Origin of the sequence: Streptococcus sp. HMSC065C01 (assembly GCF_001813525.1) — a bacterium.
In the GTDB taxonomy this organism is placed as follows: Bacteria; Bacillota; Bacilli; order Lactobacillales; family Streptococcaceae; genus Streptococcus; species Streptococcus parasanguinis_V.
On record NZ_KV812837.1, the window covers coordinates 115,312 to 167,376 of the forward strand.

Consider the following 52,065-nt stretch of genomic DNA (forward strand, 5'->3'; position numbering starts at 1 on the left):
CTAGCACTTTTCTCACGGCGGAAAGTTTCAATGTATACTTGAATGTGCCTTATATATTCTTTTAGTTTTTCACCACAACTTAGACTCTAAAGTTATTGGCTTTAGGGTCTTTCTTTTGAAACTAGTACCCAAATCCAAACTTTAGTAAAAAAACGTAGCAGAAATTTTTCTTTTTTGTCAGTCAATGCTATACTGAATGTAGCATATCAATATACGGAGTGAACTATGAATCCAATCATTTTTTCATTGACAGTTTTTCTTGCGGGTATTCTGTCTTTCTTTTCTCCCTGTGTCTTTCCTTTGCTACCGGTTTATATTGGAATCTTGCTAGGAAGTGATCAGGAAAAGGCTATCCGATTGTTCGGGAAAAAAATTCGCTGGCATGGCTTGTTGAAAACCCTTTGTTTTATTGCCGGTATTTCTGTTATTTTCCTCCTCATTGGTTTTGGAGCGGGTTTGCTAGGAAAGATCATGTACACCAATTGGTTCCGTTATCTGATGGGAGCCCTCATCATTATCCTTGGTCTTCATCAAATGGAAGTCTTTCATTTTCATTTCCTTGAGAAGCAAAAAACAATGGATTTTGGAGCCAACAAACAGAAGAATGAGTTGTTTTCAGCTTTTCTCCTTGGTCTTGGCTTTAGTTTTGGTTGGACGCCTTGTATCGGCCCTGTATTGGGATCAGTTCTTGCTCTAGCAGCATCGGATGGGCAAGATGCTCTTATGGGAGCTATTTATCTCCTTGTTTATACCTTGGGAATGGCTCTTCCGTTTTTACTGTTGGCCTTAGCATCTAGTCTGGTCCTACCTTACTTTAATCGTCTCAAACCCCATTTGTTGTTGCTGAAGAAAATCGGCGGAGCCATCATTATTCTGATGGGAATTCTCTTACTTTTGGGACAATTGAACAGTTTGTCATCTATCTTTTCATAAAATAATCCGGAGGTTTAACGCATGATGAAAGGTTTTAAATACGCTTGTTTCTCAGTACTTTCTCTAGCTTTGCTGTCAGCTTGTTCCATGGATCAATCCAGCGAGAGTAGTATGGGCAATCAGCCAACAATGAATACAACAACGAATAAGAATGCTTTGGTAGGAAAAGACGCTAGTGACTTTGAACTAAAGGATATGAAGGGGAATACGGTTAAACTTTCAGACTACAAAGGGAAGAAGGTTTATTTGAAATTTTGGGCAACCTGGTGTGGACCTTGCCGGCAAAGTATGCCTGAATTAGAGAAATTGGTCAAGGATACGGATAGAGACTTTGAAATTCTGACCATTATGGCACCAGGACTCCAAGGTGAAAAAACTGAGGAAGAATTCGTCAAATGGTTTGATCAACAAGATTACAAGTCCGTACCGGTCTTGTACAATCAAGACGGTTCTGCATTTGCAGATTATCAGGTTCGCTCTATTCCTACAGAAGTCTTTATAGACAGTCGTGGGAAAATTGGACATGTCCAATTAGGGGCTATTTCAAACGACGATGCTAAGAAGATTATCAAAGAGTTACAATAAAAAAATGAAGCACGAAGCTTCATTTTTTTATTAGTTGCTTGCACCAGAAGTTGCATCGGCATCTCCGTGCCCTCCGTCACCATGTCCTCCAGCATCAGAAGCACCAGAAGTTGCATCTGCACTACCGTGTCCACTAGCAGGAGCAAATGGACCGCTTCCGCCAACTAGACGTTGTCCTGTTGTTTGTAGGTACCAGTCCAACCATGGTTTGAAGTTGAAGACAATCTCATTGATACCAGCGTATGAACCATCTTCATAGTACATAGCTTGGTAGTTGTGAGTGTTGATCACGCCTTCAGGAGATCCTGGAACAATAGTCCGAACATAGTCTTGGTTACCGTTACGAAGGGTACCAATCACCCATTCCACGTTTTTCATACGTGCTGGTGGTAGGGAACCATGAACGGTTGACATCCGGCTTCCTGATTGAGGTGGCACGCGTTTGGCAAACATGGTATCAGGATCTTGATGGGCATTGTTGTAGTAGAGGAATTGGTTGTTATCATCGGCATAGGTCAATTCAAATGGCATAGCCTTTAAGAACATATCAATTTGGTTAACGGTTAGAATACCGTGGTCGAGTTTGACATAGGTATCGCCGGAAACGGCACCAGTGATTTCAGCTACTTTTTCTACCCAATCTGGATCGTCAGGATCGACTTCAGTAACAGTTGTAGCGATTGGATGATTACAATCCAAGTCTTCTGGTTCAATTGGTTTTGGTTTTTTCAATTTAGATACAACCTCAACGTATTTCATAAAATTATCCAAGCAGGTTTCAAGGAATTTGACGGTTCCCTCGTTAATGATATTGCCGTCTTCGTCAAAAGCTTCTTTTGCTTTTCCAAGAAGGAATTCATTTCCTGGAAGGGTATAAGCATTGACACCTGGGGCATCGAGGATCTTACGGAGGTGAACTTGCGCACGTGAAGTCCCTTGATCATAGTAAGAAGCACCGACGATCATAACCGGTTTGTTTTCAAATGGATGCACCTCGAAAGAGAGCCATTCAAGAACAGACTTGAGAGCAGCAGAGATCGTATGGTTGTGCTCTGGAGTGGCAATGATAACACCATCTGCACGAGTGATTTTGTTATATAAAAGACGCAATTGGAAACTTTCGTCCCATTTTTCATCTTGGTTAAACATTGGAACTTCGTCGATTTCAAGAACTTCCAATTCAAATTTGATTTTAAATTGGCGGCGAATGAATTCCAAAAGTTTACGGTTATATGATTGATCGTAGTTCGATCCTACAAGTCCAACAAATTTCATTCTTTTCTGTCTCCTATCCTACAAGTTTTCCCAGTCAAATTCTTCAGCATCTTTGCGAAGTAATTCTTGGGCGTTGCGCAATTTGTCTGTAATTTTCACAAACACACGGAAATCATTGAAGACGGCATCTAATTTTTGAATGACATCTAAATCCACCAAGTCTCCATTTTGATCAAAGGCTTGCAATGAATGGGAGAGCAAGAATTCATCTGGCAAGACATTCGCTTTGATTTCTGGAGCATTTAAGATTTGGCGAAGTTGGAGTTGGGCGCGTGAAGATCCCAACGTACCGTATGAAGCCCCAGTAATCATGACTGGTTTATTCAACAATGGGAAGACTCCGTATGAGAGCCAAGCGAGAGCACTCATCAAGACCGCTGGAATAGAGTGGTCGTATTCTGGAGTCCCAATAATGACTCCATCAGCCTCCTCAATTTTTGCAACAATATCCAAGACAGCTTCAGGCACTTGTTTGTCGGCTGGTTTGTTAAAGACAGGGATATCTTTAATTTCGACCAATTCGATCTCAGCCTTATCAGCAAAATGTTTTTGCATGTATTGAAGCAGTTGACGGTTTGTAGAACGTTTGGAGTTAGTCCCCACAATCGCAATAAGTTTTATCATGGAAAATTCCTTTCTGATAGGAGAATTATAAATAAGATTGAAGCCCACTTGTATAGGCGATCTTGCCTGATTGAGAAACCAATAAGGTATCTATACCAGGAAGTGATTCAACAGTGTTGAGGATAGAAGCAGGAGATTCCCCGAACAGGCGGGTAGTCCATATCTCCCCGTCTACGGATCGATCAGATATGATGGTGATACTGGCTAAATCTGTCTCAACCGGATAGCCCGTCTCACTATCAAAGATGTGGTGAAACGACTGGCCGTCCACTTCTAAATGACGCTCGTAGATACCAGAGGTGACAATAGATTTATCCTTGACGGAGAGGACCAGCAGGTGCTGACCTCTTTTTTCGACTGGATTTTGAATGCCAATCCGCCAAGGTTGTTGTTTGACGGGGTGTTGACCGACAGTGAGGATATTTCCTCCAAGATCGATCAAGGCATCTGTTACTCCCTGGCTCTTTAAAAAGGTAGCAATGCAGTCTGCACTATAGCCCTTAGCCAAGGCTCCCAAATCAATCTTCATTCCAGGACGCATCAGAAAGACTGTATGATTTTCTGGGTCGAGCTGGATTTGGTGAGGATCGATCTTGGCCAGGGCTTGATCAATTTCTCCTTGCTGGGGACGTCTAGCATCTGAAAATCCAATTCGCCAGGTCTGTACAAGAGGACCAATGGCGATGTTTAAATGGCTGTCTTGAGCTTGACTATGCAAGGTACCTAATGCAATCAGTTCAAAAAGATCTGGATGAACTTGGACAGGAGCAAGACCAGCTTGGTGATTGACCTCCATGAGTTCAGAACTTGCATCATTGGCACTGAAGCGATGTTCGTAGGAGCGAAGAAGTTCAAAGCAGCGGGCTAAGAGTTCATTCGCTTGTGGGTGACAGATCGAAACAGTGATGGTCGTTCCCATCAACCGTTCGGATCGACTACTTAGGTCCACTAAAAATCTATCCTTTCCTATTTTCACTTACCTACAGTATATCAAAAAGATATCGTTTTCACAATCCTTTCAAGCATATTGTTTGACATTTTTTGAAACATGTGAAGTGTGATTTTCTGGAAAATTGAAAAAAAGATCACAAATTCTGAGCAAAATAATTGTAACCGATATCATTTTTATGATATACTCAAGAAGTAAATTAAATTAAAGGTAGGATTTATTCTATGAGTAAAATCGTTGTTGTAGGGGCTAACCATGCCGGAACAGCTTGTATCAACACTATGTTAGATAATTTCGGAAATGAAAATGAAATTGTAGTTTTTGACCAAAACTCAAACATTTCATTCCTTGGATGTGGGATGGCACTTTGGATCGGTGAGCAAATCGATGGTCCTGAAGGTCTTTTCTATTCTGACAAAGAAAAATTGGAAGCAAAAGGTGCAAAAGTCTACATGAACTCTCCTGTTCTTTCAATTGACTATGACAACAAAGTGGTAACAGCGGAAGTTGATGGGAAAGAACACAAAGAATCATACGAAAAATTGATTTTTGCGACTGGATCAACACCAATCATTCCTCCAATTAAAGGAGTTGAAATCGTTCCTGGTAACCGCGAATTCAAAGCAACTCTTGAAAATCTTCAATTCGTTAAATTGTACCAAAACGCTGAAGAAGTGATCGAAAAATTGAAAGATAACAGCAAACACTTGAATCGTATCGCCGTAGTTGGTGGTGGTTACATCGGTGTTGAACTTGCTGAAGCTTTCGAACGTCTTGGTAAAGATGTTGTCTTGGTGGATATCGTGGACACTGTTTTGAATGGTTACTACGACAAAGACTTCACTGACATCATGGCGAAAAACTTGGAAGACCACAACATCCGTTTGGCACTTGGACAAACGGTTCAAGCGGTTGAAGGAGATGGTAAGGTAGAACGCCTTGTAACCGATAAAGAAACCTTCGATGTAGATATGGTTATCTTGGCTGTTGGTTTCCGTCCTAATACAGCTCTTGCTGATGGCAAAATCGAACTCTTCCGCAACGGTGCCTTCCTTGTTGATAAGAAACAAGAAACTTCACTTCCAGGTGTGTACGCAGTTGGTGACTGTGCGACTATCTTCGATAACGCTCGTAACGAAATGAGCTACATCGCTCTTGCGTCTAATGCGGTTCGTTCAGGTATTGTCGGTGCCTACAATGCGACTGGTCATGAATTAGAAGGAATCGGTGTTCAAGGTTCTAACGGTATCTCTATCTACGGCCTTCACATGGTTTCAACTGGTTTGACTCTTGAAAAAGCGAAAGCTGCAGGCTTCAATGCCACTGAAACTGGCTTTAACGACCTTCAAAAACCTGAATTTATCAAACACGATAACTATGAGGTTGGTATCAAGATCGTCTACGATAAAGACACTCGTCAAATCCTTGGAGCTCAAATGGTATCACGTGATAGCGCTATCTCAATGGCTATCCACATGTTCTCACTTGCGATTCAAGAACACGTGACGATTGATAAGTTGGCTTTGACGGACTTGTTCTTCTTGCCACACTTCAACAAACCTTACAACTACATCACAATGGCAGCTTTAACTGCTGAATAATGAATTAATGAAAAACAAAGCTAGCGCTGCTAGTTTTGTTTTTTTCTGTCTTTACATGTATTCAGAGGCAGTGAAATAAGGTATAATGAATAGGATAAGAGTTTGAAGGAGTTAGGGAATGTCTGAAAAAGAAGAAGCCTTAAAAAAGGAATTTCATTTTGCCTCTAGTTCGATTGTGGCACATATTGTCAGAGGTGTCCTGGTTGGGATTGTTGTAGGCTGCATCGTCTCGAGTTTTCGTTTTTTGATCGAACATATTTTTCATTTTGTTCAAGGCGTTTACAAGGAGATGCCTGGTCAACCACTTTATTTACTTGCTATGCTATTGGGTTATGGGGTGATCGTACTGATTGCTGGTCGCCTTATTCGCACCAATCGGGATATCAAGGGATCAGGAATTCCGCAAGTCGAAGCGGAGCTTAAGGGTCTCTTGGCGGTGAGCTGGTGGGATACCCTGTGGAAGAAGTATATTTTAGGTGTCTTGGCCATCGGAAGTGGCTTGATGCTTGGTCGTGAAGGTCCTAGTATTCAATTAGGGGCAATGGGTGGAAAAGGAGTGGCCCATCATTTGAAGGTCAGTCCGGTTGAGGAGCGATCTTTGATTGCAAGTGGAGCTGCTGCTGGTCTTGCGGCTGCCTTTAATGCACCTATAGCGGGGCTCTTATTTGTGGTTGAAGAGGTCTACCATCATTTTTCACGCTTCTTTTGGATTTCGACCTTGGCTGCTAGTTTGACGGCTAATTTTATTTCACTTAATGTCTTTGGTCAAACACCCGTACTTCATATGCCGCAAAATATTCCGCCACTCCATCTGTCACAGTACTGGATTTATCTTTTTCTTGGAGTCTTTTTAGGGGCAGCAGGTTATGTCTACGAAATAGTGGTCCTTAATATCGGTCGATTGTATCGTTTGCTAGAGAAGATTTTCCATGTTCCTTCTCATTATTCTTCTTTATTTGCCTTTGTCTTGATTCTTCCAATCGGCTATTTCCTTCCACAAATTCTTGGTGGTGGGAACCAATTGGTTTTGGATTTAGCTCGAGTACCGTATCCAGTGCTGACCATTCTTCTCTATTTTGCGATCCGCTTCATCTGGAGTATGTTAAGCTATGGTAGTGGATTACCTGGTGGGATTTTCTTGCCTATACTAGCATTAGGATCACTTTTAGGTGCCATCGTTGGAACCTTCCTTCAAAACATTGGCTTTATCTCTCAAAACCAGCTGCCTCTTTTCATTATTTTAGGAATGAGTGGGTATTTTGGGGCTATTTCAAAAGCACCTTTAACAGCGATGATCTTAGTAACAGAGATGGTCGGTGATATTCGTAGTTTAATGCCCCTAGGCATGGTGACCTTGCTGGCTTATATGATCATGGATCTCTTCCATGGAGCGCCAGTCTATGAAGCCATGCTCGAGCAATTGTTGCCGGATAAGGCGCAAGAAGAAGGAGAGTTGACTTTAATTGAGATCCCTGTATCAGAAAAGATTGCAGGAAAACAAGTTCATGAACTGCACCTCCCTCAAGATATCTTGATCACCACGCAAATGCGAAGCGGGAAGAGTTATACGGTCAATGGTGCAACCCGCTTGTATCTTGGAGATAGCATCTTTGTGGTGGTTAAAGAATCTGAAATCGGACGGGTCAAGGATATTCTTTTGTAAAAGACAGATTCTCAGAAAAGCTTTTCTATTATTAAATTTTCAGACAATTATTGAAAAATGAGAAAATATCTGGTAGAATAAGGGCAAGAACAAATGAGGAGAAGTCTTTCATGAAAAAATATAGTCTACTCTTATTGAGTGTTGCTCTTTTAGCAGGGTGTGCAAATTCTACTAGCAAACAGTCGAATCAAAAGACGCAAACCAGCTCAACGGTGCAGTTGTCGAAGGATGACCAGAAGACCTTGGACAATGCGACAGCTGAATACAAAGACTTTGTTGAAATGCAAATTGACCAATTGCTCAAGGATACAGAAGGATTCCGAGCTACCCTAAAAGACGGTAATTTAGAAGAAGCTAAAAAGCAATACCCCTTGATCCGTATGACCTATGAACGTTCCGAACCGATTGCTGAAACCTTCGGGGAATCAGATGTCAAGATCGACTACCGTTTGGTGGATTATGTGGATGAAAATAAATCAGAAGATGGCTGGTCAGGTTTCCACCGGATTGAGCGTATCCTTTGGGAAAACAATACTACAGATGGAACAGACAAATACGCTGACCAACTGGTGAACGATATTAAGGAGTTGAAAGCTAAAATTGCTACAGTAGAAGTAACACCGGATATCATGTTGACCGGAGCTGTTGATTTGCTCAATGAAGTGGCAACGCAAAAGATTACAGGTGAAGAAGAAGTCTTCTCTCATACAGATCTTTACGACTTCCGCGCCAATATTGAAGGGGCTGAAAAGATCTTCTCTCTCTTTAAACCTTTGATTGAGAAAAAAGATTCTAAATTGGTTAAAACCTTGGAAGCAGAATTCAAAAATGTCAATGCTCTATTGGACAAACACATGACAGATGATTCAAACTATAAGTCTTACACAGACTTATCCAAGGAAGATACCAAGGAATTGGCAGAAGCTGTGACCAAACTTGGTGAACCTTTGTCTCAAATGGGTGTGATTTTAGATGGGAAATAAGAAAAATGGCTGACGAAAAATTTTTAGATAAAAAAATGGACCGTCGTGAATTTCTTAAAAAAGCAGGTATTGGAGGGGCTGGTCTAGCGCTGGGCCTCTCTGGTGCATCTGCTTTTTTCGCTAATCAAGACAGTTCCAGCAAAAAAGCTTATGATGGGGATGAAGACATCTCCTTTTATGGCAAGCACCAAGCAGGGATTACGACTCCTATGCAGAAGGCTTGCTACTTGGTGGTATTAGACCTTCACACGACGGACAAAAAAGAAATCATCCAGCTTTTTAAAGACTGGACCGACTATAGTAGTAAATTAGTCGAAGGAGAATTGGTCAAAAAAGATGGCGCCAATGCCCTCTTGCCTCCAACAGATACAGGTGAAACAGTAGGACTCAATCCCTATCGCTTGAGCCTGACGTTTGGTGTCTCTGCCAGCTTTCTCAAGAAATTAGGTTTGGAGTCCAAACGTCCCAAGCTCTTTCGTGATTTGCCTCCATTTCCAAAGGAGCAGTTGCAGGACAAATACACTGGTGGTGATATCGTCATTCAGGCCTGTGCCGACGATGAGCAAGTAGCCTTTCATGCGGTCCGAAATCTCATCCGCAAAGGTCGCAATACCATCACCATGAAGTGGAGCAAGTCCGGTTTTGCGGCGATTGGTGACAGAAAAGAAACGCCGCGTAACCTCTTTGGTTTCAAGGATGGAACAGCAAATGTCACGACGGAGAAGGATTTTGATAAGGTCGTCTGGACAGACAGCAAGGATTGGATGAAGGGTGGTTCCTATATGGCCCTTCGCCTAGTGCAAATGCACTTGGAAACTTGGGACCGAACAAATTTGCAGGAGCAGGAAAATACCTTTGGTCGCTACAAGGAGTCCGGTGTTCCATTTGGTAAAACTAACGAATTTGATGAAGTAGATTTATCTAAACTACCTGTAGATTCACATGTCCGTTTGGCCAAAGAAGTCGATCGACCGATTTTACGGCGGTCTTATTCTTATTCAGATGGTATCAACGAACAGACTGGGCAATTTGATGCCGGCTTGATCTTTATCGCCTTTCAAAAAGATCCGAACAGCTTTGTCAAAATCCAAACCAATTTGGGCGCAGTAGACAAAATGAACGAGTACATCACCCATATCGGAAGTGGACTCTTTGCTTGCTTTGCAGGCGTTGAGAAAGGAGGGTATCTTGGTCAAGCACTCTTTGAATAAACTCTTGATCCTTTTAGGCCTTCTTGCCTTGTTCTGGACTCATCCAGTATCTGCGGAGTCTTATAGCGATCTCTTTATCAAGATTACAGATGCAACAACAGCTGTACAAAATAAGGACCAGGATAAGGCCAAGGCATTAATCGCTGAGATTCAGGCTGCTTTTGAATCCAAAGACCACCATGATTCCAAGGCAGGGAAAAAAGTTAGCCAAGCCTTAGCTATAAAAGGGGAGGTAACTAAAGACGATCTCACCAAGATCTCATCAGCCTTGCTCGCTTTTGAAAAAGAGCAAAATCCGGTCGATTTAGAGGCGGAAAAAGACAAACTTGTGAGTCGCCTCGCTCCTTACTTTAAGAACCTACAAGAGGCCATTACGGCTAAGGATCTGGATAAAACCCGTCAAACCTATGCAGATCTCAATAACACATGGACGCGAAACGAAGCGGTGGTAAGAGATCACAGCACAGCCTACTATGGCAAAATCGAGACGGCCATTTCGCTCTTACGCAGTAGTATTGAAACAGAGCCTACCGATTTCACCAACATCCAGTCCTCTTATGATGACCTCAAAAATGGGATTGATGCTTTTGTAAGAGGAGAAGCCATTAGCAGTGCCAGTACGGATTTGACGCTGAACGATGGGATCAAGCTTTTGGAGAAGGCGCAAAGCCAATTCCAATCCGGCGACGATAAGTCTGCTGCAGCGACTATGAAGCAGTTCATCACGATCTGGCCAACCATCGAGGGAGATGTTAGCACGACCAATCCAAGTCTCTACACGCGCGTAGAGAGTGAATCCCCGGTTATAATGGTCAAGGGGAAAGAAAAGGCCTATCAAGAGAAATTACAAGCCTTGATCCGAGACTTGTCTGCGATCGATACGACAGCTTCTTACAACGCTTTTGATGCCATGTTGATTCTTCTGCGTGAAGGAGTAGAAGCCCTTCTGATTGTCATGGCGCTTGTGACGACCCTTAAGGCCGCTAAGATGAGGAAAGGTCTCAAATGGGTTTACGGTGGAGCTATCGCTGGTGTTCTTGCCAGTGCAGCAATCGCTCTTGTTTTGCAAGTAGCTTTTCCAGCCGTTACTTCGGGGTCTAACCGAGAAATCATTGAAGGTGGCGTTGGGATTTTCGCTGTGGTCATGATGATCCTCATCGGAATTTGGCTCCACAGCAAGTCCTCTGTCAAACAGTGGAATGCCTTTATGGACCGTCAAATGAAGACCGTGACGGCTACAGGAAGCTTTGTCTCGATGTTTGCCCTCAGTTTCTTAGCAGTCTTTCGTGAAGGGGCTGAGACTATTCTCTTCTATGTCGGGATCATTCCGCGGATTACAACCGCGAATTTCTTACTGGGAATAGGGTTTGCCATAGCCGTTCTCATCATCATTGCAGTGGCCATGACCAAGGCCAGTCAAGCTATCCAACCTCATCGAATCTGTTTCATTCTGACGTGGTTGATTTACGCTTTGGCCTTCAAGATGCTCGGTGTCAGCATTCACGCCCTGCAGTTGACCAATATCCTACCTAGCCATTTGGTCAATGGACTTCCAACCATCGATTGGGCGGGGATCTATCCAAGCTGGGAAGTTCTTCTTCCTCAAGGTATCTTTGTGGCCTTGATCGCACTCGTTACGGTGAGACAACATGGCAAAGAGTAGAGCAGATGAAATGACTATTGTTGAACATTTGGTCGAATTTCGAAAACGATTGATCGCAGTGGTCTTGTGCTATATTATCGTCTTCATCCTAGCATTTGTATTTGGAGGAGAAATCTATCAAGCCTTGACGGCTAGCCTGCATCAAAAACTGCTGGTACTGGGACCGAATGATATTCTCTGGATCTATGTATCGCTGGCCAATCTCACATCCTTTAGCCTGACCTTGCCCTTTATTGTCTACCAGATTTGGCAATTTGTAAGGCCGGCTTTGAGGGAGAAGGAGGCGCGTGCAGTCTTTGCCTACATCCCAGCTAGCTTTATTTGCTTTGTACTGGGGCTTGCATTTGGTTATTTCTTTGTCAGTCCAGCTATTTTAGAGGTCCTGATGCGATTGGGAGAAGGGCTGTTTGATACCCAATTAACAGCACAAAATTATCTAACCTTCTTATGGCACACTACCTTGCCTTTAGGGGTCTTGTTCGAGTTACCAGTTTTGGTCGCTTTTCTGACCTCGATTGAACTTTTGACACCACAGTTTTTAATAACCTACCGACGTTATGCTTACTTTGTTCTGCTGGTCTTAGCCGTCGTGCTAACCCCTGCAGACTTTATCAGTGACTTGGCCATGACACTCCCTTTGATCCTCTTATTTGAAGTCAGTGTCGCCTTCAGTAAAGTCATCTATTCAAGAAAAAGGAGAAACTAATGGGAATTTTACGTGATATTGGAGCACCAGGTTTGATCATCATCATCCTGGGCGCCCTCTTGATTTTTGGACCAAAACGCCTGCCTGAGTTGGGCCAGTCCATCGGCAAAATGTTTGCTGAATTTAAGTCAGCTGTCAATAAAGGCAGTGAAGAAGCCGATCAAGACACCAAAGAAGCTAAAGAAGAAAAAGAATAATCAGACAATTTTCAAAATTCTATTGAGTTCGATTGCATAAAAAGGTATAATAAGACAAGTACTTGCAATCGACGAAGGAGGAAACCATGATTATTACGATTTTGTCACTTATTTTCTATTTTAGCTATATCGGATTCTTATGCTGGTTGGTCGTAAAAATTGTCGAAAAATTGTTCAATTTCTTGTTGAACCGTTAATAAAGAAACAATCCATTTCACCCCGAGTGAGTGGATTTTTTTCTTATTCATTCAGATAGAGACCCTGTGGTCTCTTTTTGCTTATCCAATTTCCCTAGCTAGTGACTAACTTGAACTTCAAACTGTATTTCGGTATGATAGTAGGTAAAGGATGACTAAATATGTATAGCTTTCATAAGCTTTTAATCTTATAGAAAAGGGACAAAACACATGCAGTTTTATTTTATCGGCGGCTTAGGTGGCAATGGCAGCCATCTGGCTCCACTTATTGAAAAACTAGGCTTTCCTGTGACCTTTCTAGATCCTTATAGGGAAATGATTCAGACAGAAAACGATCTTCGTTCTTGGTTTCAAGGTCAGATCGGCCAGGCGGAAGAAATCTGTTTATTGGGGCATTCCTTGGGTGGAGATTTGGCTCGTTATCTGTCAAGTGAATTTCCTCAGATTCGAGCTCTGATTCTCTTGGATGGTGGCTATCTGGATATGGAAAAGATCCTGCCTCTTGAAGAAGAACTAGAAGGAACGGCGTCTTTCATGCAGCAGCAAGTCTTTGCGACTTTAGAAGAAGCCGTGTTATCCGAACTTGGTGAGGAAGCAGATCCTACGTCTATAGCGCGAAAAGCAGTAGAGGCTAGCTATCGTTGGAATCCATTGAGTGAACAATATGAATTAAATCTGGATCTAGAAAAGGTCTTGGCCTTATTGCGTCTACGGCGTCAGATGAGGACTTACCAGATTCCACTGGCGGACCTGCCTGTCCTCTTTATCGGGCCTCGATACCAAGAAGAACCTGAATGGAGAAAAGATGCTCTGAAGCAACTAGATCCCCAGATCAAGCAAGTCTTGCTAGAAGGTTTGGGGCACGAACTGTATACAGAGGCGCCTGAAATTGTAGCTAGAGAAGTGAACAATTGGCTCCAAAATGTTCATAAATAAAACCTGTTTCTCTTTTTGAAGCGGGTTTTTGTCTTGTAATTTCCGAACGTTATTTCCTATAAAATCATTCCCATTGCATTAGGTCCGTATCTTTGGTATAATCTATCAAGGAAACGTCAAGAGACGTAGCGATGCGCTTGCGCATAGGTAGGTCAGTTTTTAGAAAAGAGATTTTTCAATCTATGTTAAATGAATTTCCTATTTTCGACTATGAAGATATTCAGTTGATTCCCAACAAATGTATCATCAATAGCCGCTCAGAAGCAGACACAACCGTCCAATTTGGTAAGCATACCTTCAAGCTTCCAGTTGTTCCTGCCAATATGCAGACAATCTTGGATGAGAATGTGGCAGAGCAGTTGGCGCGTGGTGGATACTTCTACATCATGCACCGTTTTGATGAAGAGGGTCGGATTCCTTTTGTCAAACGCATGCATGATCAAGGTTTGATCGCTTCCATTTCGGTTGGTGTTAAGGAATACGAATACGACTTTGTGAGTCAATTAAAGGCAGATGCGCCTGAGTACATCACTATTGATATCGCACACGGTCATGCGGATAGTGTCATTCGGATGATTCAACACATCAAGAAAGAATTGCCAGATACCTTTGTCATTGCTGGAAATGTTGGAACACCTGAAGCTGTTCGTGAATTGGAAAATGCGGGAGCTGATGCGACTAAGGTCGGGATCGGCCCTGGTAAGGTTTGTATCACCAAAGTTAAGACTGGATTTGGTACAGGTGGTTGGCAATTGGCTGCTCTTCGCTGGTGCTCAAAAGCAGCGCGTAAGCCTATCATTGCGGACGGTGGTATTCGGACTCATGGTGATATTGCCAAATCGATTCGTTTCGGGGCGTCTATGGTCATGATCGGTTCTCTCTTTGCAGGACATATCGAAAGTCCTGGTAAAACAGTAGAGATTGATGGAGAGTCGTTCAAAGAGTACTATGGATCTGCTTCAGAGTACCAAAAAGGCGCTTATAAAAACGTCGAAGGTAAGAAGATTTTATTGCCTGCCAAGGGTCATTTGCAAGATACCTTGACAGAAATGGAACAAGATTTGCAAAGTTCAATCTCTTATGCAGGAGGCCGAAAATTAGCAGATTTGAAACACGTTGACTATGTGATCGTTAAGAATTCTATCTGGAATGGCGATGCACACTAATTGAATTACTTATTTATTTCACGAATGGGCGTGATGTTTCTACAAGGTGCCGGAACACCTAACAATAAGTAAGTCGGGATTATTTCTCTTTCTAGAGAGATTTCAAGGCTTGCTTAGCAGTCCTTTTTGTGTTTTACGAATGTAGTAGAGGATTTTTTAAAAAGTAGGAGGAAGTATGAAATTACTTGAAGAACGCATCTTAAAAGATGGTAACGTTTTAGGTGAGAATATCCTCAAGGTGGACTCCTTTTTGACCCACCAAGTGGATTTTAAATTGATGAAAGAAATTGGTCAGACTTTTGCGGACCGTTTTAAAGATGCTGGCGTGACGAAAGTCGTAACCATTGAAGCATCTGGGATTGCACCAGCCCTTTATGTAGCTGAAGCTTTGGATGTTCCCATGATCTTTGCGAAGAAGGCTAAAAACATCACGATGAATGAGGGCATCTTGACGGCTGAGGTTTATTCCTTTACCAAGCAAGTGACCAGCACCGTGTCGATTGCTGGTAAATTCTTGGATCCATCAGATAAGGTTTTGATCATTGACGATTTCCTTGCGAATGGCCAAGCAGCCAAAGGTTTGATTCAAATCATCGAACAAGCTGGTGCTCAAGTCGAAGCGATTGGGATCGTGATTGAAAAATCCTTCCAAGATGGACGGGGATTGTTAGAAGAGTTGGGATATCCAGTTGTATCCCTCGCACGTTTGGACCGTTTTGAAAATGGTCAGGTTGTATTTAAGGAGGCAGACATCTAATGCAAAAACAAGAAAGCCATTCACAGGCGGCCATTCTAGGCTTGCAACACCTTTTGGCCATGTATTCGGGATCTATTTTGGTGCCGATCATGATCGCAGGAGCTTTGGGCTATAATGCTCATCAACTAACCTATCTCATCTCTACAGATATCTTCATGTGTGGGGTTGCGACTTTCCTTCAAGTGCAGCTCAATAAATACTTTGGGATCGGTCTTCCGGTAGTCCTTGGGGTTGCCTTCCAGTCTGTGGCACCTCTCAGCATGATCGGGGCTAGCCATGGTAGTGGTGCCATGTTTGGTGCCTTGATTGTCTCAGGGATTTATGTCATCCTTGTCTCTGGTTTCTTCTCTAAGATTGCCAATCTCTTCCCATCAATTGTAACGGGATCCGTTATTACCACCATTGGTTTGACTTTGATTCCAGTAGCGATTGGAAATATGGGAAATAATGCGCCAAAACCAACCGTTCAAAGCTTGATCTTGGCTGTGGTGACTATTCTCATCATTTTAGTTGTTAATATCTATACGACTGGTTTTATTAAATCCATTTCAATTTTGATTGGTTTGATCACAGGTACTGCCATTGCGGCTTCTATGGGCTTGGTAGACTTCACACCTGTAGCTCAAGCACCAGTGATTCACGTTCCAACACCTTTCTTCTTTGGAGCTCCTAAGTTTGAAATCACCTCCATCTTAATGATGTGTATCATCGCAACAGTTTCTATGGTTGAATCAACAGGTGTCTATCTTGCTCTCTCTGATATTACCAAAGATCCAATTAATAGCACGCGCCTTCGCAATGGTTATCGTGCTGAAGGGTTGGCCGTTCTCCTCGGTGGTATCTTCAACACCTTCCCTTACACCGGATTCTCACAAAACGTTGGCTTGGTGAAATTGTCTGGGATCAAGACTCGTCTTCCAATCTACTATGCGGCTGGTTTCCTTGTTCTTCTTGGTCTCCTTCCTAAGTTTGGAGCTTTGGCACAAATCATTCCAAGTCCAGTTCTTGGGGGTGCGATGCTAGTGATGTTTGGTTTTGTATCGATTCAAGGGATGCAGATTCTTGCGCGTGTTGATTTTGAACACAATGAGCACAATTTCCTCATTGCAGCGGTATCGATTGCCGCAGGGGTTGGTTTGAACAACAGCACCCTCTTCAATGGCCTTCCAACAGGATTCCAAATGTTCTTTGCGAACGGAATTGTTGTCGCCAGTGTCTTGGCGATCGTTCTCAATGCTATTTTAAATCGCAACAAACACTAATCTCACATGAACCGGAGATCCTTGGATCTTCGGTTTTTTTGACTTTTAAAGAAACATATAGTAGAGTGGAAGAGGAGAAAATCTAGTTTGATGAGAAGAGAGTTAGAATCATGTATGTAACCTATCACTTTAAAGAGCGCTTGCGCTTGTTTTTGAGTCTATTTTTGCCGATTTTAATCTACCAATTGGCCAATTATTCAGCCAGCTTTGTCGATACAGCCATGACTGGTCAGTACCGGACCCTTGATTTGGCTGGTGTTTCTACAGCTACCAGTCTGTGGAATCCATTTTTTACTTTCCTGACAGGGATTGTCTCCGCACTGACGCCGATTGTTGGGCATCATTTAGGCAAGGGAAATAAAGAACGGATTGCTGGCGATTTTTACCAATTCCTCTATATGTCATTTGGTATGGCCATCCTCTTAATAGGCTTTGTTTGGGGGATTGCGCCCATGATTCTCAAGCAGATCGGTTTAGAAAATGTTGTTGCTCAAATAGCCATTCGCTACTTATATTTCCTTTCTCTAGGAATCTTACCTTTGTTGCTCTTTAGTATCGTGCGGACCTTCCTCGATACCTTGGGCATGACGCGTCTATCCATGTACTTGATGCTCTTGCTCTTGCCTTTGAATGCTTGTTTTAACTATATCCTGATCTATGGAGCATTTGGTTTTCCTGAGATGGGAGGAGCAGGAGCAGGTCTTGGAACCTCTCTGGCCTACTGGGTCTTGTTGGCCATTGCGGTTTTGATCTTGTGCAAACACCCCAAGGTAGCACCTTTCCAATTGTGGAAGCCTCAACCTTATGATTTTAAAGGGATGAAAGAAGTACTGCGCCTTGGGCTTCCAATCGGTGGAATTGTTTTTGCAGAAGTCATCATCTTCTCGCTGGTTGGTTTGTTAATGGCAAAATTCCCATCACTGACCATTGCGAGCCACCAATCGGCCATGAATTTTTCTACCCTGATGTATGCTTTCCCAGTTAGTATCTCCAGTACTATGGCGATTATCGTTTCTTTCGAACTGGGAGCAGGAAGACCAGAAGTGGTCAAACAATATTGCCGTTTGGGACGACTGACAGCGTTTGGGTTTGCCATTGTCACTCTCGTTTTTCTCTATACATTTCGCTTCCAACTAGCAGGGCTATACGGCAAGGACCCAGTCTTTGTTCAACAAACAGCTATTTTCATGACCTATAGTCTCTTTTTCCAAGTGGCTGATACTTTTGCAGCACCCCTACAAGGGATTTTGCGAGGGTATAAAGATACAACCGTTCCATTCTTATTAGGAGTCTTTAGTTATTGGTGCATTTCTATCCCACTAGGGATTTTCCTTGACCATGTGACCAACTTGGGTCCATATGCTTATTGGATCGGCCTTATTTCTAGCCTTGTCGTGAGTGGAATTTGTTACCAGCTTCGGCTCTGGCAGATCGAAAAAAAGCAGGCAAACTAAAATGAAGTCTGGGAAACCAGGCTTTTTGCGTGCCGTAAATATTATAAATTTTCTGAAAGTTCTTGACAATTGATGTCAAAGTGGTAAGATTAGGAGGTAGAAATGAAGAGCTAGAAGGAGAACAAGATGAGAAGTGATATGATCAAAATGGGGATCGACCGAGCACCAGCGCGTGGTCTCCTCTATGCAACAGGGCAAGTAAAATCAGCAAAGGATATGCAAAAGCCCTTTATTGCTATTTGTAACTCCTATATTGATATCGTTCCAGGCCATGTTCACCTGCGTGAGTTAGCGGATATTGCCAAGGAAGCTATCCGCGAGGCTGGTGGGATCCCTTTTGAATTTAACACCATCGGTGTCGATGATGGGATTGCGATGGGCCATATCGGGATGCGTTATAGTTTGCCATCTCGCGAGTTGATCGCAGATGCTGCTGAAACAGTCATCAATGCCCACTGGTTTGATGGTGTTTTCTATATTCCCAACTGTGATAAGATTACACCAGGAATGATTTTAGCTGCCATGCGGACCAATGTGCCTGCCGTATTTTGTTCTGGTGGACCTATGAAGGGCGGCGTTGACATGACAGGGCATCAAGCGACGCTCTCAAGTTTGTTTGAAGCTGTAGGTACTTATCAAGCTGGTGATATGGGCATGGATGAGCTGGATTTCTTGGAAAAAAATGCCTGCCCAACTTGTGGCTCTTGCTCTGGTATGTTTACTGCCAATTCCATGAACTGTTTGATGGAAGTATTAGGCCTTGCTCTTCCCGGAAATGGTACCATCCTAGCTGTTTCAGATGAACGCCGGGAATTGGTTCGCCAAGCAGCCAAACAATTGGTAGAGAATATTAAAAAGGGTATCCGTCCACGGGATATTGTGACCAAAGAAGCCATCGACGATGCCTTTGCGCTCGATATGGCCATGGGTGGTTCTACCAATACTGTGCTTCATACACTCGCTATTGCGCGTGAAGCAGGGATTGACTATGATCTCAAAGATATTAACGAGATTGCTAAGAAGACACCTTATCTTTCTAAAATTGCACCTTCGAGTGTTTACACCATGCATGATGTGCATGAAGCTGGTGGTGTACCAGCCATTATCAATCAGTTGATCAAAAAAGGTGCCATTAAGGGTGATCGTATCACAGTTACTGGTAAAACCTTGAAAGAAAACGTAGCTGGTGCTGAAATCAAAAATGAAGAAATTATCCATCCAATCGAGCATCCGATTTCACCTGTAGGTGGTTTGTCGATCCTTTACGGAAACATCGCTCAAGATGGGGCTGTTATCAAGGTCGGTGGGGTCGATCCATCTGTGACTACTTTCCGTGGTAAAGCTATTTGTTGCGATTCACAAGATCAAGCCCTTGAGTTGATTGACAATGGAACAGTCAAGAAGGGCCATGTCGTTGTTATTCGTTACGAGGGTCCTCAGGGTGGTCCTGGTATGCCAGAGATGCTAGCGCCAACCTCTAAGATTGTCGGACGCGGTCTTGGTAAGGATGTGGCACTGATTACGGATGGTCGTTTCTCAGGAGCTACTCGTGGGATTGCTATTGGTCACGTTTCTCCAGAAGCGGCAGAAGGTGGGAATATCGCCCTAATCGAAGATGGGGACGAAATCGTGATTGACCTTCCAAATCGTACTATTGATTTGCTTGTCGATGATGCCACTCTTTCAGAACGTCGCAAACATTTGAAACCTTTCAAATCAAAAATCTCCAGCGGTTGGTTGCGTCGTTATACAGCCTTTGCCAAATCAGCCAATGTCGGCGGAACCTTGATGAGTGACGAAGAATTCGAAGAACGGAAAGCAGAACGTCAAGTCCAAGAAAAATAAGAAAAAACCTTTCCTGCTATGTGATATCACAAGCAAGAAAGGCTTTTTTAGTGGAACCATTATTTGGTGCGCATTTCACCTTGAGGGAAGTAGGTTCCTTCAGGCATATCGTTAATGATGACGTGAACAGCTGACTGAGGAGCACCAGTATTGCGGACAACAGCTTCGGTTACTTCCTTGGCCAAGGCTTTCTTTTGTTCCAAGGTGCGTCCTTCAAATAGGTCAATTCGTACAAATGGCATATGGCCACCTCCTAAATTTTTTATAGGACTATTTTATCACATTTTGGGATACAAAGCTTAGCAAAATTATGGTAAAATGATAATGAAACACATTTTAGAGAGAACAAAAGGAAAATGGCACAATTATATTATAAATATGGGACCATGAACTCGGGGAAAACCATTGAGATCTTGAAGGTGGCCCATAATTATGAAGAGCAAGGCAAGAGCGTCGTCATCATGACCTCGGCAATCGATACACGAGATGGAGTAGGAGTGGTTTCTAGTCGAATCGGTATGAAACGAGAAGCCGTTGCGATTGAAGACGATACGGATATTTTTGGCTTTATTAAAAACCAAGCAATCAAACCTTACTGTGTCTTAATCGATGAAGCTCAGTTTTTGAAACGACACCATGTCTATGATTTGGCAAGAGTCGTGGATGAACTGGATGTGCCGGTCATGGCTTTTGGCCTCAAAAATGATTTCCGAAATGAACTCTTTGAAGGTTCCAAACACCTCCTCTTGTTAGCCGACAAAATCGAGGAGATCAAAACCATCTGTCAATACTGTTCCCGCAAGGCAACCATGGTCTTGCGTACCCAAGCGGGGAAACCCGTCTATGACGGAGAGCAGATCCAGATCGGTGGACACGAGACCTATATCTCCGTTTGCCGCAAACATTATTTTAATCCAGACATACCAACCGAAAGCGTCTAGAACGTTTTAGAGAGGATAATAATGTCTATTTGTTTAAAAGATATTACAATAGAGAATTATTTTGACGTTTTAAATCTAGAAGTTCATCCAAACCAAAGGAATTTTATTGCATCCAATTCCATTAGCTTAGCTGAAGCCTATGTATATGATAAAAATGGTGATTTTATAGCTCCCTTAGCAGTTTATGATAAGGAAGTATTAGTTGGTTTTGTTATGATTGCCTATGACCAGAAAATTGGGATCAGCAAGGGGAACTACTTGTTATTTCGTTTTATGATCGATAAACGATTTCAAGGTTTAGGCTATTTTAAACCGACTATGGATGCAGTCATTGACTTTGTTCGAACAGGGCCATCTGGAAAAGCAACAAGTCTTTGGTTATCTTATGAACCGGAAAATAATCAAGCGAGGTCTTGCTATCTCCATTATGGATTTAAAGAAACTGGCGAAGTCATAGAAAACGAAATTGTAGCAATCTATGATCTAACAACCAAGAATTAAGGAGCAAACATGAATATCTATGATCAACTACAAGCTGTAGAAGACCGATACGAAGAGTTAGGAGAATTATTGAGTGACCCCGATGTGGTCTCTGATACCAAACGCTTTATGGAGCTTTCAAAAGAAGAAGCTTCCACGCGTGATACGGTGACAGCCTACCGTGAGTACAAGCAAGTCCTTCAAAACATTGTTGACGATGAAGAAATGATTAAGGAAGCAGGCGGCGATGCGGACTTGGAAGAAATGGCCAAGCAAGAGCTAAAAGATGCTAAGGCTGAAAAAGAAGAGTACGAAGAAAAATTGAAGATCTTACTTCTTCCTAAAGATCCAAACGATGACAAGAACATTATCTTGGAAATCCGTGGAGCAGCTGGAGGAGACGAAGCCCAATTGTTTGCTGGTGACCTCTTACAAATGTACCAAAAATACGCGGAAAGCCAAGGTTGGCGTTTTGAAGTCATGGAAGCTTCCTACAATGGTGTTGGTGGGATCAAAGAAGTCGTAGCCATGGTTTCTGGTCAATCAGTCTACTCGAAACTCAAGTATGAATCTGGTGCCCACCGGGTGCAACGGGTTCCAGTGACAGAAAGCCAAGGTCGTGTCCATACTTCAACTGCCACAGTTCTGGTCATGCCAGAAATCGAAGAAGTCGAGTATGACATTGATCCAAAAGACCTTCGGATTGACATCTACCACGCATCTGGTGCGGGTGGACAGAACGTCAACAAGGTCGCTACAGCCGTTCGTATCGTCCACTTGCCAACCAATATCAAGGTAGAGATGCAGGAAGAACGGACACAACAGAAGAACCGCGAAAAAGCCATGAAGATCATCCGTGCGCGTGTGGCTGACCACTTTGCTCAGATTGCCCAAGATGAGCAAGACGCTGAGAGAAAGTCTACTATCGGGACTGGTGACCGTTCAGAGCGGATCCGGACTTACAACTTCCCTCAAAACCGTGTGACCGATCACCGGATTGGCTTGACCCTTCAAAAACTGGATACCATCTTATCTGGTAAATTAGATGAAGTGGTCGATGCTTTGGTCTTGTATGACCAAACACAAAAACTAGAAGAGTTGAACAAATAATGTTGTTGGGACCATTATTAGCCCAGTATGAAGAAGAATTAATAGCCGTTGGAGAGGAAGCAGAAAGCCTCTCCTTCGCGTATCGTGCTTTAAAAAACTGGACTTTTACAGACTTTGTCCTTGCCTTGCAAAAAGAAGTTAAAGTAGAGGATCAGGCCTTGCTTCTATCCATCTTTGAGCAGCTGAAACATCACGTTCCTGCCCAATATATTATTGGTAGCGCAGATTTTTTTGGCCATATTTTTACAGTGGATGAGCGCGTGCTGATTCCACGCCCAGAAACAGAGGAGTTGGTGGCTCTAATTCTCGAAGAAAACGATGAGAAAGCCTTACGAGTTCTGGATATTGGTACAGGAAGTGGTGCTATCGCTATTAGCTTAGCCCTTGCTAGACCTACCTGGCGGGTTCAAGCTAGCGATGTAGCAGAAGAGGCTTTAGCCCTGGCTCAAAAAAATGCCAAGCAGCTAGAAGCAGTCCTTGCCTTCAAGTCGTCAGATGTACTGGACGAACTAGAAGGTCCTTATGACCTGATTGTATCCAACCCTCCCTATATCTCTCGGGATGATGTAGAAGAGGTTGGAGCCAATGTTTTAGCCTCTGAACCCCACTTAGCTCTCTTTGCAGACCGTGATGGATATGCTATCTACGAAAAGATTACCCAGCAAGCACCAAGTGTTTTAACACCAGACGGAAAGATCTATCTAGAAATTGGCTATAAGCAAGGAGCCAAAGTAAAAGAGCTCTTTCAAGAAGCGTTTCCTAACAAACGAGTTCGCGTTCTGAAAGACCAATTTGGACAAGATAGAATGGTAGTAGTAGACAATGGATCACATTGAGAAAGAATTAGAAGCAGGACGTGCAGTTATTCTGCCAACTGAGACAGTCTATGGTATTTTCGCCAAAGCTTTGAATCAAGAGGCAGTCGATTATATATACGAATTAAAACGTAGACCGAGAGACAAGGCTCTGAATTTAAATGTAGCCGATGAAAAAGCGATTCGACTTTATTCGAAAAATCAACCTAGTTATTTAACAAAACTGATTGATTCATTTTTACCAGGACCTCTGACTATTATTCTTCAGGCGAATGACAAGGTGCCAGACTGGATTCATTCAGGATTGGATACAGTTGGTTTCCGTATACCGGCTCACCCAAAAACGTTGGAATTAATTCGTAAATATGGCCCTTTGGTTGGTCCCTCGGCTAATCTTTCAGGTCATGCAAGTGGAACAAAGTATAAGGCTATTATAAGCGAATTTGATCAAGTGGTTCCTGGTATAGAGGATGATGACTTCTTGACTGGACAAGATTCAACTATTTTGGATATCTCTGGTTCCAAGGCCAGGATTTTGAGGCAAGGTTCGATTACCAAAGCTGATTTGCTTGCACAAATGCCCGAGATTTCCTTTGAGGAAGATGAACTTCCTCAGTGATAATGTACATAAATAATTTTTTATAAAGGAGTAGACCGATGATTTTTGATAAAGAAGATTACAAAGCCTATGATGCAGACCTATGGAATGCGATCGCTAAAGAGGAAGAGCGTCAACAAAACAATATTGAGTTGATTGCTTCTGAAAATGTCGTCTCTAAGGCAGTGATGGCTGCTCAAGGGTCTATTCTGACCAATAAATATGCCGAAGGCTATCCTGGTCGTCGTTACTATGGGGGGACAGATGTGGTCGATGTGGTCGAAAGTCTCGCGATCGAACGGGCCAAAGAAATCTTTGGCGCTAAATTTGCGAACGTTCAACCGCATTCAGGAAGTCAGGCAAACTGTGCTGCCTATATGGCCTTGATTGAGCCTGGTGATACTGTCATGGGGATGGATCTAGCTGCTGGTGGGCATTTGACGCACGGAGCTTCTGTGAGCTTCTCTGGCCAAACCTATAACTTTGTGTCCTATAGTGTAGATCCTGAAACAGAGCTCTTGGATTTTGACGCCATCTTAAAACAAGCCCAAGAAGTGAAGCCAAAACTCATCGTTGCTGGCGCCTCAGCCTACTCTCATATCATTGATTTCTCTAAATTCCGTGAGATTGCAGATGCAGTAGGAGCTAAGCTCATGGTTGATATGGCCCATATCGCTGGTCTCGTGGCAGCAGGTCTTCATCCAAGTCCAGTTCCTTATGCCCATATCACGACCACGACCACTCACAAGACCCTTCGTGGACCTCGTGGAGGCCTAATCTTGACCAATGATGAGGAATTGGCTAAGAAAATTAACTCTGCTATTTTCCCTGGTATTCAAGGAGGACCGTTGGAGCATGTCGTTGCAGCCAAAGCTGTCGCTTTCAAAGAAGCGTTGGATCCTGCCTTTAAAGAGTATGCAGCTAACGTGATTAAGAACAGTCAGGCCATGGCTGATGTCTTCTTGCAAGATCCTGATTTCCGCGTCATCTCAGGCGGAACAGAGAACCACCTTTTCCTTGTCGACGTCACTAAAGTCGTTGAAAATGGGAAAGTGGCGCAAAACTTGTTGGATGAAGTCAATATCACCCTCAACAAGAACTCTATTCCTTATGAAACCTTGTCTCCATTTAAGACCAGTGGGATTCGGATTGGTGCAGCAGCTATCACCGCTCGTGGTTTTGGTGAAAAAGAAAGTCGCACCGTTGCTGAACTCATGATCAAAGCGCTGAAGAATGCGGATAATCAAGAAGTATTAGATGAAGTGCGTAGCCAAGTCAAAGCCTTGACAGACGCCTTTCCACTTTACGAGGACTAAACCATTTTATGGATATTTACGTAAAAAAAGCCATCATTCATCAATTTAGCCCAGACGATACCGATCTCTATCTGGCAGATAAATTTCTCAATATCACACCTAAAATCGAGGAATACCTGCGTAAGAAGATTGAACGGGTCTACTCGGATGAAGCCAGGACCGGTATTTTCGAAGAGGACAATCCTTTTCTTGAGATGATCTCAGATGACCTATTAGAAACTTCGGTAGTAGTAGCGAATCGTTGGAAGGAAGAATTTGTCGTCTCTGAGAATCAAAAGACCAATGATTTGGTGTTCATTCAATTCTCAAAAGAAGGGGTGGACCATTTTGCCTTTCTTCGGATTGCCTTACGGGAAACCCTGACGCATCTTGGTGGTGAAGTGGATAATCCGATTAAGCTGACGCAAAATAATCTACCTGGTTTTGGCACTGGTGCTGATGAGGCCTTGGTCATCAATCTTCAAAGTCGCAAATACCACTTGATTGAAAAACGGATCAAGTACAACGGGACTTTCTTGAACTATTTTTCTGAGAATCTGTTGCAGGCGCAACCCAAGATCTCTCCTAAAAAATCGATCAAGGCACTAGAAAAAACAGCCCAGAAGATTGCGGAAAGCTTTAACACTGATGATTTTCAATTTCAATCAAAGGTTAAATCAGCTATTTTTAATCATATTGAGGAAGAAAATAAACTCTCTCCTGAGAAATTAGCGGATGACCTCTTCGATGATAATCTGACAGCTCGCCTCAGTTTTATTGACCAAGTTAAAGAAGCTGTACCAGAGCCTGTCACCTTTGAAGAGATTGATGCAAGTCGCCAGTTGAAGAAGTTCGAAAATCAGAAATTGTCATTGTCAAATGGAATTGAACTGATCGTTCCGAATAATGTCTATGAAGATACAGAATCTGTTGAATTTATTCTAAACGAGAACGGCACCTATTCTATTCTGATCAAAAATATTGAGGATATACAGAGTAAATAATGATTAAACGTATAGTGAAGATCTTCTTATTCATCTTACTAATATTTGGAATCTACAAGGGAATTCAGATCCACCATGATGTCAAACAAGTCATGCAGTACCGCTCCCTGGTTAGAGAAGTCCTTGCTGAGGAGGACACCACGGCCAATGAAAACCTCATTCTTGCTATGATCTATACTGAGACCAAAGGCAGAGAAGACGATGTCATGCAGGCGAGCGAGAGTGCAAGTGGTGAGACCAATACTATTAGTGATAATAAGGCCAGCATTCGCCAAGGAATTCAAACTCTTTCAGATGAGTTAAAAGAAGCCAAGAAAAAAGGCGTTGATAGCTGGACTGCGGTTCAAGCCTATAATTTTGGGAAAGACTACATCGATTACGTCGCAAAACACGGTGGGACAAATTCCCTAGAGTTGGCCCGAGCTTATTCACGGGATGTAGTAGCGCCAAGTCTTGGCAATGTAACCGGTGAAACTTATCTTTACCTCCACCCTATCTCTCTTTTAAACGGGATGGAACTCTACATTAATGGGGGGAACATTTATTATTCTCGTTTAGTAGAAACCAATATGACGATTATGAAGTTATTTTCATGGTTTTAATCATTTTCCAGAGAGCCGATTGGCTCTTTTTTAAGCTGATCAGTTCTGCCTCCGATTTTGAGGGATAATAAAAATGTCATGCATTCTTAAAAAAACTGTAAGCTAGTTTTAAGAAATCAACTGTATAATGAAAATCGAAGTGGGTAAACTCTTTATTTACTTCTTTTTTCATCTCTAGTGAGGTGAGAAAGGTAATATGAGATACCCAGAGGTAATTTGAATTAGAAAGAAGAAAAAGATGAAATTAAAGAAGATTGCATTGTTTGTAACGACGACTTTGGCTTTGTTTACAGCTGTCCCACGTGTTTCTGCAGATAGCAATGTGCAGAAAGTCATCGATGAAACCTATGTCAAACCAGACTATGTTTTGGGCTATTCGCTGGACCAAAGTCAAATCGAACAAACCTTGAGTCTCTTGAACTACGATAGTTCAAAAGATAAAGAAGAGTGGAAGACCATGACACCAGAGGTTTATTCTTCAATTATAAACGTTGCGAACGATGATAGTTTGGAACTTTATTCCTCTGTTAAAATTCAAAAATTAGGCAAAAATAAGCCACTAGAAGTGAATATCGTGACACCTCAAAATATCACCAAGGTCACTGCAGATATGTATCGTAATGCAGCCGTTACACTTGGATTGGAGCATGCTCAAATTACAGTAGCTTCACCTATACAAGTGACTGGAGAAAGTGCTTTAGCTGGGATCTATTACTCGCTTGAGAAAAATGGTGCCAAAGTTTCTCAAGAAAGCAAAGATCTGGCCCAAGAAGAGTTAAAGACTCTATCCGGGATCAATGAAGAAAACGCTGGTAAGAAAAACTTTGATGCGGATAAGTTAAACGTAGCATTGACCGACATTAAAACAGCAGTAGCCAATGCTAAACAGAACAATCAGGATTTAAGCAAGGATGATATTCGAAAGATCGTCGAAGAAACCCTGAAAAATTATAAGCTGGATACAACTGTGACAGGCAACCAGATCAATTTGATCGTGAATTTCGCAGTCAACCTCTCAAAGAGTAGTGTCATCAGTAGCAAAAGCTTTACTAAAACCTTGTCGGATCTGAAAGATAGTATCGTAGATAAAGCAGGCGACACCTTTAACAATATCAATCTCAATTTTGATACCAATGCTATTCTAAAAGACAGTGGGAACTTCTTCACAAATGCGTGGAATGCCATTGCCGGCTTCTTCGGAGCCATCTGGAATGCCATTGTCAAATTCTTTAGTGGTTTAGTTGGCTAAAAATAGCACGAAAGCACTCCTGACAATAAGTCAGAGTGCTTTTTGTGTGTGGTTTCCTATTCTTATACTTAATTAGAAATTTTATGTTAAGGTCATAAAAAAAGGTCCACTGGACCTTTTTTTACTCCCACTCTACAGTTGCAGGTGGTTTACTTGTGATATCATAGACGATGCGGTTGACGTGGTCAACTTCGTTTACGATACGGACTGAGATTTTTTGGAGGACTTCCCATGGAATCTTCGCAAAGTCTGCTGTCATTCCATCGATAGAAGTGATAGCACGAATGGCAATAGTGTAGTCATACGTACGGCCGTCACCCATAACACCTACTGAACGAACGCCTGTGTTGACAGTGAAGTATTGCCAGATATCGCGGTCAAGACCAGCTTTGGCGATTTCTTCACGGAGGATAGCGTCAGATTCACGAACGGTTTCGAGTTTTTCTTCAGTGATTTCTCCCATAACACGGATGGCAAGACCTGGTCCTGGGAATGGTTGGCGCCATACGATGTGGTCTGGCATGCCAAGCTCTGTACCAAGCGCACGAACTTCATCCTTGTAAAGAGTGTTCAGTGGCTCGATCAGTTCAAACTGCATGTCTTCTGGAAGTCCACCCACATTGTGGTGAGACTTGATAGTTTGAGCAGTATCCGTACCAGACTCGATCACGTCAGTGTAGAGAGTTCCTTGTGCCAAGAATTTCACATCTTTGAGTTTACTTGCTTCGTCATCAAAGACATAAACAAACTCGTTACCGATGATCTTCCGTTTTTTCTCAGGATCAGATACACCTGCTAACTTATCAAGGAAACGTTTTGCAGCGTCTGCTTTGACAATGTTCAAACCAAACTTACCACCAAGCATATCCATCACTTGGTCAGCTTCTCCTTTACGAAGAAGACCGTGGTCTACAAAGATACAGATCAATTGATCGCCGATGGCTTTTTGAAGGAGAACCCCAACAACGGAAGAGTCAACACCACCTGAAAGACCAAGAAGGACACGTTTGTCTCCGACGGTTTCACGGATTTTTTTGATCTGCATGTCAATGAAGTTGTCCATGGTCCAGTCACCTTTAGCCCCACAGATGTTCAAGGCAAAGTTACGCAAGATGTCATAACCGTGAACAGAGTGACGAACCTCAGGGTGGAATTGGATTCCGTAGATTTTCTTGTCTGGATTTTCAATCGATGCAAATGGACAGTCAGCAGAAGTACCAGTGCGGATAAAGTCAGCCGGAATTTCTGTAACAGCATCCCCGTGGCTCATCAAGACCAATTGTTTGTCTGGTGTGCCGGCAAAAAGAGCAGAAGATTCTGTCAAATTCAGTTCAGATTGACCATATTCGCGGTTACCAGCATCACCTGCAGGAACGACCTTCCCACCCAATTTATGGGTTAACAATTGCATCCCGTAACAGATTCCAAGGATTGGAATACCGAGTTCAAAAATTTCAGGATCGATATCAAAAGAACCTTCCTCGTATACAGAGTTTGGTCCACCTGAAAGAACGATCCCAACTGGATTGATTGCACGAACTTCATCAGCAGAAATCTTGTGGCTCTTCAACTCTGAGAAGACTCCAATTTCACGAATCCGACGTGAAATAAGCTGATTGTATTGGCTACCGTAGTCAAGCACGATGATTTTTTCAACATCATGCAAATCAGTTGATAGGTTTGTCATCTTATCCCCTTCTTAAAGAAATTTACTTTCCTCTATTCTAACACAAAAGCCTTGTCTTTACCAATCTCTGATTGAAGAATTAGGAATTTTACGCTACAATAGAGATAACACAGAGAAAGAGCAAGGTTATGATTCCAGCTTACATTCAAATTCATGATCAGATTAAGTCTGAGATTGATCAAAAAATATGGAAAATCGGGGAGCGTCTTCCCAGCGAACGCGATCTAGCTGAGAAATTTCAAGTGAGTCGGATGACTCTTAGGCAAGCTATTACCCTTCTGGTCGAAGAAGGAGTGCTTGAAAGACGAGTAGGAAGTGGCACATTTATCACTAGCACGCGCGTCCAAGAAAAAATGCGGGGGACAACCAGTTTTACAGAAATTATGAAATCGCAAGGCAAGGAACCTTCTAGCCAAGTGATTTCATACCGGAAAACCATTCCTAGCCTCCAAGAAGTGGACAAATTGGGCATTGATAAGACTGAGACCATCATTCGGATGGAGCGGGTCCGGTATGCCGATGGGATCCCTGTTGTTTATGAAGTGGCCTCTATTCCAGAGAAATTTATTAAGAATTTCAATCGTGAAGAGGTTACCAGCCATTTCTTCCAAACCTTGGAGCGTCATGGCTATAAGATTGGAAAGTCGCACCAGACCATCTATGCGCGATTGGCCAAGGATAAGATTGCGGAGTACTTACAGATTTCAAAAGGGCAGGCTATTTTAGGTCTGACACAGGTTTCCTATTTTGAAGATGGGACGGCTTTTGAGTATGTAAAAAGTCAGTATGTCGGCGAGCGGTTCGAATTTTATTTAGAAAATAACTAAGCTCGCAATTCACAGTAATAAAAAACTCTTCAAATGTTTGGGAGACTTTCTCTCTTTGGCATTTGAGGGCTTTTTTTAGGTTGAAGTCATTCTTTCTAAATAGTGATAGTACGGTCAAAAATAAAAGATTTAAATAAATTTTATTTTTTCTTCAATTTTTGATTTTTTTTACGAATTAATAGATAGAAGCTAGTTTTAGATCTAAAAAAAGATATAAGGCAGGAAAAAATGAAAAAAATTAAAATCGATGTGGTAGCTGTTCCCTTGAGTGGGCATCTGTACCCAACTTTAAATCTCGTTAAACCCTTATTAGATGATCCAACTATGGAAATCCGAGTTTTCACGGGTCCTCAGAAAAAAGCCGTCGCAGAAAGTCTCGGCTTCACGGTCGTTCCGATTCTAGAGGACAAAGTAGAAGAATTTGAACGTGTGGCTAATAACGATAAAAAACACAATCTCTTTTCAGCTTATCGGCAATTGTCTAGGAGTCTTGATTTGATTAATCATGTATCGGATCAATTGCTAGAGGAGTGGCGTGTCAACCGTCCAGATATTGTCATTGCTGACTTTATCACTCTATCAGCAGGCTTTGTGGCAGAAGAGTTGGAAATTCCTTGGATTACCACCATGGCAACCCAATTTGCAATCGAAACTCCTTATGGTCCTCCTTGCTTCTTCGGAGGGATGGGAATCGCGCGCACGAAGAAGGAAGAGAAGATCCAAGCACTATGCCGTAAACTCACGCGCATTGGAAAATACTGTGGGGCTTTCCTCTTACGCAAACGCTTAAAACGTTACAATTTCAAGTTGTACAATCAAAATGGAGTGGAGACCATCTACTCTCCTTATGCCATCTTTGGAATTGGGATGATGGAGCTAGAGTTGAAGACACACTTCCCTCATCAATATGCGTGGCTTGGCCCTTTGGGAACTTCTCTTGAAAAAGCTGAAGATTATCCTTTAGATCTCAGTCCTTACGAGGACAAGACGAAGGTACTCGTGACATGTGGAACCCAGTTGCCTTGGGCGAAGGAGAATTTGCTAGAACAAACCAAGCAGTTGGCCAAAGAGCATCCAGAATGTCACTTTTTTGTCACCTTAGGAGATGGGGCAAAAGACTTCTCTGAAGAAGAAGTAGCGCCAAATGCGACGGTCGTCTCTTATCTGCCCTACAAAGAATATATTCCGCAGATGGACTATGTCATTCACCATGGAGGAGCTGGAATCTTTTATCAGTGTATCGAATTTAAAAAACCAGCCTTGATCTTGCCACATGATTATGACCAATTTGACTATGCGATTCGAGGAGTAGAAGCAGGAATTGCCTTTCAAGCTCATCGCAATCGCACCGAAGAGATTCAAGCAGGTTTTAATGCCCTATTAGAAAAAGAATCTTGGGAAAAGTTAGAAAGACTAAACAAACTTTCAAAAAACTACAAGCCGTTGGATACCTTGGAGTTTGAAATTCAACGATTATTAAGACGTGGAACGGATGGGAAACTATGAAAATACTTGTAACAGGTGCGACTGGCTTCCTTGGAAAATACGTGATCGATGAGTTGTTGGCTCACGATTATTCCATTGTAGCCTTTGGCCGAAATGAAAAAATTGGGAAGGCCCTGGAAAATGAGCGCGTCCAATTTGTGAAAGGGGATTTGAGCTCTATTGAGGAATTAAAACAAGCCTTTCAGTCTGTTGATGCTGTGGTTCACGCTGGAGCTTTATCCACTGCCTGGGGACCTTGGAAGGCCTTCTATCAGGCGAATGTAGTTGGTACTCAAAATGTCCTTGACTTGTGCCGTGAATATGCGGTAAAACGCTTGGTTTATGTTTCTTCTCCTAGTATTTACGCAGCTGGAAAAGATCAATTAAACATCAAGGAAAGTGATGCTCCAAAAGAAAATCACCTCAACAATTACATCCGAAGCAAATTGGCATCTGAAAAACTTTTTTCTGATTATCCAGATGTGCCAAGTATCATCTTGCGTCCTAGAGGATTATTTGGTGTGGGGGATACCAGCATTTTGCCTCGTGTCTTACGCCTCAGTCGAAAAATTGGAATTCCTTTGATTCGAGGGGGAGAGCAGCTCATGGATATGACCTGTGTGGAAAATGTCGCCCTAGCCATTCGCTTGGCTCTGGAAGCAAAAGAAGCTCACGGACAAGTATATAATATTACAAATGGGGAACCAAAGACCTTTAAGTATTTGATCGAAACCACACTAAAGGGATTGGGAGAGCCGATTCGCTATCGGAAAATTCCGGCAGGTCTTGTAGCAGGTGCGGCCTATAGCCTTGAAGGAGTGTATCGATTATTCCATCTGAAAACTGAACCTCCATTGACTCGCTATACCTATTATCTCCTTCGATATAGCCAAACCCTCGATATTCAAAAGGCCCAAACCGAACTTGGCTACTATCCAAAAATGACTATTGAAGAAGGGATTGACAACTATGTCCAACATGATCAAGCGCATTGATTATTTTCCAGCAGGCTATTGTAGCAGTCATTCTGGTCTCTTATTTAAAGGGATTCCGAATGAAAAAATGCAATTTCCAGCAGGTGTCTTTTTGATTCATCATCGTGAAAAAGGCTATATTTTGTACGATACCGGTTATCACTACGAGATTAAGAAAAAAGCTCGATATTTCTGGTACCGTCTAGCCACCCCAATGCAAATGAAAAAAGAAGACCAAATCGATTATTTATTGCAAGAGAGGGGAATTGATCCGGAAAAAATTACTTATGTGATTCTTTCGCATCTGCACCCGGATCATCTTGGCGGAGCAGCACTTTTTCCAAATGCTCATTTCTTTGTTACCCAGGAAGTCTATGAGGTGTACCAAAAACCGAAATTTAAAGATCTGATTTTTAAAGAGTTTTTGCCAGCTGATTTCAAAGATCGGGTGACTTGTCTCAAAGCAGATCAAAGGCATCCTACTTTCCCATATCGCCCGACTGCGGATCTTTTTGGTGATGGGAGCATTCTTATATCATCTATCGATGGACATGCGAGAGGGCAAGGCTGTCTTTATCTGGATGAGCTTAAACTCTTCATCGGAGCAGATCTTTCTTGGGGAGTAGACCTCTTGCCTTACACACGGCAAATGCGTCTCATTCCATCCTTGGTTCAGGATGATAAGAAGGCTTATTTAAAAGGAGCTGATTTGCTGGAAACACTCTTGCAAGAGGGCATTCAAGTTTTGGTCAGCCACGACCCGCAAGAACGGATTGAAAGGATTTTAAATGAAAAAAACAGTCTTTCTGAAAACCTTTATTGAAACCAGATGGTGCCACCGATTCCGTTCAAAAGAGGCCTTGAAGCGATACCAAGATAAGCAATTGGCACGCTACCATGCTTTTATTACTTCTCAGTCCCCCTATTTTCAGACTCATTCTCCTGAATCCTTTGGGACCATGGATAAGCATTTCATGATGACGCATTTCAATGAACTCAATACTCTGGGAGTGGATCGAGATCAGGCTTTAGAGATGGCGATTCGCGGAGAACAAACGCGAGATTTTACCGAGATGAATGGAGAAGTAGCAGTAGGCTTGTCTTCTGGGACTTCCGGCCACCGAGGAGTTTTTGTCACCACAGAAAAAGAAAGAAGTATGTGGGCTGCAGCAATCTTAGCCAAGATGTTGCCAAAAGGAAACCTGGTTGGTCATCGCATTGCCTTTTTCTTACGAGCGGATAATGAACTCTATCAAACCATTAATTCAGGCCTTATCCGCTTGGAATATTTTGATATTTTCAAGGATAGCAAGGAACATTTAGATCGTCTCAAAGACTATCAACCAACCATTGTGGTCGCACCAGCTTCTACCTTGATTGAGTTAGCCAACTATGTCAGCAATCAGCAACTTCCTATCCAACCCGTCAAGGTTGTCTCTGTCGCAGAGATCCTAGAAAATCGAGATGCACAGACCATCGCCAAAGCTTTTCAACTAGACAAGGTTGATCAGGTCTACCAAGCGACAGAGGGATTTCTAGCTTGTACCTGTTCAGAAGGCAATCTACATCTCAACGAAGATATTTTGTCTGTCGAAAAAGAGTATCTTGATGATAGCCGCTTTTATCCGATTATTACGGATTTCAAACGAACCAGTCAACCCATCTATCGCTACCGCCTCAATGATATTTTGGTGGAAGAAAAGTCTCCTTGCCCTTGCGGTTCCGTCTTTACTCGAATCGCAAAGATCGAAGGACGATCGGACGATATCTTCTATTTCAAAAAAGAAGATGGCAGTAGCCAGATGATCTATCCGGATTTTATTCGACGGTGCATTCTCTTTGTCGAAAATATTCAGGACTATCAAGTAACTCAGTTGGCAGATGGATCCATTACCATTGCCTTGAGTCAACGGACAGAGTCTATGGAGCAAGCGATCTTTGCTCAATTTGAACTCTTAGCTCAGCAAAAACAATTCATCCTCCCAAGTATTCAATTTATCGATTACCAATGGGACCCAACACGTAAATTAAAACGTGTTCAACGACTTCAATAAAAGGAGAATCCTATGACTACTGTAAAAAGACATTTGCAAATTAAAGGCTATGGAACAGCGCTTCCAGCTCATACCGTGACTTTCAAAGACCAAACTCGTTACCGCGTGAAAGAAGGAGAAGAAACACAGATTGATCTTGCAGCGCGTGCGATTGAAGCGGCTTTAAACCATGCAGGACTTAAGATGGCAGACATCGACTGCCTGGTTTCGGCTAGTGCGGTTGGCGTTCAGCCCATTCCTTGTACAGCAGCTCTGATCCATGAGCGCGTGGCCAAGGGACTGACGATTCCTGCTATGGATATCAATACCACTTGTACCAGTTTTGTATCTGCTTTAAGCACTGTTTCTTATCTGATTGAAGGTGGTGAATACCAACGGGTTCTGATTGTATCTAGTGAAGTAGGGAGTCTAGGGCTGAATCCTAAACAAAAAGAAAGCTTTGAATTGTTTAGTGATGGAGCTGCAGCCTTTATTTTTGAAGCAACAAAGGAAGATAAAGGAATCATTGCCAGTATGCAACGTACCTGGTCTGAGGGAGCCCATGATACTGAAATTCGTGGTGGTTTGACAGCTTATCATCCGAAATTGTACTCTGAAGCAACCAAGACTGATTTCATGTTTGATATGAAAGGGAAGAAAATCCTCTTACTTTCTGCCCGTGTTATTCCAGAAATGTTCCAAGAATTCCAAGAAAAATCAGGCATTTCTAAAGATGCTGTAGACTATATTATTCCTCACCAAGCAAGTCGCGCCTTACCACTTGTCATGGACAAATTGGGCGTTGGCAAAGACAAGTACCTCAATATTGTCAGTGATTATGGAAATATGGTTTCGGTAGCCGTGCCTTTCGGCCTAGCCTATGCACTGGATCATGGCTATGTCAAGGAAGGAGATACCATCTTCTTGATGGGGACTGCAGCAGGGATGACGGTCAATATGTTGGCACTGAAACATTAATGATGAATCCTCTTACTTCAAGCTCAAAAAGCATCAAGTCCCGCTAGTCTTTAGCGGGCTTTTTTGATATAATGAAAGGTATGGAAATTGAGAAAACCAACCGAATGAATGCGCTCTTTGAGTTTTATGCAGCGCTCTTGACGGACAAGCAGATGAACTACATCGAGCTCTACTACGCAGATGACTACAGCTTGGCTGAGATTGCAGAAGAGTTTGGAGTGAGCCGTCAAGCGGTCTATGACAATATTAAACGTACAGAAAAGATTTTGGAAGATTACGAAATGAAACTCCATATGTATTCCGATTACATTGTTCGTAGTCAGATTTTGGATCAGATTTCTGAAAAATACCCTGAAGATCCTTTTTTACAGGAACAAATTTCTGTACTTTCCAGTATCGATAATCGAGACTAATGATTAAATACAAGACAGAACTAGGAGAAAGAGTATGGCATTTGAAAGTTTAACCGAACGTTTACAAAACGTCTTTAAAAATCTTCGTAAGAAAGGGAAAATCTCTGAAGCGGATGTCCAAGAGGCAACCAAAGAGATTCGTCTAGCCCTCTTAGAGGCCGACGTTGCCCTTCCTGTTGTAAAAGACTTCATCAAACGGGTCCGCGAACGGGCTGTAGGTCATGAAGTCATCGAAACCTTGAACCCTGCCCAACAAATCGTGAAGATTGTTGATGAAGAATTGACAGCGATTTTGGGTTCAGAAACAGCAGAAATTATCAAATCTCCAAAGATTCCAACCATTATCATGATGGTCGGTCTTCAAGGGGCTGGTAAAACAACTTTTGCGGGTAAATTGGCCAACAAATTGGTCAAGGAAGAAAACGCACGTCCTTTGATGATTGCGGCCGATATCTATCGTCCAGCAGCCATTGACCAGTTGAAGACTCTTGGTCAGCAGATCAATGTCCCTGTCTTCTCACTTGGTACAGAAGTCCCTGCAGTAGAGATCGTTCGTCAAGGTTTGGAGCAGGCGAGAGCCAATCACAATGACTATGTCTTGATCGATACGGCTGGTCGTCTGCAAATCGATGAAAAACTTATGGGCGAGTTGCGCGACGTCAAAGCTCTTGCCGAGCCAAACGAAATCCTCTTGGTTGTCGATGCCATGATTGGTCAAGAAGCGGCCAATGTGGCGCGTGAGTTTAATGAACAACTCGAAGTAACCGGGGTCATCTTGACCAAGATCGATGGGGATACCCGTGGTGGTGCGGCCCTTTCTGTCCGTCAGATTACTGGGAAGTCAATCAAATTCACTGGTACTGGTGAAAAAATCACTGATATCGAAACCTTCCACCCAGACCGCATGTCTGGTCGGATCCTCGGTATGGGGGATATGCTGACGCTGATCGAGAAGGCTTCTCAAGAATATGATGAAAAACGTTCCCTTGAACTCGCTGAGAAGATGCGGGAAAACACCTTTGACTTCAACGATTTCATCGATCAGTTAGACCAAGTTCAAAACATGGGACCAATGGAAGATCTGCTCAAGATGCTTCCAGGGATGGCCAACAATCCAGCCATGAAGAACCTCAAGGTCGATGAACGAGAAATTGCTCGCAAACGTGCGATCGTATCATCCATGACACCAGCTGAACGGGAAAATCCAGATTTGTTAAATCCAAGCCGTCGTCGTCGGATTGCGGCTGGTTCAGGAAACAGCTTTGTCGAAGTCAATAAATTCATCAAGGACTTTAACCAAGCCAAACAGATGATGCAAGGCGTCCTCTCTGGCGATATGAACAAGATGATGAAACAAATGGGGCTCAATCCAAATAATATGCCGAAGAATATGCCTGGTGGAATGCCTGATATGTCTGCTCTTGAAGGGATGATGGGTCAAGGTGGCATGCCTGACTTGTCAGCTCTTGGTGGAGGCGCTGGAATGCCTGATATGAGCCAAATGTTTGGCGGTGGTCTCAAAGGAAAAGCCGGTGAATTCATGATGAAACGGGCGATGAACAAGATGGCCAAACAAATGCGCAAAAATAAGAAAAAACGGAAATAATCGTTTCTAATAAGGGCCTGGAACACACTGTTCTGGGTTCTTTTAGAAACTACTACTAGAGGAAAGATGTTAAAAAAACTATTTCAACAAGTCATTCGTTTCTTTGTAAGACTGTTTTCTTCGCACAGAAAGCCCTTTGAATTTCCTAAAGGGTCGAAGAAACCACCGATCAGACCAATTATCTTTGTACCTGGGAGTTCAGCCAGTATCCAGCGATTCAACGGAACCATCCGCATGCTCCATCGTTTTTCTAGAAAAAAACAGAGTCTCTTAAAAATAAAAGTCAACAAAGATGATTCTATAGAGATGGAAGGAAGACTGAATACGAAAGAGCCGAATCCAATAATTGTGATTGGCTTTGAGAATAATCGTGATGGCTATAGCAATATCAAGCAGCAAATTGAATCCCTTAAAATTGCTTTAACCTACCTTCTTGATCACTATCATTTTACAGAGTTCAAGGCAGTCGGGCATTCTAATGGTGGACTGGTTTTGACTGGTTTACTGGAAAGTGGCTTTCTAGAGAAAAAGAAGGTAACCGTAACCAAGTTGGCTATTATTGGAAGTCCTTACCTATTCAATCAGGAGATGTATGACGATTTTCAAACATGGAAGCATCGCCTGGGAAAAGAAGTACAAGTCCTTAATTTTATCGGTAGCTTTGCTGGAAAATCAGATGGCATCGTTCCCCTCTCTAGTGCCCAAGCAGCAAATTCTATTTTTGACAATCAAACCTATACAGAAGTGAATTTAAATGGTCGTAAGGCTCATCATTCAGCTTTACCCACTAATCCAGATCTAGTGAAACAATTAAGTCTATTTTTGAATCTATAGAAAATTACATAATTTCGGTTATGTAATTTTTATTTGTCTCTTGCAATCCTTAAGTAAATATGGTACATTTTTGGTAGCGATTACACATACTTAAGGAGGATTTTATGAAAGATCCCAAATTATTAGAAACAATGAAAGATTATAAGGGACGAGATGAGCTTCCCGCAGATTTTGATGCCTTTTGGGATCAAGCTCTAGCAAAGATGACTGAACTGCCTGAATATAAGCTCGAAGAACGAGATTTCAGCATTCCAAATGTTCGATGTTATGAATTAACCTTTAAAGGAACCAGAAATGGCCTTGTCTATTCAAGAATGATCCTGCCAAAAACGGAACAAAAGGTTCCCGTTATTTTCCATTTTCATGGCTATATGGGTCGTTGTTGGGATTGGGCTGATATGTTGGCTTATACAGTAGCCGGCAATGGTGTTGTGTCTATGGACGTGAGAGGGCAGTCAGGCTATTCAACAGACGGTGACCGCTCACCACTTGGAAATACGGTCAAAGGACAGATTATACGTGGCGCCGTGGAAGGTCCGGATCAGCTCTTTTATAAGGATGTCTACTTAGATCTTTACCAGTTAATTGAAATTGTAGCCAGCCTTCCTCAAGTAGATGACAGCAAACTTGCCAGCTACGGAGCATCTCAAGGCGGTGCCCTTGCTCTGGTTGCTGCTGGATTGAATCCCCGAATCCAACGAACTGTAGCCATTTATCCATTCTTATCGGATTTCAGACGAGTATTAGAGATCGGAAATACCAGTGAGGCCTATGACGAGCTTTTCCGTTATTTTAAGTTCCATGATCCATTCCATGAAACAGAAGATCGTTTGATGCAGACTTTAGCCTATATAGATGTGAAAAATTTTGCCCATCGCATCAAAGGACAGGTTCACATGATTACCGGTCTAGATGATGATGTCTGTTATCCTGTGACACAGTTTGCCATTTATAATCGATTAGAATGTCCAAAAGAGCATTTAATCATGCCAGAATATGCCCACGAAGCTATGAACGTTCAAGTCAATGATAGAGTCTATAATTGGATCTGTGGTAGCAAGATTCCATTTGAGTATGTAGAAAAATGAATTAGAGAAGAAAAACAATCAGTAAATTCTTGAGATTTGCTGATTTTATTGCGTTTAAAAGGGATCTATTATAGATAGAGATACAAAAAACAAAAAATTTATGTACAATTGACTAAACTAGAGCTAAACGATTGATACAACTGAATTAGAAGCATAAAGTACATTCTTTAAAAAGTGTACTTTATTTTTGTTTTGTACATTATTCTGGAGTGGTATTTTGTATGTTTTCTAGTACATAATATCCTCTAATCTGAGAAATTAATTTGTACATTATTTTCAATGATAATCAATGTATAATAAAAAATTTAAAGTTCAAATTCTGAAACTACTTTCACATATAAATAATTGAATATAAATTGCTGTAGGCCTATAATAAAGATAGGAATAAAAAGAAATCTTCCTAGAAAGGAGTATACTGTATCATATGTGACAGTATTATTAATGAATCATGAAAAAAATAATTACTATAGTACAGTGCATTTTGTTTCCCGTGTCTCCTTACATAGCTAGAGAACTATGCTTGATGAGTAAAAATCTAGTCGATAATATGTTCCTTACATTCTTTATCATGCTAACAATTTCTTTTTGGCTTGGTATTTGGAAATTGGGAGATCTTGTGGGAAATCCAAAATAAAAAGTAAAAGTCTGTTTTAAATTAACTAAGAGAACTAGCTAACTAGCTTAAGTAAAACAAAAACACGGCCATGATTCATGAGCCGTGTTTTTGTATGAATGTACATTTTAAAAATTTTAAGTTTCTGAACAATTGTCAAAATGTACAATTGAAAAAATTTCCAGTGTTCACTTAAATAAAATACATAATTAAGGATAATTAACTCTAAAAAAATTTTTGGTTACTTTGGTATAGAAAGAAAAACTAAAAATTTATGTACAATTGACCAAACAAGACTTAAACCATTGATACAAATGAATTAGAAGCATAAAGTACATTCTTTAAATAGTGTACTTTATTTTTATTTTGTACATTATTCTGGAGTGTTATTTTGTATGTTTTCTAGTACATAATATCATCTAATCGAAGAAATTGATTTGTACATTTTCGACTCTAATAGGTGTAGAAGAAGTGGTGGTTCAATTGTACATTTTTTGAAGCTTATTTAAGTTTCAATTGAACACAAGATATAGATTTTTATTTTGTTGATGGTATAATAAATAATACATAGTGTTATGTTATGAGGTGATAATTTGGCAAATAATAGACAAATTGAAACGTTAGGCGTTTCATATCTGGCAACATTTATTAACAGAAATAAGTTGCTTCAGACTTATTTCGATAACAATGATAAAACTCCAGCGTGGGATGGGGAAATTCATGTTCTTAAAAATGCTAGTGAGAAAAAGAGCGAAATATTTGGGAGAGTACCTGTCCAAATTAAAGCAACTAAACGTAAGAACAATTCAATGAAATCTTTCCCAGTAGATATGCGTGATTTAGAATTGTATTCAAAAAACGGTGGGGTAGTTTTATTCGTAGTTTGGTTAGATGAGAATAGCAATTTAAAAGATATTTATTATAAATCACTGCCACCTTTTTCTATAAAGAAAATAATTAAAAGAAGTAAATTAAAAAATAAGTCTGCAAATTATAAAACACTTTCGGTACAGATTCATAAACTAGATGAACAAAAAATTTATTCGATGTTAGTTGATTTTGTTACTAATAGTCAGAAACAGCATAGTTTTATAAATATCGATGGGATGTCAATTGAAAATATACCCAATAATAAAGAGATCAAGCTTTACTTTTATGGTCAGGGGCATGAAGGAATATTTAATTACCAGAAGGAACACGACCTCTTTCTTTATCTTAGGGATCCTGAAACTGCCATCGAAATTCCACTTGAAAATTCAATAGAGATTGTTGAAACTTTCGAAGCAACAGATTTAATTATTGAGATAGGAGATTATATTTTTGAAGATATAGAGAGACATTATTTTCCTGACGGAGAGGTACAGCTTCATTTTGGGGAAGGTTTTAAAATATCCTTTAACAATGGGAAAGCTCAACCTAAATTTAATTATTCAAGACCTAATATGCTGTCAGATGCTATAAAGTGTACTCAGGCACTTAAAGAACTAGGAAAAGTAGGATTTTTCACACTCAATGGTATTAGTATAGAACTAGATGAACGGTCTTTATCGGATATTAATTCGCTTGATTTAGATAGCCATATAAAAGAATTGTCGAAAATATCAAATTTCATAAAGAAAATGGGGATAAAAAAAGAGCTTGATTTATCCCTCTTTAATGAACAATCTCAAAGAAATTTAAATATCCTTAATTCAGGTCTAGTATTAAAAAACAAGGTGGCGTTAAATTACGAGGAATCGAAATTGTTTAATCTTAAGATTGCTAACATACATATTAGTACTCTATATGCATTTCATGAAGGTAATAATGGAACTATGATAGATATTTTCACTGAAACTCCTTGGTGCAGGAGAGGCGAGGATGAGGATATTTCTTTATTTGAGGTTTTTAGGCCCGAAGATTGGTTAACAATTGATAACTGTAACTTTGATTCGGTTATTGCCTCATACCAAAGATTAGTTGACTGTAGTGTAGAAAACGTGTGTGCTGACGATACCATAATAAAAATAGTTGCTGCAGCCGATATGACAGAAGAAGTTTCAAAAAAAGAACAGTTGCTTAACTGGGCTCAACGTCTTTCTGACTGGAACATGAACCATATAAAAGAAAATAGCATAAGCATCATAAATGATCTTCAAATTAAATATAGAAATCGTGAATTAGATAATACTGAAATAGAGAAGCTTACTAATATTTTATTAAATAATAAAGATAATGATGAAATTTGTTTTGGTGCATCAGTGTTATTAAAATCAAAACCACAAGCTGATTTATTTTGGACTAAGTTAGATAAAGAAACTCAAGAAAGATATCAGGTTTACCCTATTTATAATTTATATAGGGTATTATAACTTAAATTTATTGCAACTCGAATTTTTCTTAATCTTAATATGATAAAAGAGTTTTTATCTGATATGTTAGTTGAAGAACAAGAAAATAAAGGAAAATCAAATTTAAAATCGAAATATTTAGGATGAAGATGTTAACAAATAATCCAATTAATCATAGTGTACTTAAATTGTCAAAGGATTTCGATAATGCTTTTAAACATAAAAATATAGTGGAAATCTATAGACTAATAGAATTTGGAAAAAATATGGAAAATACTATTGATGATATTTCCAAAATTCAATTATTTTATTCTATTGGGACAGCATATGGTGATATATTTGAACTAAGTAATAACCTAGTATTCAACATAGATACCGATTGTACAGTTCAACAAATTTATTACTTTAGAAAAGCTATCGAAATTTCAAATAATATTGATATAGATCCTGAGAACAATAGCTTTATTCACCCATTATTATGTTCACTATACACCAATTACGCAAATCTATTAGATGCTTGTGGTAGAAAACAGTTAGCTATTAAGATGTATTGTAAATGTATACAAATCAATCCAAGATTCACAATGGCTAGTGGTAACTTGGCTATTTGTCTACATCATTATCGTAATTTTTTGAATGATAACGAACATCTTCACTTTATTAAAAAAATTAAAAATTTAATAGAAACAAGTATAACTGTTTCAGATCCAAACAGAGTTGATTATGCAGAAAAGCGATTTATTGAACTTTACGAACAATATCTTAATTATAAAGACTTAGATGAATGCTCTTGTAAAACCATCGATTATAATCCTAATTCACAAAAGTATCGCGAATGGTGTTGGAACAACGGGCTGTATCTTAATCCACTTAATGACTTACAAGCTGACGATATAAATAGATATGATGATAATCTTTTACTACCAAGTTTATTATTTCAATCAGATAAAGATTTAAACAAATATTTTTCTATGTTTAATCAAATTAAGCAAGAATATGTTTATGCGCGTTATCTCTGTTTTAATAGCATTGAGATTGATTCGGTTCATTATGCTGACGAGTATGTTAATCTTATTGATTGTCTAGACTACGTACAATACTCTATCAGAATTGAAGGATTAAAAGCAGCTTTTAAAACACTATATTCATTATTAGATAAAGTAGCAATGCTTATAAATGAATATTATTGTCTAAAAATCATGCCTCGACAAGTAAATTTTCATTCAATCTGGAGAACAAATAGTAATTTAAATAAATTGTTGGATAAAAATATTGGTTTGTCTTCTATATTCTGGATATCGAAAGATTTTGATAATGGTGATAATTCTTTAACAGCAAATCCACACGCAAAGCTATTAAAAACTATTAGAAATTATTTAGAGCATAGATTTACTAATATTACATTGAATTTTATTGATGTAAATAAAGACAATGACGAAAGCAGATTATATCTAACTGAAATTGAATTGCAAGAGTGTACATTAGATTTATTAAATCTTGTAAGAGAAGTTATTTTTTCATTAAAAAATGCCATTCAAATAAGTGAAAATGAAAAACAATCTACTCTAAGCAGTGAAGTTGCTTTAATTCCGATAAATTATGAAGAAGTAGATTTGGAAGATAAATTATAGCATTAAGCATACAATTTATGGTCGTTATAAAAAGCAATAGTCTAAATTCATTTAACTAATCGACTTAACTAGAGCTAAACCATTGATAAAACTGAATTAGAAGGATAAAGTACACTCATTAAGCAGTGTACTTTATTTTTGTTTTGTACATTATTTGTTGATTGCTTAATCAATACTACATCTCTATCAGGCAATTCAGACTCCATTTAGTCCTCTAAAACTCACGTTGAGGCGGTATCACTGCTTGTACGAGCTGAAGCATCAGCGAGGTAGAAGAAGATGTTCTGCCCATGGGACAGCTGTCTTAGAGTAAGGAATTTACGACGAAACGATACGGTAACAGCGAACCGCTGAGAGTGTTTCTCTGCTCTTAAAAGTGAACGAAAGAAATAATGAAAAGCGTGAAGGTAGCTTCTCTAATCGAATAGAGGGTAAGAATCAGAGTAATAGTTCAAGTATGGCTTCTGGATACTATAGTCTGACATGCTATCAATCTATTTCAGAAGCTGGACAAATTGTAATAACTTTCCTTGAAGGAACTGAGGTAGATTTATAAGAGACTGTGACTGGGAAGTTGCAGTCTTTTTAGGGGTTTAATGGTATAATGAAATTATAAATGTGGATATTGTTTAAATTCTCTTGAGGACGCATAATGTTGAATTTAGTAAAAGGACACCAAGTTAGCTTGGTAGAAAACCTGTTTGAATCATTTACAAAGTTAACTGAACATCATTTGATGGCGAATGTACACGCAGAAAAAATATTAGAGGTTTTTCAACATTTTATTGCGATTCATGACGAGCCCTTGTTTTTTATTTTGGAATTGCCTGTCAGTATTGATAGAGAAAAAGTGATAGCAAAGAATATTATCAAGGAATCCCATAAGGATGTTTATTATATTGATGGTTGTTCAAGAGAGGAATGCCTAGCACTGTTGATTAGATACGGTGATTTGCTTATTAATGATGGACTTTAGTCAGTTTGGATTTGGTGGTCATAAAAGTCATGATGAGATCATGCTTGATAGCTATAATATTGTGACAATTTATAGTAAAGAACTATCAAAATTTAATGACTTTTTTGAGCTTCATAATATTCAATTTGTTGAAGAACTAGTGACAGCTTGGAAAACTTTTTCTAAAACCTCCCCAGGAATCTCTGAAATCTATGAAAGTAATGGAAAAACTGTTTATGATTTGCCTGAAGAATTAGCTGAATGGGGAATATATTTAGCTAAAACTCGAACAGAATAGGTATAACTATAGATTAGAAAGAGAATATTTCAATTCCTTAAAATTTGATTTAGAGCAAAGGTGGATATTGAAGTTGTAAGATAAATAATGATTATTTATGGCAGAACTCTGGTTCTGCCTTTTTTATTTATGAAGTATATGAGATATGGCATAAAAGACTAAAGAAAAAATGCAAAACGTTTAATAAATTAGAATTTTCTTGCTACTTTTTGAAAAATATTTTTTCCTTACAGAATCCTTAAAAATATTTTTTATACTATTTACAAGATTAAAGGAGGAACAAAATATGAGCAAATATATTTTGGAAACAAATGAGCTAACAAAAGTTTTTGGAAAACAAAAAGCTGTAAATAATGTGTCATTAAAAATTGAGGAAAATTCAGTATATGGATTACTAGGACCTAATGGTGCAGGTAAATCTACGACATTAAAGATGATTACAGGTATGTTACACAAGACGTCAGGTGAAATTATGTTTGAAGGACATGAATGGAGTAGAAATGATTTATCAGATATTGGTGCTTTAATCGAGATGCCACCCTTATACGAAAATTTAAGTGCAAGAGAAAATCTAAAAGTTAGAACATTATTACTTGGATTACCTGATGCAAGAATTGATGAAGTTTTAGAAATTGTAGATTTAAAAAATACCGGAAAAAAGAAAAGCGGTCAATTTTCTTTGGGGATGAAACAAAGATTAGGTATTGCAATTGCTTTATTAAATAATCCTAAACTATTGATACTAGATGAACCGACAAACGGATTAGATCCATTAGGAATTCAAGAATTACGAGATTTAATACGAAGCTTTCCAAAAAAAGGAATAACAGTAATTCTGTCTAGTCATATTTTAGCAGAAGTGGAACAAACTGCTGATCATATAGGAATTATACATGATGGAGAATTAAAATATCAAAACACAATTAATCATAATGAAAATTTAGAAGAACTTTTTATGGATGTTGTAAAGAATGGAAAGAGGGTGTAGCTTAATGAAAAATTATATTTTTGCAGAAAATTTGAAACACAAACACAGTTTTTTGTTGAAGATATTATTTATTGCACCAATTATATCTTTACTTGTTGCGTTTGTATTTATGCCATTATATTTTAGTGTAAATGCATATAATTGGTGGTATGTGATGATTATGCCAGCAACTTTCGCTTTAATACCAGCAATGATGCATAGAAAAGAGGAAAGAAAATTAAACTACCGAGCAGTTTTTTCACTTAATGTTGATTTAAAAAAAATATGGATATCAAAAATACTAACAGCTTCAATTTATCTAAGTATAACTGCTATTTTGCATATGCTAGGAGTATTTGTTTTTCAATTTTTCATTGGAGAACAATTAACAGGAAACTATGCATTCACGACATTATTATTCGCAAGTGTATTATTGGTTATAACTAACATATGGCAAGTTCCGTTTTGTTTTTTCCTAGCTAAAAAGTTTGGGTTTATAGCAAGCATTGTAGTAAATGCTGTATTAGGTCTTGTGGTAGGAATTTTGTTAGCTGACGGTTCTATGTGGATTTATTGCCCTTATTCTTGGGGGATTAGATTGATGGTACCCGTTATGCGTATTTTACCGAACGGTGTGCCAACAGAAGTATCAAATCCAATGATTTTAAACACATCCTTACTTGTTCCTTGTATTTTATCAATATGTTTGTTTACATTATTGACTTTCATTACTGCAAAATGGTTTTCTAAGCAAGAGGTGAAGTAATGATGAATATATTAAAATCAGAGTTTTATAAATTGAAGCATACATGGATTCCCTGGGCTCACTTTATCTTACCTGTTTTATATGCACTAATATTTTATGGGGCAGCAACATTTACAAGTCTAAAAAATTTTTCTGATATGGATATCATACTGAATTATTTTGTGCTTTTAGGTGCTATCTTACCAATAATATTTGGTGCTATCACATCTAAGGTTGTTGACATGGAAGCAAGTGCTGGAAGATTTCAAGTGATTCTATCAACTACAAAATCCAGAAGCAAGGCTTATGGCGGAAAACTTATAATGCTCTTATTGAGTTTTCTATTTTCTATAAGTTTAGCAGTTTTTATATTTGCAATGCTATTTGGTAATCAAGCGACTATGGCTTGGTTAATTGAATTATTATTAGTTTTTATAGGATGTCTATCTACATATATGATTCATTTATGGGTATCACTTATGTTAGGTGGTGGTGCATCTATTGGATTGGGATTTGTGGAAACGTTGATTGCTTTACTTTCAATAACCAATTTAGGTGAAAATATCTGGTATTTTTTACCTTGTACTTGGGCATCAAGATTATCTGCAACATATATTGTTGGAAGTGAATTGGCTGATAGCTCATATTTAATTAAAGAGTTTACCATGTGGGGCTATGTAGCAATACCTATTACAGTAGTCATTTTTACTGGCTCTTTATTATGGTTCAATAGGTGGGGTGGAAAGTCAATCAGTGAATAATAGCTCTAAATGTATTTGTAAATGGAATATGGTATAATAGTAAAATATTTATAAATATGGAGGTGGTTTGGTATGGCAAGAATTCTTGCTATAGATGATGAATTAGATATGCTGACTCTAATCAAGAATATTTTAATAAAAGGAGATCATATTATTGATATTTACCAAACCACGGTAGATATTGATGAAAATAGTTTGGGGAAATATGACTTAATATTACTTGATGTAATGATGCCAGAGGTTGATGGAATCAGCTATTGTAAAAATATACGTAGCAAAGTGGATTGTCCGATTATCTTTTTAACTGCAAAAGCAATGGAAACGGATATAGTAGATGGCTTATTAAGTGGAGGAGATGACTATATTACCAAACCATTTGGTGTTGGTGAATTGTTAGCAAGGGTAGAAGCTCATCTGAGAAGAGAACAAAGAGAAAAACATTCGAGTTTAAACCTAGGGAATATAAGATTTGATTTATCCTCCAATCAAGTATTTGTGAAGGAAGAAGAAATTCATCTGACAAAGTCTGAGTATCAAATTTCTAAACTTTTAGCAAAGAGAAAGGGACAAGTTTTTTCAAGAGAACAAATATATGAAATGATTTTTGGATTTGATGGGATTGGTGATTCTTCTGCCATATCAGAACATGTAAAAAATATTAGAGCAAAGTTCTTAAAATTTGGTGAAAATCCAATTTCTACAGTTTGGGGGATTGGTTATAAATGGAATTAATTAGAAAAGGACAGTCACTCAAAATAGTATTTCTTAAATACTTAATGACTGTTGGAGTTGGTTTAGGATGTGCCATCGTACTAGCTTTATTAACTTTTACAGCGTTTTATAGTGTTGGTTTGATTATTCCGGCTAACCATACAGAAAATTTATTACAAGAAAATAAATATAAAATTTTAAATAAAATAGACTTTGATGAAGCATTGATACCTAAAGGAGCTAGCTATATGTTTTTATCGCCAGATGGTGAAGTGATAAAAACTAATATGGATGAAGCTATTCAACTGAAAGCTAAGAATTTTCACAATCATGAGGGATTTTCAACTCCATCTTCTTCATTTATAGAATTTAAAAGGAATGATGGATATGTATTAATCCATTATTCACTAGAGCCACAATACAATAATGATTGGATGGAAAAATATTTCCCTAGCATAGATTTACTATTAATATTTTTATTAATCATTTTCTTTTTAATGAGTGCATTTGTGGCTACTCTAATCTGGGCAAAACGAATAACAAGGCAATTATCGCCAATGCTAGAGGCATCAGATAAAATCGCCAACCAAGAATTAGACTTTGAAATAGGAAGTTCAAATATCAAAGAATTTAATGATGTCTTAAATAGCCTTGATATAATGAAAAAAGCCTTAAGTGATTCATTAAGAGAAAATTGGATTAAAGAAGAGAATAAGAGAAGTCAGATATCGGCATTAATGCATGACTTAAAAACTCCGGTTTCTATTGTCCAAGGTAATGCTGAATTGTTAAAGGTAACTGATCTAACTGATGAACAAAAAGATTATGTAGCGTACATTATAAAAAATTCAACACGTATATCAGATTATACAAAAGCTCTGATGGAGATGAATCAGTCAATTAAATTAAACTCGTTGAATTTAAAAAAAGTAAAGGTGTCAGAAATAATCGAAAGAGTTAGTGAAATAGCGAGAGAGATTACACTAATACATGACCGTACTATATCTAAATCTATTAATTGTGAAGATTCAGATGTAATGATAGATGTACAATTATTTGAAAGAGTCATTGAAAATATATTTAGTAATGCTATTCAATATTCACCAGACAAATCCAACATTGAATTACTAATAATGACTACAGATAAGATACTTTCAATATCTGTGATAGACGAAGGCCCAGGATTTTCTAATGAGGATTTAAAACGAGGAACGGAGCAATTTTACCGTGGAGATAAGAGTAGACATTCAGCTACAAACTATGGTTTAGGTTTATATAATTCTTGGAAAATAATGTTATTACATAATGGACGCATCATATTAGAAAACAACTCGGATAAACATGGTGCAAGTGTAAAGTTAGAATTACCATTACTATAATAGAACAGGAATTGTTTTCAAATGGAATTTATTAAAAATATATCCTTTTTGCTTTTGGTGTAGAATAGAAAATTTACTCCGCTATCAAGCAAGAATCTTACATAGTAGAAAGCTAAATGAACTTTGATAACTGAACAAATTCTAAATGTTAACTTATAAATTTCTAGTAGGAACGGAAGAAAATCTGTGTTTAACTGCAACTAGTAAGTTGCAGTTTTTTATTTTGAATAATGATATAATAGGATAAGAAAATAATGAAAACGCTATATATTTGAAAGTTGATTAGGAAGTAGAAAGTATGAAAACAATTGATATGATTATTAAATCATCAACTGAATTTTATATCGATTTAGTTTATCAGCTTTCAGATACGGTGAGACACATTTTAACTTTATTATTAGGGAAAGCAACTAGATAGCGTATTATTAAGATATTTTTACATATTGGAAACTAAAGTGTAGACGAACTGGATGGGTTACTAGTGAAAACTGCAAGAAGTGTTGGAAAGTGAATCGGAGAGTGCTTGATGAATTTTATTAGTAAGATAGCCATAAATAAAGGCTGGTCAGATGATAAAAAATATTGTGTGACAGATCAAAATCAGCAAAAATATTTCTTGCGTGTTTCTGATAAGGAGAAGTTAGATTCTAAAAAATCTGAATATGATATGATGGAGAAAGTAGCTTCTCTTGGAATTCCGATGTGTAAACCGATTAGTATAGAACTCTGTGATGATGAAGTGCATTCTTTACACGAATGGATAGACGGGAAAGATGCAAGAGAAACCATTTTAACTGTTTCGAAAGAACAACAATACACTTACGGAGTAGAAGCAGGAAGTATACTTCGAAAAATTCATTCACTTCCTGTTACAGAAGTTCGTGAAGATTGGGAACCCTTTTTTAATCGTAAAATTGATGACAAAATCAAAAAATACAAAGAATGCCCCGTTCAATACGAGAATGGTCAGATTTTTATTGATTTTTTAAATGCAAATAGAGAATTATTAAAAGATAGACCTCAGGTTTTCCAACATGGAGATTATCATATCGGGAATTTCATGATTGGTGAAGATCGTAATATTTATGTCATTGACTTTGATCGATTTGACCTTGGAGATCCTTGGGAGGAATTCAATCGTATTGTATGGTCTGCTCAAGTTTCACCTTCTTTTGCCTCTGGTATGATAGATGGATATTTTGATCATAAGGTTCCAGATTTATTTTGGAAACTTCTTGCTATCTATATTCTAAATAACATAGTTGGTGCTCTTCCATGGTCTGTTCCTTACGGAGTTGAAGAAATATCAGTAATGCAAAATCAAGCTAAGGAAATTTTAGAATGGTATGATGATATGAAGCAAATCATTCCTAGTTGGTATTTGATTGAGAAAAAAGCTGAATAATAAAAGAGTTGATTAAAGAAGAATTTGGTAGTTGGGACGTTAAAAGTAAAGAGACTCAACAAGTTTACAAGTTAGCAAGTAAATTTTTTAAGTGACAATTATCAGCTATAAAGTTGAAAAATGGTAACTATAAAATAGTTTCATTCTACATTTTAATTTTAAACAACAACTCAGTTACTTTCGTTCTTTAATATAGGAGTATACTAGCACCACATGTTGAGGCGGTAAGTTTGCTAGTCAAGGA

At 39.6% G+C, this 52,065-nt stretch carries 49 protein-coding genes and 1 riboswitch; of the genes, 44 read left to right on the forward strand and 5 right to left on the reverse strand.

The features are described 5' to 3' along the window. Positions 1-225: 225 nt before the first annotated feature. Complete coding sequence (ccdA2, locus tag HMPREF2918_RS03165) at positions 226-933, forward strand: thiol-disulfide oxidoreductase-associated membrane protein CcdA2 (RefSeq protein WP_049473243.1); 708 nt, start codon at positions 226-228, stop codon at positions 931-933. Between the two features lie 24 nt (positions 934-957). Further along, positions 958-1,518 (forward strand): TlpA family protein disulfide reductase, encoded by a 561-nt coding sequence (locus HMPREF2918_RS03170; RefSeq protein ID WP_031576251.1) that lies wholly within the window; start codon positions 958-960, stop codon positions 1,516-1,518. Positions 1,519-1,548: 30 nt separating this feature from the next. Here the strand turns inward: HMPREF2918_RS03170 and HMPREF2918_RS03175 are convergent, their stop codons facing one another. The 3 genes from HMPREF2918_RS03175 to HMPREF2918_RS03185 are packed head-to-tail and all read right to left on the reverse strand — an operon-like array spanning position 1,549 to position 4,366. Then, positions 1,549-2,793, reverse strand: a complete 1,245-nt coding sequence (locus tag HMPREF2918_RS03175; protein ID WP_049490873.1) for an NAD(P)H-dependent oxidoreductase — start codon at positions 2,791-2,793, stop codon at positions 1,549-1,551. Between the two features lie 18 nt (positions 2,794-2,811). Further along, entirely contained in the window at positions 2,812-3,417 is a 606-nt protein-coding gene (locus HMPREF2918_RS03180) for an NADPH-dependent FMN reductase (RefSeq protein ID WP_023918073.1), read from the reverse strand. Positions 3,418-3,442: 25 nt separating this feature from the next. Then, complete coding sequence (locus HMPREF2918_RS03185; protein WP_284697600.1) at positions 3,443-4,366, reverse strand: FAD:protein FMN transferase; 924 nt, start codon at positions 4,364-4,366, stop codon at positions 3,443-3,445. 224 nt (positions 4,367-4,590) lie between these two features. Between HMPREF2918_RS03185 and nox the strand changes: the two genes are divergently transcribed. The 13 genes from nox (at position 4,591) to ilvD (ending at position 20,007) form a co-directional block, all read left to right on the forward strand. Then, a complete protein-coding gene (nox, locus tag HMPREF2918_RS03190; RefSeq protein ID WP_003001563.1) occupies positions 4,591-5,967 on the forward strand; it encodes a H2O-forming NADH oxidase in 1,377 nt (458 codons plus the stop codon). 118 nt (positions 5,968-6,085) lie between these two features. Continuing rightward, entirely contained in the window at positions 6,086-7,630 is a 1,545-nt protein-coding gene (locus HMPREF2918_RS03195) for a ClC family H(+)/Cl(-) exchange transporter (protein WP_070594569.1), read from the forward strand. A 110-nt stretch (positions 7,631-7,740) separates the two neighbouring features. Continuing rightward, positions 7,741-8,613 carry an iron uptake system protein EfeO gene (gene efeO / locus HMPREF2918_RS03200; protein WP_070594570.1) on the forward strand — a complete coding sequence of 291 codons (873 nt, stop codon included), beginning with the start codon at positions 7,741-7,743 and terminating at the stop codon, positions 8,611-8,613. A 5-nt stretch (positions 8,614-8,618) separates the two neighbouring features. Next, positions 8,619-9,824, forward strand: coding sequence for an iron uptake transporter deferrochelatase/peroxidase subunit (gene efeB, locus HMPREF2918_RS03205; RefSeq protein ID WP_070594571.1), 1,206 nt, complete (start codon positions 8,619-8,621; stop codon positions 9,822-9,824). Beyond that, the gene (locus tag HMPREF2918_RS03210) at positions 9,802-11,487 is read left to right on the forward strand and encodes an FTR1 family iron permease (RefSeq protein ID WP_070594572.1); all 1,686 of its coding nucleotides are present in this window, start codon (positions 9,802-9,804) and stop codon (positions 11,485-11,487) included. The genes efeB and HMPREF2918_RS03210 overlap by 23 nt, the downstream gene beginning before the upstream one ends. Further along, the gene (gene tatC, locus HMPREF2918_RS03215; protein WP_070594573.1) at positions 11,474-12,193 is read left to right on the forward strand and encodes a twin-arginine translocase subunit TatC; all 720 of its coding nucleotides are present in this window, start codon (positions 11,474-11,476) and stop codon (positions 12,191-12,193) included. The genes HMPREF2918_RS03210 and tatC overlap by 14 nt, the downstream gene beginning before the upstream one ends. After that, the gene (locus HMPREF2918_RS03220) at positions 12,193-12,390 is read left to right on the forward strand and encodes a Sec-independent protein translocase subunit TatA/TatB (protein WP_070589014.1); all 198 of its coding nucleotides are present in this window, start codon (positions 12,193-12,195) and stop codon (positions 12,388-12,390) included. The genes tatC and HMPREF2918_RS03220 overlap by 1 nt, the downstream gene beginning before the upstream one ends. A 407-nt stretch (positions 12,391-12,797) precedes the next feature. Beyond that, positions 12,798-13,523, forward strand: a complete 726-nt coding sequence (locus HMPREF2918_RS03225; protein ID WP_070594574.1) for an alpha/beta fold hydrolase — start codon at positions 12,798-12,800, stop codon at positions 13,521-13,523. A gap of 182 nt (positions 13,524-13,705) precedes the next feature. Next, positions 13,706-14,689 carry a GMP reductase gene (guaC, locus tag HMPREF2918_RS03230; protein WP_061591079.1) on the forward strand — a complete coding sequence of 328 codons (984 nt, stop codon included), beginning with the start codon at positions 13,706-13,708 and terminating at the stop codon, positions 14,687-14,689. Further along, positions 14,679-14,774: riboswitch (purine riboswitch) on the forward strand. Its footprint overlaps the gene before it by 11 nt. A 90-nt stretch (positions 14,775-14,864) precedes the next feature. Then, on the forward strand, positions 14,865-15,446 hold the full coding sequence (locus HMPREF2918_RS03235; protein WP_003001484.1) for a xanthine phosphoribosyltransferase: 582 nt from the start codon (positions 14,865-14,867) through the stop codon (positions 15,444-15,446). Then, positions 15,446-16,708 carry a nucleobase:cation symporter-2 family protein gene (locus HMPREF2918_RS03240; RefSeq protein ID WP_070594575.1) on the forward strand — a complete coding sequence of 421 codons (1,263 nt, stop codon included), beginning with the start codon at positions 15,446-15,448 and terminating at the stop codon, positions 16,706-16,708. The genes HMPREF2918_RS03235 and HMPREF2918_RS03240 overlap by 1 nt, the downstream gene beginning before the upstream one ends. Positions 16,709-16,818: 110 nt before the next feature. Next, complete coding sequence (locus HMPREF2918_RS03245; RefSeq protein ID WP_049490862.1) at positions 16,819-18,162, forward strand: MATE family efflux transporter; 1,344 nt, start codon at positions 16,819-16,821, stop codon at positions 18,160-18,162. 126 nt (positions 18,163-18,288) lie between these two features. Then, on the forward strand, positions 18,289-20,007 hold the full coding sequence (gene ilvD / locus HMPREF2918_RS03250) for a dihydroxy-acid dehydratase (protein ID WP_049490861.1): 1,719 nt from the start codon (positions 18,289-18,291) through the stop codon (positions 20,005-20,007). 59 nt (positions 20,008-20,066) lie between these two features. Here the strand turns inward: ilvD and HMPREF2918_RS03255 are convergent, their stop codons facing one another. Continuing rightward, on the reverse strand, positions 20,067-20,249 hold the full coding sequence (locus tag HMPREF2918_RS03255; protein ID WP_001117401.1) for a 4-oxalocrotonate tautomerase: 183 nt from the start codon (positions 20,247-20,249) through the stop codon (positions 20,067-20,069). 114 nt (positions 20,250-20,363) lie between these two features. Here HMPREF2918_RS03255 and HMPREF2918_RS03260 point away from each other — a divergent pair, with 114 nt between their 5' ends. The 9 genes from HMPREF2918_RS03260 (at position 20,364) to HMPREF2918_RS03300 (ending at position 28,101) form a co-directional block, all read left to right on the forward strand. Next, positions 20,364-20,948: a thymidine kinase gene (locus HMPREF2918_RS03260; RefSeq protein WP_003001444.1), complete on the forward strand. Its 585-nt coding sequence runs from the start codon at positions 20,364-20,366 to the stop codon at positions 20,946-20,948. 21 nt (positions 20,949-20,969) lie between these two features. Beyond that, positions 20,970-21,449, forward strand: a complete 480-nt coding sequence (locus tag HMPREF2918_RS03265) for a GNAT family N-acetyltransferase (RefSeq protein ID WP_049490860.1) — start codon at positions 20,970-20,972, stop codon at positions 21,447-21,449. A 9-nt stretch (positions 21,450-21,458) separates the two neighbouring features. Further along, a complete protein-coding gene (gene prfA, locus HMPREF2918_RS03270; RefSeq protein ID WP_070594576.1) occupies positions 21,459-22,538 on the forward strand; it encodes a peptide chain release factor 1 in 1,080 nt (359 codons plus the stop codon). Continuing rightward, entirely contained in the window at positions 22,538-23,374 is an 837-nt protein-coding gene (gene prmC, locus HMPREF2918_RS03275; protein WP_070594577.1) for a peptide chain release factor N(5)-glutamine methyltransferase, read from the forward strand. The genes prfA and prmC overlap by 1 nt, the downstream gene beginning before the upstream one ends. After that, on the forward strand, positions 23,361-23,972 hold the full coding sequence (locus HMPREF2918_RS03280) for an L-threonylcarbamoyladenylate synthase (protein WP_070594578.1): 612 nt from the start codon (positions 23,361-23,363) through the stop codon (positions 23,970-23,972). The genes prmC and HMPREF2918_RS03280 overlap by 14 nt, the downstream gene beginning before the upstream one ends. Positions 23,973-24,010: 38 nt before the next feature. Next, positions 24,011-25,267, forward strand: coding sequence for a serine hydroxymethyltransferase (gene glyA / locus HMPREF2918_RS03285; RefSeq protein WP_049490857.1), 1,257 nt, complete (start codon positions 24,011-24,013; stop codon positions 25,265-25,267). Positions 25,268-25,275: 8 nt separating this feature from the next. Continuing rightward, positions 25,276-26,250 (forward strand): nucleoid-associated protein, encoded by a 975-nt coding sequence (locus HMPREF2918_RS03290; protein WP_070594579.1) that lies wholly within the window; start codon positions 25,276-25,278, stop codon positions 26,248-26,250. Next, positions 26,250-26,852 carry a lysozyme family protein gene (locus tag HMPREF2918_RS03295; protein WP_003007284.1) on the forward strand — a complete coding sequence of 201 codons (603 nt, stop codon included), beginning with the start codon at positions 26,250-26,252 and terminating at the stop codon, positions 26,850-26,852. Before HMPREF2918_RS03290 ends, HMPREF2918_RS03295 begins: the two co-directional genes overlap by 1 nt. Before the next feature lie 238 nt (positions 26,853-27,090). Beyond that, complete coding sequence (locus HMPREF2918_RS03300; RefSeq protein WP_070594580.1) at positions 27,091-28,101, forward strand: DUF1002 domain-containing protein; 1,011 nt, start codon at positions 27,091-27,093, stop codon at positions 28,099-28,101. Between the two features lie 121 nt (positions 28,102-28,222). Here HMPREF2918_RS03300 and guaA read toward each other — a convergent pair whose 3' ends face one another. Further along, the gene (guaA, locus tag HMPREF2918_RS03305) at positions 28,223-29,788 is read right to left on the reverse strand and encodes a glutamine-hydrolyzing GMP synthase (protein ID WP_023918114.1); all 1,566 of its coding nucleotides are present in this window, start codon (positions 29,786-29,788) and stop codon (positions 28,223-28,225) included. Positions 29,789-29,916: 128 nt separating this feature from the next. Here guaA and HMPREF2918_RS03310 point away from each other — a divergent pair, with 128 nt between their 5' ends. From HMPREF2918_RS03310 to HMPREF2918_RS03400, 20 genes are all read left to right on the forward strand, one after another. Beyond that, the gene (locus tag HMPREF2918_RS03310) at positions 29,917-30,615 is read left to right on the forward strand and encodes a GntR family transcriptional regulator (protein WP_003007291.1); all 699 of its coding nucleotides are present in this window, start codon (positions 29,917-29,919) and stop codon (positions 30,613-30,615) included. Between the two features lie 228 nt (positions 30,616-30,843). Then, entirely contained in the window at positions 30,844-32,121 is a 1,278-nt protein-coding gene (locus HMPREF2918_RS03315; RefSeq protein ID WP_070594581.1) for a glycosyltransferase, read from the forward strand. Continuing rightward, positions 32,118-33,095, forward strand: a complete 978-nt coding sequence (locus tag HMPREF2918_RS03320; protein ID WP_023918120.1) for an NAD-dependent epimerase/dehydratase family protein — start codon at positions 32,118-32,120, stop codon at positions 33,093-33,095. The genes HMPREF2918_RS03315 and HMPREF2918_RS03320 overlap by 4 nt, the downstream gene beginning before the upstream one ends. After that, on the forward strand, positions 33,070-33,897 hold the full coding sequence (locus tag HMPREF2918_RS03325; RefSeq protein WP_070594582.1) for an MBL fold metallo-hydrolase: 828 nt from the start codon (positions 33,070-33,072) through the stop codon (positions 33,895-33,897). Before HMPREF2918_RS03320 ends, HMPREF2918_RS03325 begins: the two co-directional genes overlap by 26 nt. Then, complete coding sequence (locus tag HMPREF2918_RS03330; RefSeq protein WP_070594583.1) at positions 33,863-35,128, forward strand: F390 synthetase-related protein; 1,266 nt, start codon at positions 33,863-33,865, stop codon at positions 35,126-35,128. Before HMPREF2918_RS03325 ends, HMPREF2918_RS03330 begins: the two co-directional genes overlap by 35 nt. 12 nt (positions 35,129-35,140) lie before the next feature. Beyond that, entirely contained in the window at positions 35,141-36,085 is a 945-nt protein-coding gene (locus tag HMPREF2918_RS03335) for a 3-oxoacyl-[acyl-carrier-protein] synthase III C-terminal domain-containing protein (RefSeq protein WP_070594584.1), read from the forward strand. Positions 36,086-36,165: 80 nt separating this feature from the next. After that, a complete protein-coding gene (locus HMPREF2918_RS03340) occupies positions 36,166-36,498 on the forward strand; it encodes a putative DNA-binding protein (protein ID WP_003016592.1) in 333 nt (110 codons plus the stop codon). Positions 36,499-36,532: 34 nt separating this feature from the next. Further along, positions 36,533-38,104: a signal recognition particle protein gene (ffh, locus tag HMPREF2918_RS03345; protein WP_070594585.1), complete on the forward strand. Its 1,572-nt coding sequence runs from the start codon at positions 36,533-36,535 to the stop codon at positions 38,102-38,104. A 66-nt stretch (positions 38,105-38,170) separates the two neighbouring features. Then, positions 38,171-38,938 carry an alpha/beta hydrolase gene (locus tag HMPREF2918_RS03350; RefSeq protein ID WP_070594586.1) on the forward strand — a complete coding sequence of 256 codons (768 nt, stop codon included), beginning with the start codon at positions 38,171-38,173 and terminating at the stop codon, positions 38,936-38,938. A 104-nt stretch (positions 38,939-39,042) separates the two neighbouring features. After that, positions 39,043-40,026 carry an acetylxylan esterase gene (locus tag HMPREF2918_RS03355; RefSeq protein WP_070594587.1) on the forward strand — a complete coding sequence of 328 codons (984 nt, stop codon included), beginning with the start codon at positions 39,043-39,045 and terminating at the stop codon, positions 40,024-40,026. 1,206 nt (positions 40,027-41,232) lie between these two features. Further along, positions 41,233-42,990, forward strand: a complete 1,758-nt coding sequence (locus HMPREF2918_RS03360; RefSeq protein ID WP_070594588.1) for a DUF4365 domain-containing protein — start codon at positions 41,233-41,235, stop codon at positions 42,988-42,990. A 128-nt stretch (positions 42,991-43,118) separates the two neighbouring features. Then, positions 43,119-44,600, forward strand: coding sequence for an LA2681 family HEPN domain-containing protein (locus HMPREF2918_RS03365; protein WP_004252828.1), 1,482 nt, complete (start codon positions 43,119-43,121; stop codon positions 44,598-44,600). A gap of 652 nt (positions 44,601-45,252) precedes the next feature. Beyond that, positions 45,253-45,576: a hypothetical protein gene (locus tag HMPREF2918_RS11580; RefSeq protein ID WP_256263182.1), complete on the forward strand. Its 324-nt coding sequence runs from the start codon at positions 45,253-45,255 to the stop codon at positions 45,574-45,576. Continuing rightward, positions 45,563-45,853 (forward strand): hypothetical protein, encoded by a 291-nt coding sequence (locus tag HMPREF2918_RS11585; protein WP_256263183.1) that lies wholly within the window; start codon positions 45,563-45,565, stop codon positions 45,851-45,853. The genes HMPREF2918_RS11580 and HMPREF2918_RS11585 overlap by 14 nt, the downstream gene beginning before the upstream one ends. Before the next feature lie 286 nt (positions 45,854-46,139). Beyond that, positions 46,140-46,841, forward strand: a complete 702-nt coding sequence (gene pcfF, locus HMPREF2918_RS03375) for a lantibiotic protection ABC transporter ATP-binding protein PcfF (RefSeq protein WP_023918138.1) — start codon at positions 46,140-46,142, stop codon at positions 46,839-46,841. Positions 46,842-46,845: 4 nt separating this feature from the next. Continuing rightward, on the forward strand, positions 46,846-47,586 hold the full coding sequence (locus HMPREF2918_RS03380) for a lantibiotic immunity ABC transporter MutE/EpiE family permease subunit (RefSeq protein ID WP_070594589.1): 741 nt from the start codon (positions 46,846-46,848) through the stop codon (positions 47,584-47,586). Continuing rightward, positions 47,586-48,326 carry a lantibiotic protection ABC transporter permease PcfG gene (gene pcfG, locus HMPREF2918_RS03385; protein ID WP_023918141.1) on the forward strand — a complete coding sequence of 247 codons (741 nt, stop codon included), beginning with the start codon at positions 47,586-47,588 and terminating at the stop codon, positions 48,324-48,326. Before HMPREF2918_RS03380 ends, pcfG begins: the two co-directional genes overlap by 1 nt. 72 nt (positions 48,327-48,398) lie before the next feature. Continuing rightward, positions 48,399-49,058 (forward strand): response regulator transcription factor, encoded by a 660-nt coding sequence (locus HMPREF2918_RS03390; protein WP_036757387.1) that lies wholly within the window; start codon positions 48,399-48,401, stop codon positions 49,056-49,058. After that, on the forward strand, positions 49,049-50,416 hold the full coding sequence (locus HMPREF2918_RS03395; RefSeq protein WP_049514319.1) for a sensor histidine kinase: 1,368 nt from the start codon (positions 49,049-49,051) through the stop codon (positions 50,414-50,416). Before HMPREF2918_RS03390 ends, HMPREF2918_RS03395 begins: the two co-directional genes overlap by 10 nt. Positions 50,417-50,942: 526 nt before the next feature. After that, positions 50,943-51,821: an aminoglycoside phosphotransferase family protein gene (locus tag HMPREF2918_RS03400; protein WP_004252845.1), complete on the forward strand. Its 879-nt coding sequence runs from the start codon at positions 50,943-50,945 to the stop codon at positions 51,819-51,821. Positions 51,822-52,065: the final 244 nt, after the last annotated feature.

What these genes read in the sequence shown, in the direction of transcription:
- ccdA2 (WP_049473243.1), top strand. Translation starts at nt 226, where the DNA reads ATGAATCCAATCATTTTTTCATTGACAGTTTTTCTTGCGGGTATTCTG.
- HMPREF2918_RS03170 (WP_031576251.1), top strand. Translation starts at nt 958, where the DNA reads ATGAAAGGTTTTAAATACGCTTGTTTCTCAGTACTTTCTCTAGCTTTG.
- HMPREF2918_RS03175 (WP_049490873.1), bottom strand. Translation starts at nt 2,793, where the DNA reads ATGAAATTTGTTGGACTTGTAGGATCGAACTACGATCAATCATATAAC.
- HMPREF2918_RS03180 (WP_023918073.1), bottom strand. Translation starts at nt 3,417, where the DNA reads ATGATAAAACTTATTGCGATTGTGGGGACTAACTCCAAACGTTCTACA.
- nox (WP_003001563.1), top strand. Translation starts at nt 4,591, where the DNA reads ATGAGTAAAATCGTTGTTGTAGGGGCTAACCATGCCGGAACAGCTTGT.
- HMPREF2918_RS03195 (WP_070594569.1), top strand. Translation starts at nt 6,086, where the DNA reads ATGTCTGAAAAAGAAGAAGCCTTAAAAAAGGAATTTCATTTTGCCTCT.
- efeO (WP_070594570.1), top strand. Translation starts at nt 7,741, where the DNA reads ATGAAAAAATATAGTCTACTCTTATTGAGTGTTGCTCTTTTAGCAGGG.
- efeB (WP_070594571.1), top strand. Translation starts at nt 8,619, where the DNA reads ATGGCTGACGAAAAATTTTTAGATAAAAAAATGGACCGTCGTGAATTT.
- tatC (WP_070594573.1), top strand. Translation starts at nt 11,474, where the DNA reads ATGGCAAAGAGTAGAGCAGATGAAATGACTATTGTTGAACATTTGGTC.
- HMPREF2918_RS03220 (WP_070589014.1), top strand. Translation starts at nt 12,193, where the DNA reads ATGGGAATTTTACGTGATATTGGAGCACCAGGTTTGATCATCATCATC.
- HMPREF2918_RS03225 (WP_070594574.1), top strand. Translation starts at nt 12,798, where the DNA reads ATGCAGTTTTATTTTATCGGCGGCTTAGGTGGCAATGGCAGCCATCTG.
- guaC (WP_061591079.1), top strand. Translation starts at nt 13,706, where the DNA reads ATGTTAAATGAATTTCCTATTTTCGACTATGAAGATATTCAGTTGATT.
- HMPREF2918_RS03235 (WP_003001484.1), top strand. Translation starts at nt 14,865, where the DNA reads ATGAAATTACTTGAAGAACGCATCTTAAAAGATGGTAACGTTTTAGGT.
- HMPREF2918_RS03240 (WP_070594575.1), top strand. Translation starts at nt 15,446, where the DNA reads ATGCAAAAACAAGAAAGCCATTCACAGGCGGCCATTCTAGGCTTGCAA.
- HMPREF2918_RS03245 (WP_049490862.1), top strand. Translation starts at nt 16,819, where the DNA reads ATGTATGTAACCTATCACTTTAAAGAGCGCTTGCGCTTGTTTTTGAGT.
- ilvD (WP_049490861.1), top strand. Translation starts at nt 18,289, where the DNA reads ATGAGAAGTGATATGATCAAAATGGGGATCGACCGAGCACCAGCGCGT.
- HMPREF2918_RS03255 (WP_001117401.1), bottom strand. Translation starts at nt 20,249, where the DNA reads ATGCCATTTGTACGAATTGACCTATTTGAAGGACGCACCTTGGAACAA.
- HMPREF2918_RS03260 (WP_003001444.1), top strand. Translation starts at nt 20,364, where the DNA reads ATGGCACAATTATATTATAAATATGGGACCATGAACTCGGGGAAAACC.
- HMPREF2918_RS03265 (WP_049490860.1), top strand. Translation starts at nt 20,970, where the DNA reads ATGTCTATTTGTTTAAAAGATATTACAATAGAGAATTATTTTGACGTT.
- prfA (WP_070594576.1), top strand. Translation starts at nt 21,459, where the DNA reads ATGAATATCTATGATCAACTACAAGCTGTAGAAGACCGATACGAAGAG.
- prmC (WP_070594577.1), top strand. Translation starts at nt 22,538, where the DNA reads ATGTTGTTGGGACCATTATTAGCCCAGTATGAAGAAGAATTAATAGCC.
- HMPREF2918_RS03280 (WP_070594578.1), top strand. Translation starts at nt 23,361, where the DNA reads ATGGATCACATTGAGAAAGAATTAGAAGCAGGACGTGCAGTTATTCTG.
- glyA (WP_049490857.1), top strand. Translation starts at nt 24,011, where the DNA reads ATGATTTTTGATAAAGAAGATTACAAAGCCTATGATGCAGACCTATGG.
- HMPREF2918_RS03290 (WP_070594579.1), top strand. Translation starts at nt 25,276, where the DNA reads ATGGATATTTACGTAAAAAAAGCCATCATTCATCAATTTAGCCCAGAC.
- HMPREF2918_RS03295 (WP_003007284.1), top strand. Translation starts at nt 26,250, where the DNA reads ATGATTAAACGTATAGTGAAGATCTTCTTATTCATCTTACTAATATTT.
- HMPREF2918_RS03300 (WP_070594580.1), top strand. Translation starts at nt 27,091, where the DNA reads ATGAAATTAAAGAAGATTGCATTGTTTGTAACGACGACTTTGGCTTTG.
- guaA (WP_023918114.1), bottom strand. Translation starts at nt 29,788, where the DNA reads ATGACAAACCTATCAACTGATTTGCATGATGTTGAAAAAATCATCGTG.
- HMPREF2918_RS03310 (WP_003007291.1), top strand. Translation starts at nt 29,917, where the DNA reads ATGATTCCAGCTTACATTCAAATTCATGATCAGATTAAGTCTGAGATT.
- HMPREF2918_RS03315 (WP_070594581.1), top strand. Translation starts at nt 30,844, where the DNA reads ATGAAAAAAATTAAAATCGATGTGGTAGCTGTTCCCTTGAGTGGGCAT.
- HMPREF2918_RS03320 (WP_023918120.1), top strand. Translation starts at nt 32,118, where the DNA reads ATGAAAATACTTGTAACAGGTGCGACTGGCTTCCTTGGAAAATACGTG.
- HMPREF2918_RS03325 (WP_070594582.1), top strand. Translation starts at nt 33,070, where the DNA reads ATGTCCAACATGATCAAGCGCATTGATTATTTTCCAGCAGGCTATTGT.
- HMPREF2918_RS03330 (WP_070594583.1), top strand. Translation starts at nt 33,863, where the DNA reads ATGAAAAAAACAGTCTTTCTGAAAACCTTTATTGAAACCAGATGGTGC.
- HMPREF2918_RS03335 (WP_070594584.1), top strand. Translation starts at nt 35,141, where the DNA reads ATGACTACTGTAAAAAGACATTTGCAAATTAAAGGCTATGGAACAGCG.
- HMPREF2918_RS03340 (WP_003016592.1), top strand. Translation starts at nt 36,166, where the DNA reads ATGGAAATTGAGAAAACCAACCGAATGAATGCGCTCTTTGAGTTTTAT.
- ffh (WP_070594585.1), top strand. Translation starts at nt 36,533, where the DNA reads ATGGCATTTGAAAGTTTAACCGAACGTTTACAAAACGTCTTTAAAAAT.
- HMPREF2918_RS03350 (WP_070594586.1), top strand. Translation starts at nt 38,171, where the DNA reads ATGTTAAAAAAACTATTTCAACAAGTCATTCGTTTCTTTGTAAGACTG.
- HMPREF2918_RS03355 (WP_070594587.1), top strand. Translation starts at nt 39,043, where the DNA reads ATGAAAGATCCCAAATTATTAGAAACAATGAAAGATTATAAGGGACGA.
- HMPREF2918_RS03365 (WP_004252828.1), top strand. Translation starts at nt 43,119, where the DNA reads ATGTTAACAAATAATCCAATTAATCATAGTGTACTTAAATTGTCAAAG.
- HMPREF2918_RS11580 (WP_256263182.1), top strand. Translation starts at nt 45,253, where the DNA reads ATGTTGAATTTAGTAAAAGGACACCAAGTTAGCTTGGTAGAAAACCTG.
- HMPREF2918_RS11585 (WP_256263183.1), top strand. Translation starts at nt 45,563, where the DNA reads ATGATGGACTTTAGTCAGTTTGGATTTGGTGGTCATAAAAGTCATGAT.
- pcfF (WP_023918138.1), top strand. Translation starts at nt 46,140, where the DNA reads ATGAGCAAATATATTTTGGAAACAAATGAGCTAACAAAAGTTTTTGGA.
- HMPREF2918_RS03380 (WP_070594589.1), top strand. Translation starts at nt 46,846, where the DNA reads ATGAAAAATTATATTTTTGCAGAAAATTTGAAACACAAACACAGTTTT.
- pcfG (WP_023918141.1), top strand. Translation starts at nt 47,586, where the DNA reads ATGATGAATATATTAAAATCAGAGTTTTATAAATTGAAGCATACATGG.
- HMPREF2918_RS03390 (WP_036757387.1), top strand. Translation starts at nt 48,399, where the DNA reads ATGGCAAGAATTCTTGCTATAGATGATGAATTAGATATGCTGACTCTA.
- HMPREF2918_RS03395 (WP_049514319.1), top strand. Translation starts at nt 49,049, where the DNA reads ATGGAATTAATTAGAAAAGGACAGTCACTCAAAATAGTATTTCTTAAA.
- HMPREF2918_RS03400 (WP_004252845.1), top strand. Translation starts at nt 50,943, where the DNA reads ATGAATTTTATTAGTAAGATAGCCATAAATAAAGGCTGGTCAGATGAT.